Annotated in this window: 55 protein-coding genes, 1 tRNA gene, 1 rRNA gene and 1 pseudogene (1 of these 58 running past the window's edge); 25 read left to right on the top strand and 33 right to left on the bottom strand. The window is 61.3% G+C overall.

Translation table 11 applies throughout. From position 1 onward, the window contains the following. Positions 1-304 carry the end of a DMT family transporter gene (locus GNZ13_RS37055; protein WP_172174120.1) on the top strand. The gene continues 608 nt to the left of window position 1, outside the view, so the window shows 304 of its 912 coding nt (coding positions 609-912); its start codon lies off the left edge, out of view; it ends in the stop codon at positions 302-304. 43 nt (positions 305-347) lie between these two features. On the opposite strand, the gene GNZ13_RS37050 is transcribed toward GNZ13_RS37055, so the two are convergent. The 4 genes from GNZ13_RS37050 to GNZ13_RS37035 all read right to left on the bottom strand — a co-directional run bounded on the left by GNZ13_RS37050 (position 348) and on the right by GNZ13_RS37035 (position 4803). Beyond that, on the bottom strand, positions 348-1595 hold the full coding sequence (locus GNZ13_RS37050) for a metal-dependent hydrolase family protein (protein WP_172174117.1): 1248 nt from the start codon (positions 1593-1595) through the stop codon (positions 348-350). A gap of 60 nt (positions 1596-1655) precedes the next feature. Continuing rightward, positions 1656-2963, bottom strand: a complete 1308-nt coding sequence (locus tag GNZ13_RS37045) for an MFS transporter (RefSeq protein WP_172174114.1) — start codon at positions 2961-2963, stop codon at positions 1656-1658. 202 nt (positions 2964-3165) lie between these two features. Next, positions 3166-4122 (bottom strand): LysR substrate-binding domain-containing protein, encoded by a 957-nt coding sequence (locus GNZ13_RS37040; protein WP_172174111.1) that lies wholly within the window; start codon positions 4120-4122, stop codon positions 3166-3168. A 57-nt stretch (positions 4123-4179) separates the two neighbouring features. Next, a complete protein-coding gene (locus GNZ13_RS37035) occupies positions 4180-4803 on the bottom strand; it encodes a pyridoxamine 5'-phosphate oxidase family protein (protein WP_172174107.1) in 624 nt (207 codons plus the stop codon). A 223-nt stretch (positions 4804-5026) separates the two neighbouring features. On the opposite strand from GNZ13_RS37035, the gene GNZ13_RS37030 reads away from it, so the two are divergent. Further along, a complete protein-coding gene (locus GNZ13_RS37030) occupies positions 5027-5257 on the top strand; it encodes a hypothetical protein (RefSeq protein ID WP_172174104.1) in 231 nt (76 codons plus the stop codon). Between the two features lie 12 nt (positions 5258-5269). Here the strand turns inward: GNZ13_RS37030 and GNZ13_RS37025 are convergent, their stop codons facing one another. Together GNZ13_RS37025 and GNZ13_RS37020 are read right to left on the bottom strand one after the other, a co-directional pair. Then, complete coding sequence (locus GNZ13_RS37025) at positions 5270-5539, bottom strand: hypothetical protein (RefSeq protein WP_172174101.1); 270 nt, start codon at positions 5537-5539, stop codon at positions 5270-5272. Between the two features lie 85 nt (positions 5540-5624). Beyond that, the gene (locus GNZ13_RS37020; RefSeq protein ID WP_172174098.1) at positions 5625-5933 is read right to left on the bottom strand and encodes a hypothetical protein; all 309 of its coding nucleotides are present in this window, start codon (positions 5931-5933) and stop codon (positions 5625-5627) included. A 187-nt stretch (positions 5934-6120) separates the two neighbouring features. Here GNZ13_RS37020 and GNZ13_RS37015 point away from each other — a divergent pair, with 187 nt between their 5' ends. Continuing rightward, complete coding sequence (locus tag GNZ13_RS37015) at positions 6121-6681, top strand: hypothetical protein (protein WP_172174159.1); 561 nt, start codon at positions 6121-6123, stop codon at positions 6679-6681. Between the two features lie 30 nt (positions 6682-6711). Here the strand turns inward: GNZ13_RS37015 and GNZ13_RS37010 are convergent, their stop codons facing one another. Next, complete coding sequence (locus GNZ13_RS37010; RefSeq protein WP_172174095.1) at positions 6712-7488, bottom strand: maleate cis-trans isomerase family protein; 777 nt, start codon at positions 7486-7488, stop codon at positions 6712-6714. Continuing rightward, complete coding sequence (locus tag GNZ13_RS37005; protein WP_172174092.1) at positions 7485-8729, bottom strand: D-amino acid dehydrogenase; 1245 nt, start codon at positions 8727-8729, stop codon at positions 7485-7487. The genes GNZ13_RS37010 and GNZ13_RS37005 overlap by 4 nt, the downstream gene beginning before the upstream one ends. Before the next feature lie 272 nt (positions 8730-9001). Between GNZ13_RS37005 and GNZ13_RS37000 the strand changes: the two genes are divergently transcribed. Genes GNZ13_RS37000 through GNZ13_RS36985 form a run of 4 tightly spaced genes read left to right on the top strand, consistent with a single transcriptional unit; the run spans position 9002 to position 13657 of the window. After that, positions 9002-10201: a branched-chain amino acid ABC transporter substrate-binding protein gene (locus GNZ13_RS37000; RefSeq protein ID WP_172174089.1), complete on the top strand. Its 1200-nt coding sequence runs from the start codon at positions 9002-9004 to the stop codon at positions 10199-10201. A gap of 25 nt (positions 10202-10226) precedes the next feature. After that, positions 10227-11126 carry a branched-chain amino acid ABC transporter permease gene (locus GNZ13_RS36995; protein WP_172174086.1) on the top strand — a complete coding sequence of 300 codons (900 nt, stop codon included), beginning with the start codon at positions 10227-10229 and terminating at the stop codon, positions 11124-11126. A 3-nt stretch (positions 11127-11129) separates the two neighbouring features. Further along, positions 11130-12938 (top strand): branched-chain amino acid ABC transporter ATP-binding protein/permease, encoded by a 1809-nt coding sequence (locus GNZ13_RS36990; RefSeq protein WP_172174083.1) that lies wholly within the window; start codon positions 11130-11132, stop codon positions 12936-12938. Continuing rightward, positions 12926-13657 (top strand): ABC transporter ATP-binding protein, encoded by a 732-nt coding sequence (locus tag GNZ13_RS36985; protein ID WP_172174080.1) that lies wholly within the window; start codon positions 12926-12928, stop codon positions 13655-13657. Before GNZ13_RS36990 ends, GNZ13_RS36985 begins: the two co-directional genes overlap by 13 nt. 72 nt (positions 13658-13729) lie before the next feature. Here GNZ13_RS36985 and GNZ13_RS36980 read toward each other — a convergent pair whose 3' ends face one another. The 7 genes from GNZ13_RS36980 to acs all read right to left on the bottom strand — a co-directional run bounded on the left by GNZ13_RS36980 (position 13730) and on the right by acs (position 21246). Then, complete coding sequence (locus tag GNZ13_RS36980; protein ID WP_172174077.1) at positions 13730-14281, bottom strand: YdcF family protein; 552 nt, start codon at positions 14279-14281, stop codon at positions 13730-13732. Between the two features lie 66 nt (positions 14282-14347). Then, positions 14348-14920 carry a flagellar biosynthesis sigma factor gene (locus tag GNZ13_RS36975; protein ID WP_236002364.1) on the bottom strand — a complete coding sequence of 191 codons (573 nt, stop codon included), beginning with the start codon at positions 14918-14920 and terminating at the stop codon, positions 14348-14350. Between the two features lie 113 nt (positions 14921-15033). Beyond that, complete coding sequence (locus GNZ13_RS36970; protein ID WP_236002363.1) at positions 15034-15930, bottom strand: DUF2515 family protein; 897 nt, start codon at positions 15928-15930, stop codon at positions 15034-15036. Between the two features lie 600 nt (positions 15931-16530). After that, positions 16531-16621 (bottom strand) — tRNA-Ser (locus GNZ13_RS36965). A 60-nt stretch (positions 16622-16681) separates the two neighbouring features. Then, on the bottom strand, positions 16682-18700 hold the full coding sequence (locus GNZ13_RS36960; protein ID WP_172174074.1) for a sodium:solute symporter family protein: 2019 nt from the start codon (positions 18698-18700) through the stop codon (positions 16682-16684). 4 nt (positions 18701-18704) lie between these two features. Beyond that, positions 18705-19106: a DUF4212 domain-containing protein gene (locus tag GNZ13_RS36955; protein WP_172174071.1), complete on the bottom strand. Its 402-nt coding sequence runs from the start codon at positions 19104-19106 to the stop codon at positions 18705-18707. 157 nt (positions 19107-19263) lie between these two features. Beyond that, the gene (gene acs, locus GNZ13_RS36950; RefSeq protein ID WP_172174068.1) at positions 19264-21246 is read right to left on the bottom strand and encodes an acetate--CoA ligase; all 1983 of its coding nucleotides are present in this window, start codon (positions 21244-21246) and stop codon (positions 19264-19266) included. A gap of 10 nt (positions 21247-21256) precedes the next feature. On the opposite strand from acs, the gene GNZ13_RS36945 reads away from it, so the two are divergent. From GNZ13_RS36945 to GNZ13_RS36935, 3 genes and pseudogenes are all read left to right on the top strand, one after another. After that, the gene (locus GNZ13_RS36945; RefSeq protein WP_172174065.1) at positions 21257-21520 is read left to right on the top strand and encodes a hypothetical protein; all 264 of its coding nucleotides are present in this window, start codon (positions 21257-21259) and stop codon (positions 21518-21520) included. Between the two features lie 488 nt (positions 21521-22008). Beyond that, a pseudogene (locus GNZ13_RS52995) lies at positions 22009-22113 on the top strand (TIGR00645 family protein); the annotation flags it as partial. Positions 22114-22277: 164 nt separating this feature from the next. Continuing rightward, complete coding sequence (locus tag GNZ13_RS36935) at positions 22278-23801, top strand: fumarate hydratase (protein WP_172174062.1); 1524 nt, start codon at positions 22278-22280, stop codon at positions 23799-23801. Between the two features lie 26 nt (positions 23802-23827). Here the strand turns inward: GNZ13_RS36935 and GNZ13_RS36930 are convergent, their stop codons facing one another. Beyond that, the gene (locus GNZ13_RS36930; RefSeq protein ID WP_172174059.1) at positions 23828-23986 is read right to left on the bottom strand and encodes a hypothetical protein; all 159 of its coding nucleotides are present in this window, start codon (positions 23984-23986) and stop codon (positions 23828-23830) included. On the opposite strand from GNZ13_RS36930, the gene bfr reads away from it, so the two are divergent. The 6 genes from bfr (at position 23985) to GNZ13_RS36900 (ending at position 28116) form a co-directional block, all read left to right on the top strand. After that, positions 23985-24464 (top strand): bacterioferritin, encoded by a 480-nt coding sequence (gene bfr / locus GNZ13_RS36925; protein ID WP_063495349.1) that lies wholly within the window; start codon positions 23985-23987, stop codon positions 24462-24464. The two genes, GNZ13_RS36930 and bfr, sit on opposite strands and share 2 nt — an antisense overlap. Before the next feature lie 108 nt (positions 24465-24572). After that, positions 24573-25460: a glutamate racemase gene (gene murI / locus GNZ13_RS36920; protein ID WP_172174156.1), complete on the top strand. Its 888-nt coding sequence runs from the start codon at positions 24573-24575 to the stop codon at positions 25458-25460. Positions 25461-25676: 216 nt separating this feature from the next. Next, positions 25677-25913: a (2Fe-2S)-binding protein gene (locus GNZ13_RS36915; RefSeq protein ID WP_172174056.1), complete on the top strand. Its 237-nt coding sequence runs from the start codon at positions 25677-25679 to the stop codon at positions 25911-25913. Positions 25914-26196: 283 nt separating this feature from the next. Then, positions 26197-26922, top strand: a complete 726-nt coding sequence (locus GNZ13_RS36910) for an energy transducer TonB (RefSeq protein WP_172174053.1) — start codon at positions 26197-26199, stop codon at positions 26920-26922. A gap of 26 nt (positions 26923-26948) precedes the next feature. Beyond that, positions 26949-27680 (top strand): MotA/TolQ/ExbB proton channel family protein, encoded by a 732-nt coding sequence (locus GNZ13_RS36905; RefSeq protein WP_172174050.1) that lies wholly within the window; start codon positions 26949-26951, stop codon positions 27678-27680. 16 nt (positions 27681-27696) lie between these two features. After that, positions 27697-28116, top strand: a complete 420-nt coding sequence (locus GNZ13_RS36900) for an ExbD/TolR family protein (RefSeq protein WP_172174047.1) — start codon at positions 27697-27699, stop codon at positions 28114-28116. A gap of 416 nt (positions 28117-28532) precedes the next feature. Here the strand turns inward: GNZ13_RS36900 and GNZ13_RS36895 are convergent, their stop codons facing one another. After that, positions 28533-29519 carry a LysR family transcriptional regulator gene (locus GNZ13_RS36895; protein ID WP_172174044.1) on the bottom strand — a complete coding sequence of 329 codons (987 nt, stop codon included), beginning with the start codon at positions 29517-29519 and terminating at the stop codon, positions 28533-28535. Positions 29520-29641: 122 nt separating this feature from the next. Here GNZ13_RS36895 and GNZ13_RS36890 point away from each other — a divergent pair, with 122 nt between their 5' ends. From GNZ13_RS36890 to hemP, 4 genes are all read left to right on the top strand, one after another. Then, positions 29642-30520 (top strand): pirin family protein, encoded by an 879-nt coding sequence (locus GNZ13_RS36890; RefSeq protein ID WP_172174041.1) that lies wholly within the window; start codon positions 29642-29644, stop codon positions 30518-30520. A 202-nt stretch (positions 30521-30722) separates the two neighbouring features. Beyond that, positions 30723-31121, top strand: coding sequence for an OsmC family protein (locus GNZ13_RS36885; RefSeq protein WP_172174038.1), 399 nt, complete (start codon positions 30723-30725; stop codon positions 31119-31121). A gap of 117 nt (positions 31122-31238) precedes the next feature. Then, positions 31239-31721, top strand: a complete 483-nt coding sequence (locus GNZ13_RS36880; RefSeq protein ID WP_172174035.1) for an SRPBCC family protein — start codon at positions 31239-31241, stop codon at positions 31719-31721. A 249-nt stretch (positions 31722-31970) separates the two neighbouring features. Continuing rightward, the gene (gene hemP / locus GNZ13_RS36875; protein WP_172174153.1) at positions 31971-32231 is read left to right on the top strand and encodes a hemin uptake protein HemP; all 261 of its coding nucleotides are present in this window, start codon (positions 31971-31973) and stop codon (positions 32229-32231) included. Positions 32232-32525: 294 nt separating this feature from the next. On the opposite strand, the gene GNZ13_RS36870 is transcribed toward hemP, so the two are convergent. From GNZ13_RS36870 to uvrB, 5 genes are all read right to left on the bottom strand, one after another. Beyond that, positions 32526-33932, bottom strand: coding sequence for a 4Fe-4S binding protein (locus GNZ13_RS36870; protein ID WP_172174032.1), 1407 nt, complete (start codon positions 33930-33932; stop codon positions 32526-32528). Next, positions 33929-34774, bottom strand: a complete 846-nt coding sequence (locus GNZ13_RS36865) for an FTR1 family iron permease (RefSeq protein ID WP_172174029.1) — start codon at positions 34772-34774, stop codon at positions 33929-33931. The genes GNZ13_RS36870 and GNZ13_RS36865 overlap by 4 nt, the downstream gene beginning before the upstream one ends. A gap of 82 nt (positions 34775-34856) precedes the next feature. Next, positions 34857-35189, bottom strand: coding sequence for a cupredoxin domain-containing protein (locus GNZ13_RS36860; protein WP_172174026.1), 333 nt, complete (start codon positions 35187-35189; stop codon positions 34857-34859). A 134-nt stretch (positions 35190-35323) separates the two neighbouring features. Continuing rightward, on the bottom strand, positions 35324-35872 hold the full coding sequence (locus tag GNZ13_RS36855) for an iron transporter (protein WP_172174023.1): 549 nt from the start codon (positions 35870-35872) through the stop codon (positions 35324-35326). Between the two features lie 327 nt (positions 35873-36199). Further along, on the bottom strand, positions 36200-38290 hold the full coding sequence (gene uvrB, locus GNZ13_RS36850; protein ID WP_172174020.1) for an excinuclease ABC subunit UvrB: 2091 nt from the start codon (positions 38288-38290) through the stop codon (positions 36200-36202). A 308-nt stretch (positions 38291-38598) separates the two neighbouring features. Here uvrB and GNZ13_RS36845 point away from each other — a divergent pair, with 308 nt between their 5' ends. Beyond that, positions 38599-39798 (top strand): amino acid aminotransferase, encoded by a 1200-nt coding sequence (locus GNZ13_RS36845; protein WP_172174017.1) that lies wholly within the window; start codon positions 38599-38601, stop codon positions 39796-39798. A 179-nt stretch (positions 39799-39977) separates the two neighbouring features. Here GNZ13_RS36845 and GNZ13_RS36840 read toward each other — a convergent pair whose 3' ends face one another. Both GNZ13_RS36840 and GNZ13_RS36835 read right to left on the bottom strand, forming a co-directional pair. After that, the gene (locus tag GNZ13_RS36840; RefSeq protein ID WP_172174014.1) at positions 39978-41231 is read right to left on the bottom strand and encodes a DUF3734 domain-containing protein; all 1254 of its coding nucleotides are present in this window, start codon (positions 41229-41231) and stop codon (positions 39978-39980) included. Positions 41232-41241: 10 nt separating this feature from the next. Beyond that, entirely contained in the window at positions 41242-42039 is a 798-nt protein-coding gene (locus GNZ13_RS36835; protein WP_172174011.1) for a 3-hydroxybutyrate dehydrogenase, read from the bottom strand. Between the two features lie 222 nt (positions 42040-42261). On the opposite strand from GNZ13_RS36835, the gene GNZ13_RS36830 reads away from it, so the two are divergent. Continuing rightward, positions 42262-43233, top strand: coding sequence for a potassium channel beta subunit family protein (locus GNZ13_RS36830; RefSeq protein ID WP_172174008.1), 972 nt, complete (start codon positions 42262-42264; stop codon positions 43231-43233). A 122-nt stretch (positions 43234-43355) separates the two neighbouring features. On the opposite strand, the gene GNZ13_RS53625 is transcribed toward GNZ13_RS36830, so the two are convergent. Continuing rightward, on the bottom strand, positions 43356-43490 hold the full coding sequence (locus tag GNZ13_RS53625) for a hypothetical protein (protein WP_268959225.1): 135 nt from the start codon (positions 43488-43490) through the stop codon (positions 43356-43358). On the opposite strand from GNZ13_RS53625, the gene GNZ13_RS36825 reads away from it, so the two are divergent. Continuing rightward, positions 43434-44279, top strand: a complete 846-nt coding sequence (locus GNZ13_RS36825) for a 23S rRNA (adenine(2030)-N(6))-methyltransferase RlmJ (RefSeq protein WP_172174005.1) — start codon at positions 43434-43436, stop codon at positions 44277-44279. The two genes, GNZ13_RS53625 and GNZ13_RS36825, sit on opposite strands and share 57 nt — an antisense overlap. Before the next feature lie 100 nt (positions 44280-44379). Here the strand turns inward: GNZ13_RS36825 and GNZ13_RS36820 are convergent, their stop codons facing one another. From GNZ13_RS36820 to cueR, 4 genes are all read right to left on the bottom strand, one after another. Then, entirely contained in the window at positions 44380-45429 is a 1050-nt protein-coding gene (locus tag GNZ13_RS36820; protein ID WP_172174002.1) for an ABC transporter substrate-binding protein, read from the bottom strand. 258 nt (positions 45430-45687) lie between these two features. Next, on the bottom strand, positions 45688-46005 hold the full coding sequence (locus GNZ13_RS36815) for a hypothetical protein (protein ID WP_236002362.1): 318 nt from the start codon (positions 46003-46005) through the stop codon (positions 45688-45690). 277 nt (positions 46006-46282) lie between these two features. Beyond that, positions 46283-46429 (bottom strand): DUF3563 family protein, encoded by a 147-nt coding sequence (locus GNZ13_RS36810; RefSeq protein WP_074284875.1) that lies wholly within the window; start codon positions 46427-46429, stop codon positions 46283-46285. A 294-nt stretch (positions 46430-46723) separates the two neighbouring features. Beyond that, a complete protein-coding gene (gene cueR / locus GNZ13_RS36805; RefSeq protein ID WP_120347011.1) occupies positions 46724-47146 on the bottom strand; it encodes a Cu(I)-responsive transcriptional regulator in 423 nt (140 codons plus the stop codon). Between the two features lie 123 nt (positions 47147-47269). On the opposite strand from cueR, the gene GNZ13_RS36800 reads away from it, so the two are divergent. Both GNZ13_RS36800 and GNZ13_RS36795 read left to right on the top strand, forming a co-directional pair. After that, positions 47270-47497 carry a heavy-metal-associated domain-containing protein gene (locus GNZ13_RS36800; RefSeq protein WP_172173996.1) on the top strand — a complete coding sequence of 76 codons (228 nt, stop codon included), beginning with the start codon at positions 47270-47272 and terminating at the stop codon, positions 47495-47497. Between the two features lie 13 nt (positions 47498-47510). Further along, complete coding sequence (locus GNZ13_RS36795) at positions 47511-48431, top strand: dTDP-4-dehydrorhamnose reductase family protein (RefSeq protein ID WP_172173993.1); 921 nt, start codon at positions 47511-47513, stop codon at positions 48429-48431. 106 nt (positions 48432-48537) lie between these two features. On the opposite strand, the gene GNZ13_RS36790 is transcribed toward GNZ13_RS36795, so the two are convergent. The 4 genes from GNZ13_RS36790 to rrf form a co-directional block, all read right to left on the bottom strand. Further along, positions 48538-52197, bottom strand: a complete 3660-nt coding sequence (locus GNZ13_RS36790) for an error-prone DNA polymerase (protein ID WP_172173990.1) — start codon at positions 52195-52197, stop codon at positions 48538-48540. 5 nt (positions 52198-52202) lie between these two features. After that, entirely contained in the window at positions 52203-54014 is a 1812-nt protein-coding gene (locus GNZ13_RS36785; RefSeq protein ID WP_172173987.1) for a Y-family DNA polymerase, read from the bottom strand. Further along, entirely contained in the window at positions 53914-54753 is an 840-nt protein-coding gene (imuA, locus tag GNZ13_RS36780) for a translesion DNA synthesis-associated protein ImuA (protein ID WP_172173985.1), read from the bottom strand. Before imuA ends, GNZ13_RS36785 begins: the two co-directional genes overlap by 101 nt. Before the next feature lie 471 nt (positions 54754-55224). Continuing rightward, positions 55225-55322, bottom strand: a 5S ribosomal RNA gene (gene rrf / locus GNZ13_RS54675); the annotation flags it as partial.

Genomic DNA, 55322 nt, shown 5'->3' with positions numbered 1-55322 from the left:
ACAGTGGCAGCCGGTGCCGTCGCTCGCCGGGCACGCCATGTTCTGGGGCTACATCGGCTATCTGGTGATCGCGTGCACGCTGTTCGCGTTCTTCGCGCAAAACTTCGCGATCAAACGCAGCAGTCCGACGCGCGTGTCGCTGCTGATGGGCAGCGAGCCCGCTTTCGGCGCGCTGTTCGCGTGCATCTGGTTAGGTGAACGGATTTCAACGGCAGCCTGGATCGGCGGCGCGTTGATCGTCGTGGCATCGATTCTTGCGACGGTGCGATGGACAGCGTTGCGTGTGAGCGCGGCACGAGCTTAAAGAATTGACGCAACCCGCGCCGATCGCTGCACACACCTCCCGCTTAGCGCGACACGACCGTGCCCCGTTCGCTCACGACCTCGCCACGCTGCAAGACATACTCGAGGCGCTCGCCCTGCCCGGTCAACACACCGATATCCTTGAGCGGATTGCCGTCGACCACCAGTACGTCGGCGATAGCTCCTGCTTTGATGACGCCGAGCTTGCCGTTCCGATCGACGATATCGGCCGCGATTGTGGTGGCAGAACGCAACGCTTCCAGATTGCCGAGCACCTCTGCGCGAATGCGCAATTCGTCGCTCTGGAATGTGTGCATTTCGCCGAGGAGGTCCGAACCGAATCCCATTGGCACACCGGCGTTCGCATAGATCTGCAGCGAGTCGCGCCCCGCCTGCCGCACGGTTTCGACCTTGGCAATCGAATCGGCAGGCAAACCGTAATCGGCGCCGTGTTGGGCCAACGCGTCGTAGGTGACCAGCGTCGGCACGACGAATGCGCCGTGCTCGCGCATCAGTTTCGCGGCGGCTTCGTCGACCAGATTGCCGTGCTCGATCGTGCGCACGCCACAGCGAATCGCACGTGAAATCGCGCGGCCGGTATAGGCATGCGCCATCACGTAAGTATTGGCTGCCTCCGCTTCGGCGACGATTGCGCGAATTTCGTCCTCGGAGTATTGCGTGTTACTGATCGGATCGGTCGGCGAAGCGACGCCGCCGGACGCCATGATCTTGATCTGCGTGGCGCCCTTCTGAATCTCTTCACGCACCGCGAGGCGCACCGCATCGACACCGTCGACAACCCGTGCAATCGCCCCCGCACGAAAGGCGCATGAACACGGTTCGAGCACATCGCCGCGCGGACGAAAATCTCCGTGGCCACCGGTTTGCGATAACGCCTTGCCCGACGGGAAAATACGCGGCCCCGGAATCAATCCACTTTCCAGCGCCTGCGTCAAACCCCAATCCGCGCCGCCCGCGTCACGCACCGTCGTAAAGCCGCGGCCGAGCATCGCCTTCAGTATCGGCAGCGCGCGAATCGCGGTGAGAATATTCGGCTGCGTCGCATTCACACCGAGGTTCGCACGCGAAGCCAGTACGTGCACGTGACAATCGATCAGGCCGGGCATCACCGTCTTGCCGCGTGCGTCGATTACACGCGCATTCGGCAAATCGACAGGACGATTGGTGACTTCGACGATATGGCCGTTTTCGATCACAACGTGATGATGTTCGAGCAACGCGCCCTGGACCAGATCGAGTACGTTGCCGCCACTGATTACCGTAATGCTCATTGGTATTTTCCTGGCTTGATGAAGCAATCTATCCAGCTTCCGTTAGCCGGACGCGCTGCTTCAGGCGTGGCTACGGCGCGGATCGCGCACATAGAACGTGCCGACGAGGCTAATGGTCGCGGCGATCATCACGTAGATTGCGGGCGCCATATTGCTGCCTGTCGACGCGATCAGCCACGTGATGAAGAACGGCGCGAAGCCACCGAAAATCGTCACCGCGAAGTTGTACGCAACGGAGAGGCCCGTAGACAGCACTTTGGTCGGAAACAGCTCCGAGAATGCCGCGAGAATCGGACCGGTGTAGACGGCGATCAGCAAGCCGAACACGCCCTGAAATACGATCAGCGAAGCGAGCCCAGGCGCGCGGTTGATGTAGGCGAACATCGGCCATGCAAGCAGCAAAATCAAAGCAGCAGCGCCTGACAGAAAGCGGCGGCGGCCGAAGCGATCAGCGAGTATGCCGACCACCGGCGAGAAACACATAATCATCACGCCACCGAACATGCCGGCAAGAAAGCCCGTCGATTGCAGCAGATGAAGCGTACGCACCGAATACGTCGGCATATAGAACAGCAGCACGTAGGTGCACACCGTCCACAGAATCACCATCGAAAAGCTCGCGAACGTCTCACGCGGAAAGCGGCGGAACACTTCCGCGAGCGGTGAGTCGTTCCTGGCTTGCTCGGCAACCGCGCTGAACGCCGGCGTTTCGTCCATGCGGCTACGAATGAAATAGCCGACCGGCCCGATCAGAATGCCGATCAGGAAGGGCATTCTCCAGCCCCAAGAATGCAGCGCATCGGCGCTCAGACCTGCCGTCACGAATGTGCCGACCGCAGCGCCCAGCAGCACAGCGAAGCCAATGCTCGACTGAATCCAGCTCGAATAGAATGCGCGCTTGCCAGCCGGCGCATATTCGGTAAGAAACGCAGTGGCGGTGCCCATTTCGCCGCCGGCCGAAAAACCTTGCAGCAACCGGGCAACCACGATCAGCACCGGCGCCCACAGACCGATCTGGTCGTAGGTCGGTGCGAGGCCGATGAGTGCAGTGCCACCCGCCATCAGCAGAATGGTCAGCGAGAGCGCCGCCTTTCGTCCCACTTTATCCGCGTACACGCCGAGCACGATGCCGCCCACCGGCCGCATGAAAAAGCCGACGCCGAACGTCGCGACGGCAAGCAGCAGCGAAGTCAGTTCATTACCGGTCGGAAAGAACAGCTTGGCGATGATCACCGCGAAAAAGCTATAGACAGTGAAGTCGAACCACTCGAGCCCGTTGCCGAGCACAGTGGCGATAATGGCGCGGCGGCGCTGCCGCGCGAGTGTATCCACGGATATCGCGACGTTGGATGAAAGCGTTCCTTGCATGGTCTCTTTCCTCATCAGGCTGCGTGTACGACCGCTCGTGCGGCCGTTGCGTGGCTACGGGGCCGGCGGATCTGCCAGCAAGGCGACGCATCGGCATCGAGCGGCGCTTTCGCCTGCATCAAGCCGATCGTAGAGAGACCTGATTTGTTTTCGAAACGAAAGATTCGCATGCATGCATGCGCGTGGCGCATGCGAAATGCAGTCAGGCGCGGGGCGCGTTGCTCGTCTCTGCGATCGTTTGCCCGCCGGTCTGCACGCTTGCCTGCGCCTCAGCCTGCTCGAAAAGCCAGCGTGTAAAGAGGCGCGCCGCCTGATTCTCCGCGCGATCGTTCGGCGATACGACGTAGTAGCCGCCACCGTGGCTCGCCGACGCTCGCGTGGCGCGCACCAGCAGACCCTCGTCCAGACACGCATCGATCATGTGACGCCAGCCGAGCACGACGCCCTGGCCGAGAATCGCCATCTGCACGAGTTGCGGATAATGATTAACGACAACCGACTGCGGCGAGCCAGGCATCTGCACATTGTTGAGACGGAACCATTCGGACCACGACATCCATTGCCGCTGACCGTCTTCCTGCATCAGCAAGGTTTCGTGCGCGAGATCGGCGGGTTCCAGCACACGGCCGGCGAGATATCCGGGTGAACATACCGGGTACACGTCTTCGTCGAAAATGCGGCGGGCGGTGAAATGCGGCTCGGCGCGCTGGCGGATGTAGTACAGACCGACGTCGAATTCCGCGGGCGACAGCGACGCGAGGCCGTCGCGTACGATCATCCGGATCTTCACGTTCGGATGGGCGGCACGAAACGCGCCCAGGCGCGGCGTGAGCCACAACACCACCACCCCCGACGAACACGCAATCGTCAGTTCCAGATCGCCGTATCGCTTCATCACATCGAGCGTGGCTTCCGAGCAATTGGCGAGCAGCCACTGCACGTGCTTCGCGTAACGTTCGCCGGCGATCGTCAAACGTAGGGCGCGGTGCTCGCGCACGAAGAGCGAGCGGCCGAGGAAGTCTTCGAGCTGCGCGATCTGGCGGCTGACCGCGCTTTGCGTCAGATACAGTTCTACGGCCGCTTTAGTGAAGCTGGCATGGCGCACGGCCGATTCGAATGCAATCAGGCATTGAAGCGGGGGTAAAGGGGCGATCCGCATGATGAGGGTGGCCGAGTGAGGATGCCACCATCATAGCGGGTCGAAACGCGCGTCAAATCATGCGTGCGATGTAGCCCGTAACCGCGCGATTTCAGCCTCCAGCGCCTCGATGCGCCGATCCCGTTCTTCGAGCGCGGCGGCAACGTCCGCTGCTTCGAAACGCTGCGGAATATGCTTCGAGCAGTTCACATCCCACGCACTGACGGTCATCACGATCGCCCGCTCGCCGCGCGCTTTATATCCTTGCGGCATCAGCTTTGCCAGCAGTTCAGGATCGTCTTCGACCACGCGCGCGTCGCCCCAGAGCTTGATGCGCTGCCGGTGCGCGTAGTCGATGAGGAAGAGATAGGCCTTCGAATTGTCGGCGAGATTGCCCAGCGTGATGTATTGGCGATTGCCGGCGAAATCGGCGAACGCGATTGTGTGGTCGTCGAGTACGTGCAGAAAACCCGCAGGGCCGCCGCGATGCTGAATATAGGGCTGGCCTTCATTGTTCGCGGTGGCGAAGAACACGCTCGTCTGCTGCTCGATGAAGCTCGCGATGCCTGGCGTGATACGTGTCTCCCAGCCGCGTTCGGCTTCCATACGCGCATACGCATCACGCGAGCCGTTGCGGGTCTGGATAGCCTTCACCGTTGGCGTGAAGGCGATGTCGCTCGGGTACGGGTGTGGGTGATTCATTGAACGGCTCCTGGCTCGCGGATAACCCCGCAGGTGGCACCTTCAACGTTACCGGCTTCCATCTTTAAAGAGAACTGGGCAAAATCGCGAACCGGCATTTCAGAAACTGAGAGGATGGGTATGGCGTCTCGTCACGCATGATGCCCCGAATGCCACGATCAATGGCTCGCCGCCAGCTCCGCTTCTCGCTCCAATCAGGCGGCCGCCATCTGCCGACGAGTTAATGCTGACCGGCATTCACCAGCATCCAGATTTGCGTTCGCGGCTCGCCTGCAAGGATGCGAACAAACGCCGCACCGCATCGCGTGCAGGTGAAATGCTGCTCCACTCTCGCATCCTTCACCGCACCGGCTCCGACCAGAGTCAGCGTGTCGTGTGGGTCAACCGTCGAGGACTGTCCGTAAAGGTCGGCGCATGGCGTGCAGGGCTGAATCCAGAGTTCCATTTTGATTAACTTGAGCGATAGTCAGCCGCCACTGGCAGCCCACCCGCCTACGGGAATCATATCGACGCGACGCTTGCCTTCGACATACCCAGCCTCGCGGGCTTCTTCTTCACTGCGAAAAGTGGCGGCAAGTTCCTCGAAGCGAATGCTCTGCCCAGCAACGTGGGCATCGGCATTATGGCGACAAATGTACGCCGAGTAATGCCATAAGGTGGTTGGAGCCCGCGGGCCGAATGCAAGGATCGGAAGGACCCAGACTTCGTATCCGTTGTGCTCGATCTTGTCCCACATGGCAGTCTCCATCCGGAATTTGAAGGAATCGTATGCAGGCGGTGCGGCATGAAAGTCGAGAGCGCTCGACCATACCGGCGCTTCGTCAAACCTGCGGAAGATCGTCGATGGACTTTTCGACACTCCCGTCGGGGTCCTCTGTGTCGATTCCATCAGGACCGTTGGTGTGCGCAACGATCTTTATTTTCGGACCCAGAAATCTCACACCGCCGAGGGTAAAAAGGGACCAACCTGCGTCTCCCGCATGGATCGCTTTAACCACCTCGGACACCTCGACAATCGCGGTCGGGGACAGCCACTCATGCGTCCTCAGGTCGACGGGAGCCCAGCGCACGTGCGTGACACGATCGGTTGCAGGGTTAATCCGTACGCCGTCGATAGCAAACGTAGTCATATCTACCTCCATCTTCCTGACAAACGAATTTCAGTATTATGCGCCGCTTCTTTTCTGGTTTTCCGCCCCATTGCGTTGCGGGATCATCCGGCCGAAAACCGTCAATGCATCCGGAATGAATCGGCCGCAATTTTTTTCTGCACTCAGTGTCAAAGTTAAGTGCTTGATCTGATGTATGCAGTCCGACATGACATCCCGCCGATCGACAATAAACAGCGCCCCACGGCGTCTGGCCCCGCGTCTAGCCCATAGCACGCGCATCGCGCTGGCCTGCACGGCAGCGCTCGCGCTGGGCGCCTGCGCGCAGCCATGGCAGGGCTTCCAGGCTGGCGAACCGGAATCCGTGGTCATCGCGAGGCTTGGCCCGCCCCGCGAAGCCTACGACCTGCCGGGCGGCTCGAAGCGGCTGATGTGGCCGACACAGCCGATGGGTGAAGTCACCACGGCCGCGGACATCGACGCGACCGGTAAGGTGATCAGCGTGCGGCAGGTGCTGCAGCCAAGCGAGTTCTATCGCGCGGAACCCGGCAAATGGACAAAAAATGACGTCCTGGTCAACTTCGGCCGCCCCGAGGAAACGGCTTATTTCCCATTAATGAAGCGCGAAGTGTGGAGCTATCGCTATCTGGAAGACAACGTGTGGTATCAGCTCTTCCACTTCTATTTTGACGATGCCGGCGTGCTGCGCTCCACCCAGAAGAGCCCTGACCCGCTGCATGAACACGAGGACAACGACCACCAGTTCTGATTGCGCCCAGGTCACGCACGTTATCTCCGATCAAAGCGCGAACAACCTCCCCAGATGCGGCTCGCAATCCTCCACACCTGCGAGGCGCAACGCGTGCCAGGCCATCGCGAAGTTGCTCGATATCACTGGCTTGCCGATCCTTGCTTCGAGCTCCGGAATCACTTCGGCAATGCGCAAACTCGTGCAAGACACGAAAACAGCGTCCACGTCGGCGTTTTGTGCAAGGCGCTCGACGGCGGCTCGCAGCGACGCGGCGTCAATCCGCGCCACTTCGTTGTCGTTCGCATGCTCGAACGACGCCATACGTGTGACGCCGACACCCCGCGCCTCGATGTAGTCGCGCATAGTGTCGTTGATCGCACGCACATAGGGCGTCAACAGTGCGGCTCGCTGCGCGCCGAGCGCGCGCAACGCGGCGAGCGCAGCGGTGATCGGCGTGGTGCAGGCGACCCCGGGACGCGCTTCGTGAATGCGCGCGAACACGTTTTCCTCGCCGATCACCATCGATGCCGACGTGCAGCCAAACGCCACAACATCGATCCGCTCGCCAGGGCGAATCAGCGCCACTGCCGCTGCAATGCGCGCGTCCATTTCCATCAGCCGTTCGGGCGTGATATCCGCCGAGTTGTACACGCGGCTTTCGTAGAACGCCACGCCATCCTGCGTCAGCAGCTTGCGCCATTCGTATTCGATCGTATGATCGGTGGCGAGCACCACGAGGCCAATGGCGGCACGCCGGCAGATGCCGTCGTCCAGCACGAAATCGAGTCTTGCGTAGGCGTCGTCCTGCAGTGCATCTGTGCTCATTTCAGTGTCATCCCTGTCATGTCGATCTCGGGTTGGCGACCGGCCATGATGTCGGCCAGCAGTTTCGCGGTGCCGCACGACATCGTCCACCCCATGTGTCCGTGGCCGGTGTTCAGATACAGGTTCCTGTGGCGCGTGCGGCCGATCAACGGCGTACCTTCGGGCGTCATCGGGCGCAGGCCGGCCCAGTAGGTCGGGCTGTCATAGTCGGCGCCGCCGGGGAACAGTTCACGTGCGGCCTGCAGCATGGTCGTGAAATCGGCGGGTGTGTGGCGGGTGTCGTAGCCGGCGAATTCCGCGGTTGCAGTAAAGCGCAGCCGCTGGCCAAAACGCGCCCACGCCACGAGGTTGTTCTCATCGACGCCGCCAAGATCCGGTGGACGGTGATCCGGCCCGACCGGAAAAGTGGCCGAGTAGCCCTTTACCGGATACACCGGCAGCCGATAACCCAAGCGACGCGCAACAATTGGCGACCAGGAACCGAGCGCCAGGACGAACTCGTCACCTCGCACGAGTCCTGCCGGCGTATGCACGCCGACTATCTGGTCGCCTGACGCCTCGATTGCGCTGATCGGCGTGTCGAATTCGAAACGCACGCCAAGGCGTTCGCACGCCGTCTTCAAGGCGCGGGTGAACAGGTGCGCATCGCCGCTTTCGTCGGTGGGGCAATAGATCGCTCCGGCAATCCGGTCACGCGCAGCCCCAAGCGCGGGTTCCCGTTCGACGACCTGCGCCGCATTGAGCGTTTTGAGCGGCAGGCCGTTGTCTTTGAGGATCGACATGTTTTGCGTGCCGCGCGCAAAGGACGCTTCGTCGCGATAGAGATACAGCAGGCCGCGGCTAATGCGGTCGTATTGCAGGTGCTCGGCGGCAGTCAGCTGTTGCAGTTGCGTCTGCGCGTAGCGGCAGAGCGTGACCTTGCGCGTCGTGTTCACGCGGGAGCGCTCCGCCGTGCAGTTTCGCAGGAACCGGAGGCACCAGATCCACATGTGCGGGTCCGCGTTGAGCTTGAGCCGCAGCGCCTGCCCTTCGACGAAGAGCGACTTCAGCAGGATTTTCGGCGCACGCGGAGACGCCCAGGTATATGAATGTCCCGGCGCGACCAACCCGGCGTTGGCAAAGCTGGTCTCGAGCGCGACGCCCGGCTGGCGGTCGATCACCGTGACCTCGCGGCCCTCTTTCGCGAGGTACCAGGCGGCCGTGACGCCTGCGATTCCGCCCCCCAGCACGACGCTTTTCATGCGTTTCTCCCGTACCTATCGTTCAAATATAGCGCTGCCAGCACGTTGGATGGTGGTTTATACGCGGATACCCTAGCCCGTCCAATCTGCGGCGAGACCTATCATGAAAGGAGCACTTTCCTAACGGCGCCGCGCTGAGCCTGCCAGACAGGCCATTGCTCCAGCAGATCATGCATTGCACTCGAACGCACGTTTTCGTCCGCTTTCTGATGTCACCGGTCTATCCGCGTGGCGGATCGCTTCGATCCCTTTCACAATAAGGAGTCACTAACATGATTGCTCAGAAGAATGGTACGCCCGACGCAGCTCGCGTCTTGCGGCGAACGACAATCGCGGCCGTGGCCGCTCTGGCCGTGCTCGCCGGCACGGTCCCCGGTTCGGCGCGAAGCCAGGGCGCCACGCTCAAGATCGGCGTGCCCGTGCCGCTGTCGGGCAGCAGCGCCAATGCCGGCCAGGACATCGTCAACGGCGCCAAGCTGGCCGCCGCCAAAATCAACGCGGCCGGCGGCGTGCTCGGCAAGCAGATCGAACTAGTACCGGAAGACGACGCCTGCGACGCGCAGACAGCGGTGCAAGCGGCGCAGAAACTGGTCGATGCGGGTGTCGTCGCGGTAGCAGGCGGTTACTGCTCAAGCGCCGCGCTGCCGGAATTGACGACCTTTCACCGCGTCGGTATTCCCTACGTGCTGGACGCGTCGACCAATCCGAAACTGACCGAGATGGGCTACGAGAACGTGTTCCGCACGATCGGCCGTGACGACGAGCAGGGCCCGTTTGCAGCCAACTTCATCAAGAACTTCCTGCATGCAAAACGTGCGGCGGTCATCAACGACAACACGACCTATTCCAAGGGCCTCGCCGACAACACGGTGGAAGCGCTGAAGAAAAACGGCGTCGATGTCGTCTACGACGATGCGATCACGCCCGGCCAGATGGACTACTCGCCGACGCTGACCCACGTCGCCGCACTGAAGCCGGACGTCATCTATTACACCGGCTATTTTGCCGAAGCCGGCCTGATGGTGAAGGAGGCGCGGCAACTCGGCCTGAAGATGACGCTGATGGGCGGCGACGCCACCAACGACCCCACGCTGATGAAAACAGCCGGCCCCGCGGCCGACGACATGGTCATCACCACGGCGCCGCTGGCGCAGTTCCTGAGCGCCGCGCACGGCTATATCGACGACTATACGAAGGCCTACGGGCAAGCTCCCGGCCCCTATTCGGTCTACGAATACGATGCCGTCGGAGTCACCGCAAAAGCGATCGCGAACGCAAAATCGACGGCGCCCGCAGCGATCAGTGCTGCCTTGCACAAAATCTCGGGCTACCAGGGCGCGACTGGGACGATCGGCTTCAACCCGAAAGGTGACCGCAGCAACGCGGTGTATATCGTCATCACCGTGCGCGGCGGCAATTTCACGCCCTACCAGCGGCTCGACGCAAGCGGACACTGGGTGGCGATGAAGTAGGCCCTCTCGCGCGCCGCGCCCGCCCATGAGCACCTTTTTCCAGTTCGTCGTCGAAGGGCTGACGACCGGCTCCTTCTATGCCCTCGTCGCCCTCGGCTACACGATGGTCTACGGGATCATCCGGCTGATCAACTTCGCGCACGGCGACTTGTTCATGGTCGGTGCGTTCGTCGGCTGGACCGGTTTGACGGTGCTTGCGGCGGCGCACCTGCCACTCGCCCTGGCTCTGCTGATTGCTCTCGTCGCCTCGATGGCAGTCACCGGCGCACTTGGGCTCGCAATCGAGCGGCTTGCCTACCAGCCGCTGTTGCGCGCGCCGCGGCTGTCGATTCTGATCACCGCGCTCGGCGTTTCCCTCGCGCTGGAGAACGGCGTGCTGCTGCTCTACGGCGCCGGCTTCAACACCTATCCGCACGTACTCAGCCAGGCAGGATTCGATCTCCTCGGCGTGCGGGTCAGCTTCACCCAGATAGGCATCATTGTGGCGAGCCTCGCGCTGATGCTGGCGCTGTATTTCTTCGTCCATCACACGTTCCTCGGCACGGCAATGCGCGCGCTGGCGATCGATCAGGACGCGGCACGTCTGATGGGCGTCAATGTCGAGCGACTGATCCAGCTGACCTTCCTGCTAGGTTCGGTGCTGGCCGCCGTCGCAGGGGTCATGGAGGGGCTCTACTACACGCAGATCAATTTCTTCATGGGTTTCGTGCTGGGTCTGCGTGCTTTCACCGCCGCGGTTCTCGGCGGCATCGGCAATATCCCGGGTGCGATGGCCGGCGGCATCCTGATCGGCCTGCTTGAAGCCTTCGGCGCCGGCTATGTCTCGTCGCAGTGGACCGATGTGCTGGTGTTCGGTGTGCTCATCGGTGTGCTCGTGATCAAGCCGACTGGCTTGTTCGGCGAACGCGTCGTCGAGAGGATGTAGGCCATGGGCGCGACGCAAGCTTCCGCGCGTTGGCGCCGCCCTGCGGCCGGCGCCGGTCTACTTGTCGCTGCCGTGGCACTGCCGGCTGTCGCCAGCAGCTATGTCGTCGATGTCGGCCTGACGATCGCCACCTATTCGATCCTCGGCCTCGGGCTGAATATCGTGGTCGGTTATGCCGGGCTGCTGGATCTGGGCTATGCAGCCTTCTTTGCCATCGGCGCCTATACGACAGCGCTGCTGGAAACACTGCTGCACTTCTCGTTCTGGGAAACGCTGCCGTTCAGCCTCGCGTTTGCCGGCGCTTCGGGCATTGTTATCGGCTACCCCACTCTGCGCCTGCGCAGCGACTACCTGGCGATCGTCACGCTCGGATTCGGCGAGATCACGCGCATCATTGCCACCAACCTTCGGATTACGGGCGGCCCGAACGGCATCTACGGTATCGACAGCCCCCGCCTGTTCGGTTACGAGATCAGTTCGCCCCATGCGGTTTACGAACTGGGCATCGCGTTCCTGGTGGTGGTGCTCGTGTTCGCGATCCGGCTCGGCCAGTCGAGGCTCGGCCGCGCCTGGACCAGCATCCGCGAGGACGAGGCGGCTGCCGAGGCCGTCGGCGTGCCGACGCTACGCGTCAAACTGCTTGCCTATGTGATGGGCGCGTTGATCGGCGGTTTTGGCGGCAGCCTGTTCGCTGCTCGCTTCGGGACGATCGACCCGACCGGTTTCACCTATCTGCAGTCCGTAACGATCCTGATCATCGTCGTGCTTGGCGGTCGAGGGAGCATTCCTGGTGTGATACTCGGCGCCGTCATCGTCGCCGGCCTGCCCGAGATGCTGCGCTTCCTCAACCTGTGGCGCATCTTCGGTTTCGCGATCGGGCTGGTGATTCTGATGCTGCTGCGGCCGCAAGGGCTATGGCCGGCGCCACTGCGCCGCGTGGCGCCGCCACGCGAGGGCGCCGGCGCTGCAAAGCCCGTGCCCCGGGAGACCGTCACCGATGAAATCCTGCTCGACGTGCTCAACATGCAGCGCCGCTTTGGCGGGGTGCTGGCGGTCGGCGGCGTTAGCTTCACGGTGAAGAGCGGTGAGATTCTCAGCCTGATCGGCCCGAACGGCGCCGGCAAGACGACGGTGTTCAACTGTCTCACCGGCGTGACCCGTCCGACCGGCGGTCAGGTTCTCTGGCGCGGCGCCTCGCTGGTTGGCGGAGCGCCGCATCGCATCGTTCACCGCGGCATGGCGCGCACTTTTCAGGGCATCCGCCTGTTTGCCAACATGACCGCCTTCGAGAACGTGCTGATCGGCATGGACCATCGGCTCCGAACGCAGCTAATGGCCGAGCTGCTTGCGCTGCCGTCCGCGCGTTCCGAGGCGGCCGATCACGCGACAGAGGGCCTCGGCTGGCTCAGCTTCGTCGGCCTCGGCGCGCGGGCGGGAGAACGCGCGGCCGACCTGCCCTATGGCGACCAGCGCCGGCTGGAGATCGCTCGCGCGCTCGCCAGCAACCCGCATCTGCTGCTGCTGGACGAGCCGGCAGCGGGGATGAATCCGACCGAGAAGCACGCGCTGATGGAATTGATCCGGCGTATCCGGGATCTTGGCGTGACGGTGCTGCTGATCGAACACGACATGATGCTGGTGATGGGCGTGTCGGACCGGATCATCGTCATGGACCATGGCGTCATCATCGCCGAGGGTCCGCCAACCGAGATTCAGGCCGACCCGCGTGTGATCGACGCCTATCTTGGTACGGCGGGAATAGACGAAGCGGCCGACGACGCCGCCGGGGAGAAATCGCTGTGGGACTCCTAGAAATCCGCGATCTGCATGTGAGCTATGGGAACGTAGAGGTTCTGCATGGCATCTCGCTGGACGTCGCGGAAGGTGAGATCGTCGCCTTGCTCGGCAGCAACGGGGCGGGCAAGACCACTACGCTACGCGCCATTTCCGGCCTGATTCGCCCACGTGCGGGACAGATCGTGATGGCCGGGCGCCAGCTCACCGGACTGCGGGCCCACCAGATCGTGGCGCTGGGTCTCGGGCATGTGCCGGAAGGCCGTCGCATGTTCGGGGCGCTGACAGTCGAGGAAAATCTGCGGCTCGGCGGTTATCTGATTCGGGCCGACGGCGCGTTGCTTGAACAGCGAATGACTGAGGTCTATCAGACTTTCCCGCGGCTCGGGGAGCGACGCAGCCAGTTGGCGGGCACGCTCAGCGGTGGCGAACAACAGATGCTGGCAATCGCACGCGCTTTGATGCTGCGGCCTCGCGTTGTCGTGCTGGACGAACCGTCCATGGGACTGGCGCCGAAGCTGGTCCGGGTGATCTTCGGCATGATTGCCGACATCTGCAAGGAAGGCACCTCGATCCTTCTCGTCGAGCAGAACGCACGGCAGGCACTGCGTATTGCTCATCGGGCCTATGTGCTGGAAAGCGGCCAAATCGCGCTCGCCGGCCCTGCCCACGAACTGGCGCAGGATAGCCGGGTTCGCGCAGCGTATCTGGGTGGGAGTGCGGTCGCGACGGAGTGATAAAGCAAAACTGCGACATGGGGAATGGGGCATTGCGCTCGGTCGACGCGCGAAAACTGCCAGGCGTGATTACTAGATCGGGCGGATGCTGTACCAAACCAGGGCAGGCACTTCACGCGCAATAGAATAGAGATCCCGCACTTCCCAGAATGGGGGATACGCACCACTAACGCTACGCACACCAAAACGCCGAAGCGCGAGTATCGTTCTCGGAAGATGAAAATACTGCGTCACCACCACCGCACTCGTCCATCCATGGTTCCGCATGAACTCGCTTGCATTACGTGCGGTAGACCAAGTGTCGTTTCCCGCTCGATCAACTACGATGCTGTCGGACGGAACGCCAAGACGCACAAGATAGGCACGCATCGCCATCGCTTCATCCGCGCCGGATGCCTCAATGCCGCCGCTCACAAAGAGGATTCTGCATTGCCGTTGCTCATAGCACTGGTAGGCCCTGTCCAGCCTTGCCGCTAACCTCGGTGACGGCCTGCCATCACGATCTACCGTGTTTCCCAGCACGACGGCAACGTCTGCCGGATGTGGCTGCAAAAATAGCCCCGCCGAAGCCAGCACTGCGCCTGCCAGCAACCACAGGCACGCAATGATCTTCAAATATTTCAAATGAGAATCCTCGTCACTTGCCGGGTCGGTCCATCATCAAAGGCGGGCCACTTAACTGCAGGGTTATCAGGTATCGCTCGTCGGTTGGGCGATTCCGTGGATGAAACGGCGAACGTCGAGAATAATTTGATATTTGTTGTCGGCTAACCAATAGGTTATCGGATCAGCACGCGACCGGATTTTAGCCCGCATGGCGGGCGTGTCTGTAATTGGTGGATTATCAGCCGGACGGATCAATCGCCAGCCCCCACGCCGAAGCTGATTTTGCAAGTCAGTGAGGACCGCCATCGTGTCGTCGAGCGGCAACGTTTCGACTTGGGGCGACAAGGTAACCGACCAGACATCGCCATGCCTGTCGTAGCTTACCGTTAGAAATTTCGCAGCAGGCGTCACAAAACCATAGCGGGGGTCGTTGAAGCGCAATCTTGCCGGACGACTGACGTACCCGCCCCAATTCGCGTTCGGTTCAGCCGGAGGCAGGGTTGAGCGCGATTGCTGCCGTACCTGCTCATACGGTTCACCTATCGTAAGTACGACTTCATCAACTGGCCGGACCGTTGCATAGACACCCCACGCGGCGACAAATCCAAGCAACACGCAAGTAGCACGCCAGCGCCAACTAAGTTTCCTGATCACCATTACCGGCCTCCATGCGCAAGCAGGAACAGGGAGTTTTCGACAGAGTGGTGCTCGATTGGATCGCGTAGCAGTTCGTCGAACCGATGTGCGGCACGCAGCACAAACGCCATTCGCTAACCGACGTCGGCAAGATTGGCTAGCGGATGTTTGCTGAATGTCTCGTATCTGGCATTGGCACCCGTGACCGTGCACTGATTGGAGAGCGCCATCTGGATTTCTCGCGCCGATCCGGTTGGGATGTTCAGCGCCCACGCAAACTGGTTGGCCCGCATCAACATGGCAAACTCCGCATCGTTGTACATGGCTGGTTGCAGGATGTTGATTTGCTCATGCCGAGCCAGTATTTCGACGCCGCTTGCAATATCCCCTACATCGATCGCCTTAAACCCTCTCCGAATTTCCGGAGTGGGAACGCCAAACCTCACGGAATCCGCAATCGGCCAAACGATGCTCCCGCTCAATAGCGCACGCTCCTCAAGGCAGCGCTCAAAACGCTTCAACCCGAACTCCTTGTAAAACATGTGCAGCGGCCATATGTCGAGGAACAACGCGGTGTTGCCCTTCGCCAGCATCTCATAGACTTTGCGTGCGCCTTCGCCGGACGCCTGATCGGGCACCGGCATACGCGGCGAGGCATAAGGCGACACGCGTTCAAGCGGCGAACTGGTTTTGTCCCATTGCTGATAGGCATCCCGCTGCCGGTTCGACTTGCCGATCATCTCTGCGGCGTTGAGCAGGCCGCAGCCGACCTGTTTGGACGCAAATGCAGCGAGCCCCGCCCATTGGAACCGATGATCGTCCAGCCACAATTGCGCGTAGGCAGCATTGATGCGCCGGTTGCGCGCGATTGGATCGTCAACGGATACGATGGCCTCAGCCTTCTTTTGATAGAAGCGCCAGCAGTTGATGCAGTCCTGCTTGTCGTCTTCCGCCCGTTTTTTCGCGGCCGCCTCTTCCTCTTTCCAGTTCGGGTAACAAATCGGAAACCTTGGGTTGTCGCACTCTTGCATGAAACCCGCTCATTGTTATCAGCTTCGTTTTCATCACGCACGGCGACGTTCGTTTGCGGCGCACACCCACATATAAGGGTAGCCGCATCGAACGTCGGGCGGCCATTCTCAGCGAGAGGTAAACGTAGCAGATTGCTAAACGCCTATGTTTTTGGGATATTCGCCGTTTTTTGGGCCGGAAAATTGCCATCTAACCGCGTAAACGTAGCGTCACGAAGTGGTAAGTCGACGCTGGCGGTGCGAGCTTACGGGACTGGCACGAAACGCTTGCCGCCTTCCGTATCAGCGAGTTGCGGGCCGTACGGGAGCGAACTTTTGCCAGTTGTCGGTCGCAGTCGATCGTTGGTGAAGGGGCCGGTGCTGTAGGCGCGCGAATCGACACACGTAAGCGCAGCGCAGGCGCGAAGATGGCATCCGTCGGTGAGACTGGATACATGTCAACACTCGACCGCAACATGCCGCTAGAGATTCGGCAACGACTCTATGCAGACGGTCATGCGGCCGCGAAGGCCGCACTTATTCAGGTGCGCGCGGCCTCATAGAGGCCATTTGAATAACCCAAATAGAAAAGGCCCCCATGCTGGGAGCCTTATGTATCCTTGGCGGAGAGACGGGGATTCGAACCCCGGATAGGTTATTAACCTATACACGCTTTCCAGGCGTGCGACTTAAACCGCTCATCCATCTCTCCGGCGGGGAGCCGAATTATAGCAAACTTCGCGCCCTACGCCACACCCATGCGCAAACCCGCCTAAGGATGCCGGATGTAGTCCACCAGCGCCCTCGTGTAAGCGTCCGGTTTCCGGTCGATCAGACTCACCCCGATCGCCACCAGAAACCCCGCCGGCACGCCGAACACGCCTGAGCTGATCGGCTCGATTCCAAACCACCGTGCGCCCGCGAAGCCCGTCATCTGCGTGAAGAACGGATACGTCGACACGATGTAGTAAATGCACACCACCAGCCCCGCCACCATGCCCGCCACCGCCCCCAGCCGCGTGGTGCGCTTCCAGAACACGCCCAGCACCAGCACCGGAAACAGGCTCGAAGCCGCCAGCGAAAACGCCGCGCCCACCAGAAACAGAATATTCCCCGTATTGAGCGAAGCCACATACGACGCGAACAGCGCCACCCCCAGCAACAGAATCTTCGAGATCGTCACGCGCCGCTGGCTCGATGCCGCCGGATCGACCATGTGATAGTAGACGTCGTGCGATAACGCGTTGGCGATCGTCAGCAGCAAACCGTCCGCGGTCGAGAGCGCCGCGGCCAGCGCACCAGCCGCGATCAGCCCCGACATCACATACGGCAGCCCCGCGATCTCCGGCGCGGCAAGCACGACCATATCCGGCTGCATCTGGATCTCACTCCAACGCACAATGCCGTCGCCATTCGTATCGGCAAGGCTGATCAGACTCGGCTCGACCTTGCGCCACTGCGTGAGCCACTGCGGCAAATCGGCAAAGTGATGGCCGACCAGGTTGGTCAATATCTCGTACTTGATCAGCACGGCCAGCACGGGCACCGTCAGATAGAACAGCGCGACGAAGAACAGCGTCCAGCCGACCGAGCGTCGCGCGGACGCCACCGAGGTCGTCGTGTTGTAGCGCGTCAGAATGTGCGGCAGGCTCGCGGTGCCAAGCGACAGGCACAGCAGCAGTGACAGAAAATTGCGCTCATGCGTACGCCGGTCTTCTTCGCTCGTCACGGGAAACGGCTCGTGCATGGGCACCGGCGCAGCCGCGCGCATCAGCATCTCGTCGCGGCGTTGGGTCCAAACGATCTGTGCAGCGGCGGCATCGCGTGGAAACTGTTCCAGCGCCCGCTCCTGCTCCTTGATCTCGCGCAGCGGGCCATTGTGGCGGCGCATGTCCGCGACTTCCTGCGTGAGGCGCAGCTTCTCGTCAACGAACGATTGCGGCAACGTATCGAGCCGCATCTGCATCAGCGCGGCGCGCCGCCGATAGTCATCGCGTACGGTCTGCTCGAGCGGTGCCTCACGCACCTGCTTCTCCAGGCCTTCGACGCGTTCCATCAAGCGTCCGTAATTGAACTGCGGCACCCAGCCGAGGCCATCCTTATGCGCGATCATTGACACGGGAATCAGAATCGCTGCGATCAGGATGATGTATTGCGCGACCTGGGTCCACGTCACCGCACGCATGCCACCAAGAAACGAGCACACGAGAATACCCGCGAGCCCGCAGAAAATGCCAACCGCGAAATCCACGCCGATAAAACGCGTCGCAATCAAGCCGACGCCCTGAATCTGCGCAACCAGATAAACGAATGAGCACAAGATCGCCGCTAACGCAGCGAGTCCACGCACCGCGTTACTCGAAAAGCGCGTGCCGAGAAAGTCGGGAATCGTGTAGCGCGCGAGCTTGCGCACGTACGGCGCGAGTAGAAATGCAACGAGGCAATAGCCGCCGGTCCAGCCCATCAGATACGCGAGACCGTCGTATCCGGTTGCATAGATCGACCCGGCAAGGCCGATGAACGATGCGGCGGACAACCAGTCGGCCGCAGTCGCCATGCCGTTAAAGAAGGACGGCACGCGCCGCCCGGCTACGTAATATTCGACCAGGTCGGACGTGCGCGACAGCAACCCAATCACCGCATACACCGCGATCGGCACGAACAGGAACACGTAGCCGATCCACACACCCGGGCCGGTGGTCCGCTCGATGCGCCACATCACGTAGATGAAAAGCAGGAAGCCGAGCGTATAGAGCGCGTATGAGCGGATCAGCCGGTTCGTAAGCTTCATCGGCTCAGCTTCCGCGCGCAGTGGGCGCGGTGGACTCGGCACTGACACTGCTGGCATTGCTGGCGCGGCTAGCACTAGCATCGGCATCGAAATCGCGTTGCAGACGGCGGTCGGCACGCTGCATCAGCACGATATAAACGACGATCAACGCGACGTAGATCAGAATCGCCCCTTGCGCACCGAAGTAGAACGGCAACCTGAAGCCGATAAAGCGCACCTGCTCCAACGCCGGCGCCACTAGCGGCAAAACGAACGACACCACGAAGCCCACCGTCATCAACGTCGCGATCAACGCAAGATTGAAACGCCAGTACTTCTGATGCGCGCGCGCCATCGCTGCCGAGACCGCGGGCGGTTCGGGCGCGGGATTGAGCGTAGCGTGAGAGGTGTGGTGCGGCGCGGCCATGCGCCTATGTATCAAAAAGCCACCGGGCAGGCAATCGGGATTGTCCGCGCGGTGGCTTTAACTGCCTGACCTAAGTGGTCTAAATTGGTCGATACCTGGGTCCGGTCAAGGGCACATCATCGACATACCCTTGCTACAAACCCAGGCAAACCTAAGCTCAGAGCGACTCGCCGAGCTGATCGAGAATCGCCGGGTTCTCCAGCGTGGACACGTCCTGTGTGATCTCTTCGCCCTTCGCGAGCGAGCGCAACAGGCGGCGCATGATCTTGCCCGAACGCGTCTTCGGCAGGTTCTCGCCGAAGCGGATGTCCTTCGGCTTGGCGATCGGACCGATCTCCTTGGCGACCCAGTTGCGCAGTTCGTTGGCGAGCTTCACCGCTTCTTCGCCTTCAGGACGCGCGCGCTTGAGCACCACGAATGCGCACACGGCTTCGCCAGTCGTCGCATCAGGACGGCCCACCACGGCCGCTTCAGCCACGATCGGGTTCGACACCAGCGCCGATTCGATCTCCATCGTGCCGAGGCGGTGGCCGGACACATTGAGCACATCGTCGATGCGGCCCATGATCGTGAAGTAGCCGGTGTCCTTGTCGCGCACCGCGCCGTCGCCGGCGAGATAGAGTCTGCCGCCGAGTTCTTCGGGGAAGTAGCTCTTCTGGTAGCGGTCCGGATCGCCCCACACGTTGCGCAGCATCGACGGCCACGGACGCTTCATCACCAGAATGCCGCCCTGCCCGTTCGGCACGTCCTGGCCGGTTTCATCGACCACAGCCGCCATGATGCCTGGCAGCGGCAGCGTGCACGAACCCGGCACCAAAGGCGTCGCGCCAGGCAACGGCGTGATCATGTGGCCGCCGGTTTCGGTTTGCCACCACGTATCGACGATCGGGCAACGGCCGCCGCCGACGTTCTCGTGATACCACATCCACGCTTCCGGATTGATCGGCTCGCCGACCGTGCCGATGACGCGCAGCGACGACAGGTCGTAGCTCTTCGGATGAATCTTCGCATCGGCTTCGGCGGCCTTGATCAGCGAGCGGATCGCGGTCGGCGCCGTATAGAACAGCGAGACCTTGTGCTTCGCGATCATGTCCCAGAAGCGGCCGGCGTTCGGATAGGTCGGCACGCCTTCGAACACGACCTGGGTGCCGCCGAGCGTCAACGGTCCGTACGCGATATAGCTATGGCCGGTGATCCAGCCGATGTCGGCGGTACACCAGAACACATCCGTGGGCTTCCAGTCGAAGGTCCACTTCAGGGTCTGCGCGGCCCACAGCAGAAAGCCGCCGGTGCTGTGCTGCACGCCCTTCGGCTTGCCCGTCGAACCCGACGTATAGAGGATGAAGAGCGGATGCTCGGCGCCGACCCACTCGGGTGCGCATTGATCCGATTCGGCCTGCGTGAGTTCGTGCATCCACAGATCGCGGCTATCGTTCCATGCGATCTTGCCACCGGTGCGCTTGTAGACGATCACGCTCTTCACTGCATCGCAGCCGCCCATGGCAATGGCTTCGTCGGCGATGTTCTTCAACGGCAATGCTTTGCCGCCGCGCATCTGTTCGTCGGACGTGACGAGCGCAACAGCGCCCACATCCACCAACCGCTCATTGAGCGACTTCGACGAGAAGCCGCCGAACACCACCGAATGCGTTGCGCCAATCCGCGCGCACGCCTGCATCGCGACAACGCCTTCGATCGACATCGGCATATAGATCACGACGCGATCGCCCTTCTTCACGCCGCGTTTTTTCAACGCGTTCGCAAAGCGCGAGACGCGTTGCAGCAGATCGTTATAGGTGACGTTGGTAACGGTGCCGTCATCGGCTTCGAAGATGATCGCGACGCGCTCGCCGTTGCCGGCTTCGACGTGACGGTCGATGCTGTTATACGAGGCGTTTAGCTGACCGTCTTCGAACCACGTGTAGAACGGCGCGTTCGATTCGTCGAGCACCTTGGTGAAGGGCTTGTGCCAGCTAAGCGTCTCGCGGGCGAGGCGCCCCCAGAAACCCTCGTAATCGCGCTCCGCTTCGGCGGCCAGCGCCCGGTACGCGTCCATGCCGGAGATCGTCGCGCCAGCCGCTGCTTCAGCGGAGGGCGGGAAAACACGGCGTTCCTGAAGAACCGATTCAATCGCAGACATCGACAACCCCTTGGTGAAGATGAAACGTAAAACCTGTGCCGGCACGCCTATGGCGCGCCATGTGATGGTGCCGCCGCCATCCGTGATCGAAAGGCGGCGCGCTGTCTCCAACCCTCGCGCTGCGATCGCCGATCGCTGCGCCGCGGCCCGCTCGCCTTTCATTTTCATTCATGTGGCATTGCAACATGAATGCATGAAGGACCAACGTTCCGCTCTCGCGTTCAAACATAAACTTTGCAACTTACCGGCCACTTACGCGAACCGCATCGCGTGACGAGCGAAAACCCTTACGCGGTTCAGACCAGTCAGGCACGGCATGCTACGCGCTATGTTCCGTTAATGTGTCCGGATCGACATACCGATCTCGGGTACATGGCAAGCATCGCGCATGCCGCACTGGCGCCGCGCCTTTACGCTGGCTCGCACGCCCTCTCACAATGCTAACTGAACTAGCCGTATCGATTCCAGCTTGAATCACTACTCCCTGCTTCTCATTGCCTCGATGCTGCTGGTCGGCACCTTCGGGTTTACCCTGTTGATACTTCCGTGACCTCGTAAGCGCCGCACTGCCCGCCGCGCCGCAGCAAATTCAGCCGACGCTGTACAATAGCGCGCCTGACGCGAGCTCTTCCGGTCTCCCTTGGCCGCGACCCGCGCCGTCTGCGCCCTGGTTTGCGTGCTCGATCCGCGCGTTTGGTTTGCGCTGCGGGTCAGCGCATTTAGTCCGTGTTCCGTCACCTGCGTTTCATCTGACTCTTGCCTATGTCCGCCTCGCGACCCGACTCAGCTCGTCAGCGCCGCCCGATGCACCCGCTGCCCGCCATCATCTTCATGAGCCGGTGGCTGCAAGTGCCGCTTTACCTAGGCCCTGGTCGACCGTCTGACCACCCATACGCATCCGAAACATTTTCAGGAACCCACGGCGCTGCATGTCGTGAGTTCGACCGGTTCCACTCCCCTGAAGGCGCACGACTGACCGCACAGCCAATCGCGATCGGATAACAAGCGCCACTGTCCCCACTGAGCTAGCCATGACCGTCATCAAACAGGAAGATCTGATTCAGAGCATTGCTGATTCGCTTCAGTACATCAGCTATTACCACCCGCTCGATTACATCCAGGCCTTGGGCCGCGCTTACGAGCTCGAAGAGAGCCCGGCAGCGAAGGATGCGATCGCGCAGATTCTCACCAACAGCCGCATGTGTGCGGAAGGCAAGCGCCCGATCTGCCAGGACACCGGCATCGTTACAGTGTTCGTGAAGGTCGGCATGGATGTCCGTTGGGACGGTGCGACGATGGGCGTCACCGAGATGATCAACGAAGGCGTGCGCCGCGGTTACCTGAACCCGGACAACGTGCTGCGCGCGTCGATCGTGAGCCCTCCGGAAGGCGCGCGCAAGAACACGAAAGACAACACGCCGGCCGTGATCCACTACGAGATCGTGCCGGGCGACAAGGTCGACGTGCAGGTTGCCGCCAAGGGAGGCGGCTCGGAAAACAAATCGAAGTTCGCAATGCTGAACCCGTCGGACTCGATCGTCGACTGGATTCTGAAGACCGTGCCGACCATGGGCGCAGGCTGGTGCCCGCCGGGCATGCTCGGTATCGGCATTGGCGGCACCGCTGAGAAAGCGATGGTGATGGCGAAGGAATCGCTGATGGATCCGATCGACATTCAGGACGTGATCGCACGCGGCCCGAAGGACTGGATCGAAGAACTGCGTGTCGAACTGCACGAGAAGGTCAACGCGCTCGGCATCGGTGCACAAGGTCTCGGCGGTCTCGCCACCGTGCTCGACGTGAAGATCATGGCTGCGCCGACGCACGCTGCAAGCAAGCCGATCGCGATCATCCCGAACTGCGCAGCGACCCGTCACGCGCATTTCACGCTGGATGGCTCGGGCGTGGCGAAGCTCGAAGCGCCGTCGCTCGACGCATGGCCGAAAGTCCAGTGGGAACCGGACACGGAAAAGAGCCAGCGCGTCGATTTGAACACGCTGACTCCGGAAGAAGTCGCAGCCTGGAAGCCAGGCCAGACATTGCTGCTGTCGGGCAAGATGTTGACGGGCCGCGACGCGGCGCACAAGCGCATCGCTGACATGCTCGCGAAGGGCGAAAAGCTGCCGGTCGACTTCACGAATCGCGTGATCTATTACGTCGGCCCGGTCGATCCGGTGCGCGACGAAGCAGTCGGCCCAGCAGGCCCGACCACCGCCACGCGCATGGACAAGTTCACCGAGACGATGTTGTCGCAAACCGGCCTCATTTCGATGATCGGCAAGGCCGAGCGCGGCCCGGTTGCGATCGAGGCGATCAAGAAGCACAAGGCCGCGTACCTGATGGCCGTGGGCGGTGCTGCTTACCTCGTGTCGAAGGCAATTCGCAGCGCGAAGGTTCTCGCGTTCGAAGACCTTGGCATGGAAGCGATCTACGAATTCGACGTGCAGGATATGCCGGTGACGGTTGCCGTCGATTCGAACGGCACCTCGGTGCACCAGATCGGCCCGAAGGAATGGCAAGCGAAGATCGGCAAAATTCCGGTCGCGACGGTTTAATTCGCCGCTAACGCCTGTCACGTGTGTCAAAAGCCGGGGCTGCGGTCCCGGCTTTTTTCATTTCGGCGCGAGCCGCTGCGCGTGAAGCCGGAAAGAATGTCAAATGATGCGTCTGTTGTCTTGGCTTTTTCAGGCCCGGCGTTTATTGTTGTTGAAAATTCAAAGCCCCCATAAGGAATCATCATGCAAGGCGACAAAAAAGTTATCGAGTATCTGAACTCGCAACTGAAGAACGAGCTCACCGCCATCAACCAGTACTTCCTGCATGCGCGGATGTACAAGCACTGGGGCCTCGAGAAACTTGGCAAGCATGAATACGACGAATCGATCGGCGAAATGAAGCACGCCGACTGGCTGATCGAACGCATTTTCATGCTCGATGGCCTGCCGAACCTGCAAGACCTGCACAAGCTGCTGATCGGCGAAGAAACCAAAGAAATCCTCGAATGCGATCTGAAGCTCGAACAGATTTCGCAAAGCACCTGCAAAGAAGCGATCGTGTATTGCGAGTCGGTTCGCGACTTCATCTCGCGCGAAATCTTCGTGAAGATTCTCGACGACACGGAAGAACACATCGACTGGCTCGAAACGCAACTGGACCTGATCGACAAGGTCGGCATCCAGAACTACCAGCAAACTGCAATGGGTTCGGTCGAGTCCTGATCGAACCAGGTTGGAAAAACCCGCGCACCGCGCGGGCGATATACTTGCGCACTTTCCCGTTTTCGTGAGTTTCCCGTGACCGCTATGCCGCGCGTCTCCTTATCGCCTATGCCCGCAGAATCGCCGTCTTCGAGTGCCCCGATTGCCACCTCAGGTGGCGGATCGCGGGCGCCGGTCGGCATTTTCGACTCGGGGCTGGGCGGTTTGTCGGTGCTGCGGGCGGTCCGGGCGCAACTGCCCGGCGAAGTGCTCATCTACGTCGCCGACTCGCTCTACGCCCCCTATGGCGAACGCGACGACGACTTCATCGCCGACCGCACCCTCGCAATCGGGGAATGGCTCGCGAGGCAAGGCGCGAAGGCGCTGGTGGTTGCATGCAACACGGCGACCGCGCAATCCATCGCACTGGTCCGCGAAAAGCTGTCCATTCCGCTGATCGGCGTCGAGCCGGGCGTCAAACCGGCCGCACTGCAGTCGAAAACGCGTGTCGCCGGCGTGCTCGCCACGCAAGTGACCTTGCGCAGCGCCCGCTTTCAGGCCCTGCTGGAGCGCTACGCCGCTGATTGCCGCTTTCTTTGCCAACCGGGCCACGGGCTCGTGCAGGCGGTGGAACGCTGCGACGTCGGGTCCGCTGAATTGCGCGCGCTGCTGCGCAGCTACCTGCAGCCCATGCTCGATGCCGGCGCCGACACTCTGGTGCTCGGCTGCACCCACTACCCGTTTCTCGATGCGGCGATCCGCGATATCGTCGGCGACCGGCTGACGCTGATCGATACGAGCGTGGCCATCGCGCGCCAGCTGGAGCGGGTACTCGACCAGCACGGGCTGCGCGCTGCACCGGAAAGCACCGGTGCTGTTCTGCCCCGCTTTTATTCAACCGGCGACGGCACGCATCAGCAGCAGCTCGCCGCTACCCTGCTGCAAATCGACGCGGCAGTCGATCAGGTCGTGATCCCGTCGCGCCGCACGGCAGCGCCCGATTCCCAAGCCGCATAAAACCCTCGCCCGCTGCGTTTTAGGGCCGCCACCCGGCCTTTCTGCGTGTTTTTTAGGCGTTTTTGCACCCTTCCCGCCGCCCGCGACGAATCCCACCCCGTAGGCGAAACCCTTCCAACAGTCTGGTTTTGTTACAAAAAATCATGCAGGACGCTTGCCAAATGGGCCAATCAAAATGATAATAGTTCGCATTAACGTTAGCTATGACGCCCTGCCATGATTGTCTGTGTCTGCAAGTCTGTTTCTGACCGAAAGATCCGTGCCTCGATCGCGGAAGGCGTCGATTCGTTCGACGAACTCCAGTTCGAACTCGGCGTCGCCTCCTGTTGTGGCAAGTGCGCGGATTCCGTGCGCGACGTCATGATGGAAAGCGGCGTGTGCGCGAGCCGCTGCGGCTTTGAGCACCACCCGCAAGCGGTGCCGCTGACGTTTTACGAACGCAAGGCCGCCTGAGGCCGGTTTTAGGCCGCGGCCCATGCCGCGCCTCGGGGGCTCACCGCCTTACTGCTGCATGCGCGGCTTCACGCCCAGCTTCACGTCCTGCTTCTCGTCTTTTCCCACTGCCGTCAGCAAGCCAGTATCCGTACCAGCCAGCTACCCGCTCACCCGTTACAAGGAGTTCGAGATGGAATTGCTGATTGGTTTCGTGACTACTTTGTTCATTTCGCTGCTGATCTTCCGAACATGACGATGTCTTGCCTGACGTGCCGCATCGACGGCGCGTCGCCACGCTAATATGCAGGCCTCGCATACCGTTTCAGCCGGTGCCACGCCGGCTTCGTCCGTCCGAATGAATTCCCGTGCCTTGACCGCGACTGCCGCGGTCGCAGCGATTCACGTCGCGTTGCTTGCGAAGGTCCTGACGTTGCGTCATGAACCCGTGCAACCGTCACTCGAATCGCGTGTCATGACCGCGCAGTTGCTGGCGCCAGCGCCGGTCGCCGCGCCCGTCGCGTTGCAATCGATCGCGCCGCCGCCCAAGCCGGTGCCGCCGGTCCATACCAAGCCCAAAGTCCAGCCAAAACCGACACCGACGCCCAGGCCGACGCCTACGCCGTTGCCCGAGGCCGCCGCGCCGTCGCCCACGCCTGTCGCAGCGGCTGATCCAACGCCGCCCGCGCCGGCTGCACCGCCCGCTCAGGCTGCTCCGGCGGTCGGCCGTCCGACGATGGAAATCACCGCGCCGAAAAATGTTTCGCACCTCGACTGCAACATGGTCACGCCGGAGTACCCATCGCTTTCCAAGCGACGCGGTGAAACTGGCACCGCCTATGTGAAGTTCGTGGTCGGACTGACGGGCAAGCTCGAGAACATCGAACTGAAAAAGAGCAGCGGCTTCAACCGCCTGGACGATGCCGCGGTTGCCGCAGCGCACGCGAGTGCCTGCAAGCCCTATCTCGAGAACGGCCAGCCGATTCGGGCCGCGTACACCCAGCCTTACAACTTCAATCTGAACGATTGAGGCAGATTTTAAAAAAAGGAATTGCAATGCAAAACTACGGATTGGCGCACGTGTGGGCGCAAGGGGATTTCGTGACGCGGGGAATCGCGCTCGCGCTGTTGATCATGTCGGTGATGTCGTGGAGCGTGATCGTCATCAAGGGCTGGAATGTGATGCGCCTGAAACGGCTCACGAAGAACGCCGAACAGCAGTTCTGGCATTCAGACGATCTCGCCGATGGCGTGAAGAAGCTCGGCGCCGAATCGTCGACGCCGCAGGACAATCCGTTCCTCGCACTTGCACTGTCGGGCCAGGAAGCCGCCGATCACCATCATCAGACGCAGCCGCATCTGCACGACCGCATGGACGTGTCGGATTGGGTGACGCGCTGCCTGAAAGACACGATGGATGAAAGCGTCGCGCGTATGCAAAGCGGTCTGGCGATTCTCGCCTCGATCGGCAGCACGGCGCCGTTCGTCGGCCTGTTCGGCACGGTGTGGGGCATCTATCACGCACTGCTGGCGATCGGCGCGAGCGGCCAGTCGTCGATCGATCAGGTCGCGGGCCCGGTTGGCGAAGCGCTGATCATGACCGCGTTCGGCCTGTTCGTCGCGATTCCGGCCGTGCTCGGCTACAACGCACTGACGCGCGCCAACAAGGCGATCGTCGCCAAGCTGAGCCGCTTTGCGCACGGTCTGCACGCATTCTTCGTGACGGGTGCCCGTCTGTCGTCGTCCAAGCGCGGCGACGGATTGCGCCTCGCTACGCGCGCCCACTGATCGACGAGGCATTCCGATGGCAATGAGCCCCTTCGCCGGCGGCGATGACGACGGCCTGATGAACGAAATCAACATGACGCCGCTCGTCGACGTGATGTTGGTTCTCCTGATCGTCTTCATGGTGACGATCCCGGTGATCCGTCACGCGGTCAAAATCGATCTGCCGCATGCAAGCAGTCAGAAGGAAGACACCAAGCCCGCGCAAGTGACGGTCATCGTCGATGCGGACGGCAACGTGTTGTGGGACGACAAGAAGGTCGACGACGCGGCGCTGCGCGCGAAGATTGCAGAGGCTGCGCAAACGAATCCGCAGCCGGAGCTGCACCTGGATGCGGACCGCAAGGTCGCGTACGAGAAAGTGGCGGAAGTGATGTCGGCGGCGCAGGCCGGCGGCCTTACGAAGATCGGCTTCGTCACGCAGCCTAAAGGTAAATGAAGGAAAATGAGGGCAAGTGATCCGCGCGTAGCAACGCACCGCTGTTAAGCAGCGCCTGCCGAATAAGCGGAAACACCCTTGAAACAAGGGCTAAAAGTAAAAGGCCCTCATCGTCAGATGAAGGCCTTTTTTTGTGCGCACTCGGCGCTTTCGGGCGGCGGGATTATTTGCCATCGGTCGAAGAAGATTGATAGCTCGAATCACCGCATGCGACAGCCGTGATCGACACGGACAGCGCGGTCAGCCCTATCAGGCCCACTATCATAGAGGCCATGAGTTTTCGCATAAGAGACTCCTTAGCGAAGGGATTTCACTATAGGCCCGCTAGAGCGCGCATTCAAGCAAACTGTCATTGAAAGTACTCATGACAGGCGGCGCTTAAATGCTAAAAGCGATGTTGCCGCCCGTAATAAGTGCTATAACGCGACCGCGAAAGCGGGCTGCGCAGCGTCTTGCTCGGCGCGCGTCGGACACTCGCCCATGATGTGCTTACCTTCGTCCGGATCGAGCATTTCGACCAGATAATCGACGAACGCCCGCACAGCCGGCACCATCCCCTGCCGCGACACGAATACCGCGTACAACTGCGGCGTCGGAAAAGTCCAGCCCGGCATCACCGGCGATAACTGCCCCGCGCGCAACGCGCTGCCGTACATCATTTCCGGCAACGCGGCGATGCCCACGCCGGACAGCGTCGCTTCACGAATCGTCATCAGATCGGCAGTCACAAGGCGCGGCTCGTGTTCGTGCGCGTGGCGCGTGCCGTCGGGGGCGATCAGATCGAAGACGTGGCGACCGTCGCCGGTCGGCACGTCGAGCGTTTCGAAACGGCTCAGATCGGCAGGCAACAGCGGCGGCGCATTCTGCTGCAACAGGCTCGGTGCGCCGACCAGCATCTGCTGCGTGCGCCACAACGGGCGCACGACGATGTTGGCGTTTTCCGGCGGATCGGAGCGCACGCGCAACGCGATGTCGATCGAATCCTCGAACAGATCGACCACGCGGTTCGTCACACGCATCACCACCCGCACTTCCGGGTAGCGATGCATGAATTCCGGCAGGATCTGCGACAGGATGGTCTGCGAAATCGTCACCGGCACACTCACACGCACCGTGCCGCGCGGCGACGACCGCAGTTGCTGCACCACGTTGACGGCCGCCTGCGCTTCGCTCAGCATCGCCTGACAGTGCTGGTAGAAGAGTTGGCCGGCTTCAGTGAGCGCCAGCTTGCGGGTGGAGCGCTGCAGCAAACGCACGCCCAGCGACGCTTCCAGCTCGGTCAGCCGGCGCGACAGGCGCGACTTGGAAATGCCCAGCACACGCTCGGCGGCGGAAAAGCCGCCATGTTCGACGACCTGCGAAAAGTACATCAGGTCGTTCAGATTGTGTGAATCGATCTTCATCTCATCGTTCCAGTAATAGAACAATCCATTGCGTGACGGCGTCTGGCGCCTAGGAAAACGGTCCCTATAATAGCCCTATGTTTCAAAAATAATGCTATTCCCCATTTTTTGAGGTGACTTTGATGAGCACGACGCGCACGATCGAACGCACGTTTCCCGCCGTTCGCACGACCGAAGGTGGCGGCTTTGTCGTCCACCGCCCGTTTCCGACCCGCCTGCTGATGGATTTCGATCCGTTCCTGCTGCTCGACGAAATGGGTCCGATCGACTACGCGCCGGGTGAGGCCGTAGGCGCGCCGGATCATCCGCATCGGGGCTTCGAAACAGTCACGTACGCGCTCGAGGGCCAATTCGGCCACAAGGATTCGGCAGGCCATTCGGGCACGCTGCATCCCGGCGACGTGCAATGGATGACTGCGGGCGCGGGCGTCGTGCACAGTGAGATGCCGGACCCGTCGTTCGTGCGCACCGGTGGGCGCGTGCATGGCGTGCAACTGTGGGTGAATCTGCCGCGCCGCGACAAGATGATCGAGCCGCGCTATCAGGAGATACCGTCAGCCAGCATTCCGGTCGCCACGTCCGCGGACGGCAAGGTGCGCGTCAAGGTAATCGCGGGCGAAGCACTCGGCGTGAAGGCGGCGATCGAAACGCGCACGCCGATTCTGTATCAGCATTTCTCGCTGCAACCGGGTGCGACGATCCAGCAGCCGGTGCCGGCCGACTATCGCGTGTTCGCTTACAGCCTGTCGGGCAAGGGCTTTTACGGCGAAGGCGACGCGCGCCAGGAAATCGACGCGCAGAAGATGGTCGTATTCCAGAACGACGGCGAGTCCGTCACGCTGACGGCCGGCGCCGAGCCGCTCGAAGTGCTTCTGCTCGGCGGCGTGCCGCTGAAAGAACCGGTGGTGCGCTACGGCCCGTTCGTGATGAACACCGAAGATGAGATCCGCCAGGCCGTGACTGATTATCAGGCGGGACGCATGGGCGCGATCACGCACTGATTGGCCGTGCCGGCGCGCGTTGCCGCTTGTGATTGCGCTCACGACTGCGGCGGCGCGGCGCTCACCAAGCCGCCCGCGCCGCGGCACATCGGCGCGAAGGCAGGTAAATTCGTTCACAATAGCAATTTGTGCCATGCACCACACCGTCTAGCCATGACGGACCGTGGCGCACGGCGATTTCCGTCCCTGTTCAGGAGCGCGCATGGCAGAGTCCACCGTCACCGCCCACATCGGCTCGACGAATTTCCAGGTCCGTTTCGACGACGGCAAGCACACGTGGCTCGCCGACGAACCCGAGTCGCTTGGCGGCGGTGATCGCGGGCCGACGCCCGTCGCGCTGTTGCTGTCGAGCCTCGGTGCCTGTACGTCGATCACGCTGAAGATGTACGCTCAGCGTAAGGGCTGGCCGCTCGCCGACGTGCGCGTGGCGCTGTCGTTTGAAACCGGCGACGCGGGCTCGACCATCGACCGCAAGATCATGCTGGAAGGCGATCTGTCCGACGAGCAGCGGGAACGGCTCTTGCAAATTGCCAATGCGTGCCCAGTTCACAAGATCCTCACGCATTCGATCACGATCCGTTCAGGTCTCGCCGTCGCCTGAAGCCATGCGAGCCTCGCGCGCCGGCACATTGGCGCGATAGCTCGCCGAGCGCGACAATGATGGAATTGGCTCAGCCGGGCTGAACGTTGTGCAACGCTTTCAGAGGAAGCTGCCGTTTTGAATTTCGAACACCTTATCCAGATCAACGATCCGTTGAATCCGTTTGTCGACTCGATGACCCGCGAGCAGTTATGGGAGGGTCTCGTGCTGCGCGCCGAACAGCCGCAACTGTTCGTGATCGGACTCGACAGCTGCACCATCCTTTCGCGCGAAGGCGACACGCTCGAACGGGAACTGCACTACGGCCAGGCCACCGTGCGCGACCGTGTCACGCTGCAGGATCGCCAGAGCGTGCGCTACGACATTCTGCCGACGGCGGACTATGTCGGCGGGTCGCTGACGATGACCATCGAGCAGCCTGACGAACTGCAGTTGTTCCTGCGCTTCGAATACGCGACCACGCTGCCCGTGTCCAACGACCAGGACGCCGTGCAGACGCAGGAAATCGTGAAATCGGCGTATCGCGAGAACGATATCGATACCGTGCGGCTGATCCGCCAGTACGTGCAGGCCAAGCAGGAACCCGGTTCGTTGCATTGAATCTTGTGCGGGCGCTCTGCCCGCACCGTAGCCGGCGGCCGCGGACCTATGTATCGCTGGCCGTCATGCTCCTTGCGCGGCCGTGCCGGAACGGTCGACCGGAAGCACCCTGCTTCGCCGCCCTCTCTCGCCGTCCTGTTCCCCGCCATTCAGCTATCGGAAATCAGATCCGATGAATTTCCCTTTCTTGTAAATGGGAATGGTTATCATTTAGAATTGATCCATCGAATCGACCAACAGCAAAAACGAATGACCGATCTCACGCGCTCTTCAACACTCAGCCTGCGCCGCCCAGCGGCCGCGCTGACCAGCCGTCCGAAAGCATCGACGGCGACGGCAACCGCCGCGAAGCCCGCAGCGGATCGCACCAACGGTACGAGCGAGAAGTCGGATCGGGTCGTGCGCAGCGACGCACTGCTGCAAGGACATAGCCACGTCAGCATCGTGCATAACGGCGAGACCTACCAGTTGCGTGCAACGCGCTTAGGCAAGCTGATCCTGACGAAGTAAGAGCGAATAGAGAGGTAAGTACCGGGTATTGTGGGGACCACCTCCTCGAGAGGTGTTGGGCATTAGCCAGCCACGACGGCTTGCACGTGAGAACTAGACCCCTTCGTGCAGACACCAAGCCAGCCGTCGCAGCCAGCCAGGCCGCTTTTTTGGTTCTCACCTAATGCGGATGCACGAAACGACGTGTGTCGCACATACAGAAAATTGAAAAGCCGTGGGATGTGATCATCTCCACGGCTTTCTGTTTTTGCACGGCGCCGATCGGGTCTCGACAGCGCGTCGAAGCGTTAAGACTTACTTCGAAGCCCAGCCCCAGAACATCAGCCACCATGCGCTATCGACCACAGCCAGCGCCGCGGCGAACCACACCATCGCGAGGCCGCGTTGAACGAAGCGCTCGCTATAGCGACGTGTGACGAGCCAGGCGAGCCACGCGCTCCACAGGTTGGCAATCGCCAGAATCGCGATACGCATATCCGACGCCCACCACAACGACAAATGTTCCGCGCGCAGCAGCGACAGCGTGGTCGCCGACAAGCCGAGGAACACACCTGCGCCGGCAATCGGAATCAGGCCTTGCGTCAAATGATGCAGACGCACGGTGTTGAAGCGTCCCAGCATGCGCGTCGCGCCCATCAGCAGCACCAGCAATGCTGTGCCGTACACCAGCGCCGTAGCGAGGATGTAGCCGATCACCATCGTGCCGTCGAGCCACGAGAATACGTCGTTCTGCTCAGGGTAATGCGTGAACAGGAACCACGGCGCGTTGGTGTCGAGCGGCCAGGTGATGTCGTGATCGACCAGCCAGGTCGCAAAGAACATCTTCAGGTCGATGAACCAGCGCGAAGCGGTCCAATGGAACGCGCCGATCGCGATGCCGAGCAGGCCGTACAGGATCAACGCGGTGTCCCAGGGGTTCGCCTGCTTGTCGCCGAGCTGCACGACTTCCGACGACGGCGCACGCCACGTCAGCGCGATCGCGTCGCGATGCCCGCTGCAACGGCCGCACATATGGCAATCCGACGCGCCCTTCATATTGCGCAGCGGCACCAGCGGCGCGCAATTGATCGGAATCACGCGATGCCCATGTTCGCCGTTCTTGTACGAACGGCGCCACGCGTCTTCATCGACTTTGTAGTGGAACGGCGCGAGACGCGACAGAAGCGAAAAAACCCCGTTGACGGGGCACAGATACTTGCACCAGACGCGCTTCTCGCGCCCGTACAGCAAGCCGATGATCATCGCCGCGAAGGTCGAGCCGCCGAGCACCAGCAGCACCGCTTTCGGATACTGGTAGACGCTGACCATCTGACCGTAGATAGTAGTCATGCCGAACGCGACGAACGGCCAGCCGCCCCAGCGCATCCAGCGCGGAATCGCCAAGCCGCGACCATACTTGCTGGCGAATTCCGCGAGCGCGCCCTCCGGGCACAACACGCCGCACCAGACGCGGCCGAGCATCACCATCGATAGCAGCACGAACGGCCACCAGATGCCCCAGAACACGAACCGCGCGGCCAGCGTCAGGTTGGTCCATAGATGCGCGGTGTCGTCCGGCAGCGACATCACCGCCGGCACGAGAATCAGGAACGCGTACACCGCCACCACGACCCACTGAATGCCGCGGATCAGGCCGCCGTGACGCTGCATCCACTGCCCGGCCGCGGCGAGGCGGCCCGGGCGGGTCATGACGGCACTCATGCTGCGCGCCCTGCGGCCTGCTGCACCGGCTTGCGATTCGCGCGACGCACCAGCAGATAGACGACCAACCAGTACACGGCGTAGGCGATCAGATTCATCAACGCCGGATGGGCGCGATAACCGGTGAGCGTCGCAACCAGCGAACCGAAGGTGCTCGAGTCGTCGAGGATGGCTGACGAGTTCCACATCTGGTCGATGATCGTCGGCAGGATTTCCTTGTCGATCAACTTGTCGACACCGGTCTGGAACAGGCCCGCGCCGAGGAACAACAGCATGATTTCAGTGGCGCGAAAGAAGAGCCGCCACGAGAAGTATTTGCCACCCAACTGCAGCACGAAGAAGGTCAGGAAGGCGAGACCGAGGCCGATCGCCACCGCGAGCATCTGGCTGCCGTCCACGCGACCCGATTGGCCAAAGCCGAGACCGTACAGGAAGATCACCGTTTCACTGCCTTCGCGCGCGATCGCCAATGCGACCAGCAACGCGACGCCCCACCAGTTCGAATCGTGCTTGCTCTTTTGCAGCGACTGTTCCATGTCGCGCTTAAGCGACCGGCCGTGCTGCTTCATCCACAGCACCATCTGCACGATCAGCACACACGCGACCAGCACCATTGCGGTCTGGAAATAATCCTGCGCGTCACCGGAGAGCACTTCCGTGAAACCGACCAGCACCGCACCGAGCGCGACTGCCGCGATCACACCGGCCGCGACGCCGCCCCACAGGTACGGCAAACCGCGGCGCGCATCGTCGTCGCCATTTTTCAGCCACGCGTACAGGATGCCGACGACCAGCAAGGCCTCGACACTTTCTCGCCACACGATGAATAGAATCTGACCCATCCAAGCTCTCCCTTCTATCATGCTACTGCTTCGGCGAACGCGTAATCCGTTTGTTCAAGGCATGCGCTCGCGCCCCAAGCCGCTACTTCGCGACGATCACGCCCTGCGCCTGCTGATGGAAATCGTCGAAGAACTTGTACTCGCCCGGCTCCAGCGGAGCGATCACGACAAACGAATCCGCGCCAGGCGCCAACACCTTCTCTTTACGTAGCTGCACACTTTCGAACTCGGCTGCGCCCTTGCCGGTGTTGCGCACTTCGATCTTGATGCGCTGCCCCGCCGGCACTTCGATACGTGCGGGATTGAGCTTGCCGTCGGTCATTTCCAGCTTGAAGGTGGGCAGATCCGCTGCGTGCGCGGCGCCCGCCAGCACCGTGGTCATGGCGAGGATCACGATCTTTCGGTTAATTCTCATTAGCCTTTCCGGAAAACGCGGCGTGGCGGATTTTGCGGTCCGCACGCCGGCTGTATTGACTGCTGCATTCATTCACTCACGCGTGGCGACGCAGACGATGCGTGACCACGCGTGATGATCCGCGTCTGCGGCGATCAGTAACCGCCCTTCTTGCCGATGCCCGCGAACGTGAAGTCGTATTCGAGCGTGATCGGCTTGAACCACGCGCCCACGCCGGTTTCCTTGTCGACGTGGCGGCCGAAAGCCATATGGCCGGTTTGCATCGGCGCTTCAACGATCATCTTCAGGTGGTACTTGCCCGGGCCTTGCAGCTTGACGTTGTCGCCGTAGTGCGGACCGTCGTTGGCGACCATCGCCATCATGTCGCCCTTCTGAGTCTGATTCGAACCGGCTTTCGTCAATTCATAACGAACTTGCAGATACGGCATCCAGTCGCCTTCGGCGAAACCCGTCGGATTGTTCTTGACCGCGTGGATGTCGGCTTCCAGGTGGATATCCGAATCCGATGCCTTGCGCATCATGCCTTCGGGTTCCATCGTGATCGGCTGCAGATAGACCGCGCCGATTTCCATGCCGCCCTGGATCTGCTGCTTGCCGATCGGGTATTCCGCTGCCGTTGCGGAAAGCGCCGCTACTGCGGCCACCGCTGCTGCGCCACCGCGCACGAATGAAGAAATCCGCATTGAAACTCCTTGTTTTTATCAGACTGGAATCGAATCCATTGGAACGGTGCGCTGCGTTTGCTTCGATGTGGCCATGCCTGCGGGCTCTGTTAGCAAACGCAGCGAACTGTAAACTGCATTACGAAAGTTAATGCGAACCATTCTCAATATTGGTCGAGTTTATCATTGATCGACAAGGAGAACAAACGAGGACGCACGCAAAGCCTTATGGGAACAGGGTCTTAAGGCGGTCTTAAGGAAAGCGCGGGCGTAGGTGTTGGCGGGTTGTAAGGCGAGGAGAGACAAGGCGCGGCACATTGCCGCGCCCTGAACGTAAGGAAGGGTCGATTAGACGCCGGGCACGTGATCGCCGACGTTCGCGCCGAACACGCGCTGCCGCAGCAGCGCCAGCTGGTCGCGGGTTTGTGCGGCCTTTTCGAACTCGAGATTCTTGGCGTGCTCCATCATCTGCTTTTCGAGACGCTTGAGCTCCTTGGCGAGCTGCTTCTCGGACATGTCCTCGAATTTCGCCCGAGTCTGCTGTTCCTTCAGTTCGGCGCGGGCGTCGTCGACGTTGTACACCCCGTCGATGATGTCGCGAATCCGCTTGACCACGCCGCGCGGGGTAATGCCGTGCTCCAGGTTGTAGGCGATCTGCTTGGCGCGCCGCCGCTCGGTTTCGTCGATGGCGCGGCGCATCGAGTCGGTCACCCTGTCCGCGTAGAGAATCGCCTTGCCGTTCACGTTACGCGCCGCCCGGCCGATGGTCTGGATCAGCGAGCGCTCGGCACGCAGGAAGCCTTCCTTGTCCGCGTCGAGAATCGCGACGAGCGAGACTTCGGGGATATCCAGCCCCTCGCGCAGCAGGTTGATCCCGACCAGCACGTCGAACGTGCCCAGCCGCAGATCGCGGATGATTTCCACCCGCTCCACCGTATCGATGTCGCTGTGCAGGTAGCGCACCTTGACGCCATGGTCGGCCAGAAATTCGGTCAGCTGCTCGGCCATCCGCTTGGTCAGCACCGTGACCAGCACGCGGTCGCCCACTTTGACGCGCTCGTTGATCTCGGCGAGCACGTCGTCGACCTGCGTACGCGCCGGGCGCACCTCGATTTCCGGATCGACGAGGCCGGTTGGACGCACCAGCTGCTCGGCCACTTGCCCCGCCGTTTTCTTCTCGTAATCCGCCGGCGTGGCCGACACGAACACCACCTGGCGCATCTTGCGCTCGAACTCGTTGAACTTGAGCGGGCGATTATCGAGCGCCGACGGCAAGCGAAAACCATAGTCGACCAGATTCTCTTTACGTGCCCGGTCGCCGTTATACATGCCGTTCAGCTGGCCGATCAGCACGTGTGACTCGTCAAGCAGCATCAGGGCGTCGGACGGCAAATAGTCGACCAGCGTCGGTGGCGGCTCGCCGGGCGCGGCGCCCGAGAAGTGCCGCGAGTAGTTCTCGATGCCCTTGCAGAAGCCCAGCTCCTGCAGCATTTCCAGATCGAAGCGGGTGCGCTGCTCGAGCCGCTGCGCTTCGACGAGCTTGCCGTTGCTGTAGAAGAACTCGAGCCGGTCGCGCAGTTCGGTCTTGATCGTTTCGACCGCGCGCACCACGGTGTCGCGCGGCGTCACATAGTGCGACGACGGGTACACGGTGAAGCGCGAAATCTTCTGCCGCACGCGGCCGGTGAGCGGATCGAACAATTGCAGCGTCTCGACCTCGTCGTCGAACAACTCGATGCGCACCGCCATTTCGGCGTGCTCAGCCGGAAAAATATCGATCGTGTCGCCGCGCACGCGGAACGAACCGCGCTGGAAGTCGGATTCATTGCGGTTGTACTGCATCGCGATCAGCCGGGCGATGATGTCGCGCTGGCCGAGCTTGTCACCGGTGCGCAGCGTCAGAATCATCTTGTGATATTCCGACGGGTTACCGATACCGTAAATCGCCGACACCGTGCCGACGATGATCACGTCGCGCCGCTCCATCAGGCTCTTGGTGGCCGACAGCCGCATCTGCTCGATGTGCTCGTTGATCGACGAATCTTTCTCGATGAACAGGTCGCGCTGCGGAACGTACGCTTCCGGCTGGTAGTAGTCGTAGTACGAGACGAAGTACTCGACCGCATTGCGCGGAAAAAACTCGCGGAACTCCGAGTAGAGCTGCGCGGCGAGCGTCTTGTTCGGCGCGAACACGATCGCCGGCCGGCCGAGCCGTGCGATGGTGTTGGCCATCGTGAAGGTTTTGCCGGAGCCGGTCACGCCGAGCAGCGTCTGGAACGACAAACCGTCCTCAATGCCTTCGACGAGCGTGTCGATCGCGGTCGGCTGGTCGCCGGCGGGCGGATACGGCTGGTAAAGCTGGAACGGCGAGCCTTCGAACGCGACGAATTTGGACTCGTCGAGCGTCTCGTCGGCTTCAGTCAGATGGTGTTCGGACATGGGGAGCGGCACCGGGCCTTGGGCAAAGAACTATTCTAACGGGTTGCGGGAACCCGAGCCGAGCGGGTCTGCGTAGAGGACAGGCCGGCTGCGGAGAAAAGGCAAATGGCGCCTTGGTGCCTGTTTTTCAAGCAAATAATTCAGATCAGCGGGCTTTGTCGACCGAAAAATGCCCGCGGATTCGCTACAATGCCAAGTTGCGCTCGCTCGTCGATGCCCGCCCGCCGTCTGAATCGTCCGTCAGACACCTTTGGCCGGGCCGCCCACGCTCGAAGCCGCCCTCTTTTCACTACTGCTGCCCACCCATCATGTCTCTGTTCTCCGCCGTCGAACTTGCTCCCCGCGACCCGATTCTGGGCCTGAACGAAGCCTTCAACGCCGATGCGCGCGCCACCAAGGTCAACCTTGGCGTTGGTGTGTACTTCAATGAAGAGGGCAAGATTCCGCTGCTGCGCGCCGTGCGCGAAGCGGAAAAGGCACGCGTCGAAGCCGCGCTGCCGCGTGGCTATCTGCCGATCGAAGGCATCGCTGCCTACGACGCCGCTGTGCAAAAGCTGCTGCTCGGCAACGACTCGCCGCTGATCGCCGCGGGCCGCGTCGTGACGGCGCAAGCACTGGGCGGTACGGGCGCGCTGAAAATCGGCGCCGATTTCCTGAAGCGTCTGAACCCGAACACCAAGGTCGCGATCAGCGATCCGAGCTGGGAAAACCACCGCGCGCTGTTCGAAGCCGCCGGCTTTGAAGTCGTGTCCTATCCGTACTATGACGCGCACACGCACGGCGTGAACTTCGAGGGCATGCTGAACGCGCTGAATAGCTATGCGGCCGGCACGGTTGTCGTGCTGCACGCGTGCTGCCACAACCCGACCGGCGTCGACCTGACTGTCGACCAATGGAAGCAGATCGTCGAAGTCGTCAAGGCGCGCAATCTGGTGCCGTTCCTCGACATCGCTTACCAGGGTTTCGGCGACAACATCGAATCCGACGCTGCAGCAGTCCGTCTGTTCGCGGCATCGGAACTGAACGTGTTCGTGTCGTCGTCGTTCTCGAAGTCATTCTCGCTGTACGGCGAGCGCGTCGGCGCGCTGTCGATCATCACGTCAAGCAAGGAAGAGTCTGCTCGCGTGCTGTCGCAACTGAAGCGCGTGATCCGCACGAACTACTCGAACCCGCCCACGCACGGCGGCTCGGTGGTCGCGGCGGTGCTCGCATCGGCTGAACTGCGCACCACGTGGGAAACGGAACTCGCCGAAATGCGCGACCGCATCCGCGCAATGCGCAACGGTCTGGTCGAACGTCTGAAGGCAAGCGGCGTGGATCGCGATTTCAGCTTCGTGAACGCGCAACGCGGCATGTTCTCGTACTCGGGTCTGACGGCGCCGCAAGTGGACCGTCTGCGTGAAGAGTTCGGCATCTACGCTGTGAGCACGGGCCGCATCTGCGTGGCTGCGCTGAATACGCGCAACCTCGACGTGGTGGCTAGCGCGATTGCTCACGTGCTGAAGTAAGGCATTTCGGAGCGCGGGCGTTCATTGCGCGCGCTTTGCTTGGCTGTTGCTGCTTGAGCTACTTGTAGAAACGGCGCCCTTTCGGGCGCCGTTTTTTATTGGCCGGCTGCTGCTGGACGTGTGATTGTCACCTGCCGACGCGCCCCACCGCCGTCAACTGCTGACGTGACCTACTTCTGTCACCCACGGCCGTTTCCGCGCGCATCCCGATGGATATCGTGCGTAACGAACCCTGCGTCGTTATCAGGCATGTCGAGCCAATCGGGTTGAGCAAGCGATTGGCGGATATCTTCCAGGCCGCTTTTCCAATGTTCACGCATTGTAGAAAGGCCGAACTGGAAGTCTTTGAAGTGCCCTTCGTATTCCTTCTGCCGATAGATGAGATGGATCACGTTGTAGCGCTTCGAACACGATAGCTCATCCGCCAGCTTGCACCACGGATCGTCGCGCTGGTCAGACGGCACTCGATCGAGCACCTCACGCAGCACATGCCGGAAACGCTGCGAACGTTGCAGCATATCGGTCACGAGACGTGTGCGGCTCGAATACTGGATGTCTTTCACGCGCCCTTGAACGTCGGTGATGTTGTCCGGCACCGGTCCGATCGCGCTCCATAGATCGACCTGGAACGCGAGCGTATCGCGACGCGGCGTGGTCTGAATCACCTCATAGAGCGGCGTGTTCGACATCAAACCACCGTCCCAGTAGTACTGGCCGTCGATTTCGACCGCCGCGAAACCCGGCGGCAACGCCCCTGACGCCATGAAATGCTCAGGCCTCAGTTTCGTATGCGTGTTATCGAAGTAGGCGAAATTGCCTGTTCCGCAATTCACCGCCCCCACCGACACACGCGTCTCACCGGAATTGATGCGGTCGAAATCACAGAGCGCTTCCAGCGTGGCCTTGAGCGGCGTGGTGTCGTAGTAGCTCGCCATTTGCGGCAGTCCGGAGACGGTGGGCAGCGGCGGTGGGAAACGCGGCACGAAAAAGCCCTTTTGCCCTTCTACGATCGCGCCCATCGCCTGGGTCGCCGTGAAGGCCTTGCGAACGGCTTCACTGGAATTGAACAGCGCGTGCTCGATAAAGGCCGGCAACGGCGGCCCGAACGCCGGCTGGCAGATCGTCTCCCAGAATTGCAGCAACCGCTCGACGCGTTTCTCCGGCGGATTGCCGGCAATGATGGCCGTATTCAGCGCGCCGATCGAAATGCCGGCGAGCCAGTTCGGCTCGATGCCGGCTTCGTAAAGCCCCTGAAAGACGCCAGCCTGATAGGCGCCCAGCGCGCCGCCGCCTTGCAGCATCAACGCGACGGTTTCGTAGTTGGGCAATTGGAGAGGCTGATCGGGATGCGTGGCGGGCGCCGAACCGGCGCCCGCGCCTTCCCCGCCGCCGGGCGCGCCGACGCGCGCCCGTTTGAGATTGCGTTGCGCCATGGGCGCCTCCTTATTGCATATACCAGCCGTGGCTCACAATAAAGGACTGGCCGGTCAGCGCCGCAGTCGGGAAAGTTGACAGGAACAGCACCGTCTGCGCAACGTCTTCCACCGTGGTGAAGATGCCGTCGACCGTGCCGCCCAGCATCACGCGCTTGATCACGTCTTCTTCGCTGATGCCGAGCTCCTTGGCCTGCTCGGGAATCTGCTTGTCGACAAGCGGCGTACGTACGAAACCCGGACACACGACATGCGAGCGCACATTGTGTTTCGCGCCTTCCTTGGCCAGTACGCGCGAGAGCCCCAGCAGCGCATGCTTGGCCGTCACGTAGGCGGACTTTAGCGGCGACGCTTCGTGCGAATGGACCGAGCCCATGTAGATCACGATGCCACCGCGATCGTCTTTGTACATGTGCTTGAGCGCGGCCTTGGTGGTGAGGAAGGCGCCGTCCACGTGGATTGCCTGCATCTTCTTCCAGTCGGAAAACGAGTAGTTTTCGATCGGATTGACGATCTGGATGCCGGCGTTGGAAATCAGAATGTCGATCGAGCCGAGTTCGGCCGCGACTTTGTCGATACCCTGGTTGACGGCGTCTTCGTTCGTGACGTCCATCGCCACGCCGATTGCCTTTCCGCCGGCACTTTTGATTTCTTCAGCGACAGCGTTCGCGCCGTCCTGGTTCAGGTCGGCGATCGCGACCGCGGCGCCCGCGGCGGAAAGCGTGAGCGCAATTTGCTTGCCGATGCCGCTCGCGGCACCGGTAACCACTGCGACCTTGCCATTCAGATTCGTGTTCAGTGACGACATCCAGAACCTCCATGCAGTTGATGAGCAATGAGACCACGGGCCGCAGGCGGCGTGAAGTCAGCCAAACGGCATAGGCCGTTCGGCCGAATGTTGCACTGCGGCCAACGCTGCTATTGTGCATGAACCGCGTGAACTACATCCGTAAAACGCACATCGAGTCTTATCTCTTTAAACTAGACGTTTCAGCGGGATTCCAGCGGCATCACTACCAAGGAGGAATGCATGAATTATCGACGTCTGGGCCGCTCCGGCCTGCAAGTCAGCGAACTGTCCATCGGCTCATGGGTCACGTACGGCAATCAGGTGGATCATCGTGCGGCGCGCGAGTCGCTTGCGGCCGCACGCGACGCGGGAGTCAACTTCTTCGACAACGCGGAGGTGTACGCCGCCGGCCAATCCGAAGAGATCATGGGCCAGGCGCTCAAGGAACTGGCGTGGCCGCGCGTGAGCTATGTGGTGTCGACGAAATTTTTCTGGGGACTCAACGAAGCACCGAACCAGTACCACACGCTGAACCGCAAATATTTGCTGAACGCGATCGACACGTCGCTAAAACGCTTACAGCTCGATTATGTCGATCTGGTGTTCTGTCATCGTCCTGACCCGAACACGCCGGTCGAAGAAACCGTCTGGGCCATGAGCGACATGATCACGCGCGGCAAGGCACTGTACTGGGGCACGTCTGAATGGAGCGCCGACGAAATCCGCGCTGCTTACGAGATCGCTGAGCGGCATCATCTGCACAAACCGGTCATGGAGCAGCCGCAGTACAACCTGTTCCACCGCAAGCGCGTCGAGCAGGAATACAAGCGGCTTTACGAGGACATCGGCCTTGGGCTCACCACCTGGAGTCCGCTCGCGTCCGGCCTGCTCACCGGCAAGTACCGCGACGGCGTACCTGCCGATAGCCGCGCGCAGTTGCAAGGTTACGACTGGCTGCGCAAGCAGCTCACCGATGCCGGCAAGAACAACGTGGTCGGCAAGCTGGGCGAAGTGGCCGACGAGTTGGACTGCACGGTCGGCCAGTTGGCGATTGGGTGGATTCTGAAGAATCCCCATGTGAGCACGGTCATCACCGGCGCGTCGCGCGTCGAACAGATCGGTGAGAACATGAAATCCGCCGAGGTGGCCGAGCGGATCACGCCGGAGATCAAGCAGCGGATCGAGGAGATCATCGGCGACGCCTACGACTGAGCGGCCGCGCGCCAGAACCCGGGACCGCGGAGCATGGCCCGCGCACCATCAGGGCCCTGTCACGCGTAACGCACTACGGGGTGCAACGCGGCGTCGCGTACAATACGCGACCGCGCTGCACTTCAGTTGTGCTGCCGCATTGCACTCACATCGCCGAATCCGCCCTGGACCGGCACGCCCTCTTTCAGCGTCTCCTCATCATGCTCAGCTACCGCCACGCCTTTCATGCAGGCAATCACGCCGACGTTCTGAAACACGCCGTCGTGTTGCAGCTACTGCGCTACCTCGGCCAGAAGGACAAAGCCTACTGGTATATCGACACGCACGCGGGCGCCGGCGTCTATTCGCTGAAGGAAGGCTACGCGACCAAAACCGGCGAGTTCCAGACCGGCATCGCCAAACTATGGGAGCGTAACGACCTGCCGTCGATCTTCGCGGACTACGTCGACGAAGTGAGCGCGCTGAATCCGGACGGCCAGTTGCGCTTCTACCCGGGTTCGCCGTATATCGCATGGCGGCAGATGCGCGAGCAGGACCGCATGCGCCTGTTCGAGCTGCACACCACTGAAATCGACGTGCTGCGCCATAACTTCCGCGACGCAGGCCGCCGCGCGATGCTTTATGCGGGCGACGGCTTCGACGGCATCCTCGCGTTGCTGCCGCCGGCGCCGCGCCGCGCGTTGGTGCTGGTCGATCCGTCGTACGAAGACAAGCGCGACTACACGCGCACGCTGCGCTGCGTCGAAGAAAGCCTGAAGCGCTTTCCGACCGGCACCTACGCGGTCTGGTATCCGCAGGTAAAACGCCTTGAATCGCAGCGCTTTCCCGATCAGCTGAAGAAGCTGCAAGAGCGCAACTGGCTGCATGTGAGCCTGACCGTCAGCAATCCGCCGACCGACGGCTTCGGGTTGTTCGGCAGCGGCATGTTCATCCTGAATCCGCCGTACACGCTGGCAAAGACGCTGAAAGACCAGATGCCCTGGCTGGTCCAAACGCTCGGCGAGGACAAGGCCGCGCAGTTCAAGGTCGAATATCGCGGCGATTGAGCCTCGTTGCAGGCTCCGCGCGAACTTGTATCGTGGCGGTCGGGCAGCGTCCCCGGTCGCACACGCGCGCGACCGGGTAAATCATCCGCCACCAGACCGCTTACTTGAGTTGCGCCGCTGCCTTGCGGGCGAAGTCGTTGGTATAGGTTGCGTTCAGATCGATCTTTTTCGGATCGAGGCGGCTATCGAACGACGACAAGGCGCGTAATGAAGTCGCCGGACCATCCGCGGGCATCAAGCCATCCGGCGAATACGCGTCGCGCACGTTGTGGAAGGCATCCACATAGAGTGCCGAGTCGTTGAGCAAATAGGCCGGCGGCACCATCTTCAGCAAGTCGGCATCGCTCGCGGTCTGCAGCCAGTGGTCCGCGCGCACGATCGCATTGGCGAGCGCCTGCGTCGTCTTCGGATACTTCTGGATGAAAGTCTCCGATGCATAGAGTGTCGCCGCCGGCATCGTCCCGCCGAATACCTCCTGCGTGCCCTTCACCGTGCGCGTATCGACCAGCACTTTGATCGCGCCACTACGCGTCAGTTTGGTCATCATCGGATCGACATTGGACAGCGCGTCGATCTGACCGCCGCTCACCGCGGCCAGTACCGTGGCACCGCTGCCCACACCGATCGCCGAAATCTCGTTGCGCTGTACGCCGGCCTTGCGCAAAGCCACGGTGAGTACCAGATCCGTCGACGAACCTGGCGCGCTCACGCCAACTTTGGCCCCCTTGAAGTCCGCCAATGTCTTGATTTGATCCGCCTTCGATTTCAGCACCGCGACGACGATCTGCGGCGCGCGGCCCATCAGCACGAACGCGCGGTAGTGTTGCCCCTTTGCCTGCATGAACAGCGTGTGCTCGAATGCGCCGGCTCCCACGTCGGCGCTGCCCCCCACGACCGCTTCCAACGCCTTCGACCCGCCCGCGAAATCTTCGAGCGTTACGTCGAGCCCTTCGTCCTTGAAGTAGCCCAACTGCTGTGCGGCGAGTACCGGCAAATAGTAAAGGCCCGGCAAACCGCCGACGGCCATCGTCAACGTGGGCTTTTCCGGTGTGTCTTTGGCAAGCGCGACACCGGGCAGCGCCGCGGGTACGATCAGCGCGATCAACGTGGCGCAGGTGCCGGCGGTACGCCGCATCCAGTGAGTAGGCATTTGATGTCTCCTTGTTCTGTTTTCATTCGATGCGATGGCGCTGCACACTGTGCACGGCCCACAGCGTGGCGAGCGCGCGCAACGATTGTCGTCGGACGGTTTCGCACACGCCATGCGCCGAAACCCGAATGGCGTATGCGGTGCCTCGCGCATTAGCCGAAGGCGTACGTGCACATGCGGCGGCACGACGGAGGCGCCAATGCTCGAAGCGTCAACGGATGGAAAAGAAACGACTAGGAGATATCGCGCCGGAGACGCTTATTGCGCACGAAGCACGGGACGAGGTTGCGGCTGCGGTTGTGGAGACGGCGTGCCGCCGCCGACCGGCACCGGGATGTAGGGCGCGACAACGATCGGTATCGACGAATTCGGCGCCAACTCCGTGGGCGTGGCAATGGGCTGCGCCCCTACGATCGGCTGCCGCGAGAGCGGCGCGGTCTGCAACACGGTGCCGCTTTGGCCGTCGCTAATACCGCTCTGCGAGTCGAGTATCACGGGTTTGCGGGTGTTGTTGTCCGACGCGGCGAAAGTTGCCGGTACTGCGAAAACCGTTGTCAGCGAGACTGCGACGGCCATGGCCGGGACGGATTGGAGCAAGCGGACAGAGAGCATGGGCGGACCGGTTGAGTTTGAGAATGCCGGATAGCGCAGAAAACGCTTTACCTTACCGCTGCTGCGCCCGTCAGGCTAGTCGTTATTGGCCATGAGTCTGGCCATGAGTCGCTTTGAAGCGCTACCTGCCGTGAAATTCTCGCGGCCCAGATGTGACAAAGCCCCGTCTATACGGGGCTCAACACTTTACTGCAATGGCCGCGCACGCGCGCTGCCGGGTCAAACTTGATGCAGTTGAAACTTACAGCGAGTAGCCGTTGGTTTCGAGCGAGCGGATGCGCTGTTCGAGCTGAACGATATCCGACGACGACGCCAGATAGGCTTCACGACGGCTGCGTTCTGCAGTTTCAAACCAGGTGCTCAGCTTTTCAAGTACGTATGCAAACATGATGTTCTCCAAGGATCAGATTGAATCCCCGGTGAGTTTTGCATCAGGGATTTCCCGTAAAAGGGTTAACCCTTATTATAACCCTATGGTGCAACCTTGCTAGTGAAATGCCCGCATGACGTGCATTCCGTTTTGGAATGGTGCACGCCCGTGGTGCACTTAAGTCATTGATTTATCTAAATTCAAGATGACTTTTTCGGGACGATCGATATTACCCCAAATTATTTTGCATCATTATGGTGCTTTTTGACGTTCGGTTGCGACAAATCCTACGACAGGTTGCACCCGACGCCTTCAAATCGGATGACATCCCTTCCCCGACACCAGATCGGTGTCGGCTAGCCGCTCGATAATCGGGCAATCCGGGCGCTCGTCGCCGTGGCAATGGTCCGCCAGATGCGCCAATGTGTCGCGCATGTCGGTCAGCTCGGCAATGCGGCGATCGAGCTCCGCGACGTGCTCCAGCGCAATCGTCTTCACCTCGGCGCTGGCGCGCGACCGGTCATGCCACAGCGCCAGCAACCGGCGGATGTCCTCGACCAGAAAACCGAGACGGCGCGCCTGCCGGATGAAACGCAGCGAATGAACCTCTTGCGGCCCGTATACTCGGTAACCAGCGCTCGTGCGTGCCTTCGCCGCCAGCAAGTCCACGCTTTCGTAGTAGCGAATCATCTTCGCCGTGACGCCCGACGCGCGGGCCGCTTCACCGATATTCATGACTGTTTCCCCAGTGTGTGCGTCGATCGTACACCTTCCCATAGTGGGAAGGTCAGCTACTCGACTGCGCATCGGCAGGCATAATTCAATCATCGCAACATTCATTTTTCCGAGGCAATTCCGATGACAATCGAATTCCAGGTAGAAGGTATGAGCTGCCAGCATTGCGTGGCGGCGGTTACGAATGCGATCCATGAACACGATGAAGCCGCTCAGGTCCAGATCGATCTGGCGTCCGGTCGCGTGGCGGTCGAATCGGCGCAGCCGACTGACACGCTAAAAGCCGCAATCGACGAGGCCGGTTACACGGTTACCAGCGTGACCAGCGTGACCAGCGGCTCGACCCGCTAAACGAGCGACCGTCATGTTCAAAGTTGCCGTCACTGGTGCTTCCGGGCTGCTCGGCCGGGCTCTCGTCGACGAACTGGCACAACAAGCCGGTTGGCAAGTTGTCGCCACGGCGTTCAGCCGGCCGGGTCCGAACACCGTTGCGCTGGATATTCGCGATGCACGGGCGGTCGAGCAGTTTGTCGAGCGCGAAGCGCCGGACGCGCTCGTGATTGCCGCTGCGGAACGCCGGCCGGATGTCTGCGAGCACGATCCGGCGCTTGCCCGGGCGTTGAACGTCGATGCGGTGCGCACCTTGGCCGCGGCGGCAAAGCGGCGCGGCGCATGGACGCTCTCGATCTCAACCGATTACGTGTTCGACGGCGCCCACCCACCCTATCAGCACGATTCCGCGCCCGCACCGCTCAATGCCTATGGGCGCAGCAAACTCGAAGGCGAGCGAGCGCTAACAGAATCCACCGATCTCGGCTGCGTGCTGCGTTTGCCGCTGCTGTATGGGCCGATCGTCGATTGGGCAGAATCGGCGGTGACGAGTCTCGTGCCGGCGATTGCCGCGTCGGCATCACGCGAGGGCAAGGCCGCCGTCATGGATGCCTGGGCAATTCGCTACCCGACCTTTACGCCGGACGTCGCGTTCGTGATCCGGCAGATGCTCGAACGGCACGCACGTGGCGATACGATCCGCGGCATCGTGCAATGGTCGGGCGACGAGCCGATGAACAAGTATGAAATCGCCGTGCGGCTGGCCGTTGCGCTGCAACTCGAGGCGCAAGTAACGCCGCAACACACGCCCACCGACGCGACGCCGCGTCCGCATAATTGTCATCTGGCGTCGGACCGGCTCGAGGCGCTCGGCATCGGTCGCCGCACGCCGTTCGACGTTGCGATCCGGCAAGTGCTTGCCGAATTTCCATGGCGGGGCGAGACAGCGGCGTAGTGTCCGGCAACGAGCTTAACCACGGCAGGTGCTGCCCGCGTTTCCACGGCCCGGCGACACGCCAGCCTGGGGTCGGGCCTGCAAGCTTGGCCACGGCAGGTCGGCATCAATGAAAATCGCGGCTCGCCGTGGCCAGTTCGCCGAGCCATTCGCTGTGATCTTCGAGTCGATGCGCGACGAGATGGATCACCTCGCCCTTCTGTTTCTGTTTCGCCTTGCCCGCTTTATTTGCGTTCACCCCGTTGCCGGCGCTGTCACCGCCGGTAGAAACGCCGTCATCACGCTGCAAGACGCCATACACCGCCAGCAACGATGAACCCAGCAGCACCTTGCGCTGCTTTTCCACCAACGATGGCCAGACGATCACGTTGATCGAACCGGTTTCATCTTCGATGGAAACGAACACGGTGCCGTTTGCCGTGCCCGGCCGCTGCCGCACGGTGACGATGCCGCAGGCGCGCGCCAGCGTGCCGTGCTGACACGCGGCGAGTTCGGCCGCTGTGCGAAAACGCTGCCGGGCAAGACGCTCGCGCAATAGCGCGAGCGGATGACGATTGAGCGTGAGGCCGATGCTCGCGTAATCGTCGACGATCTCGCGACTTTCGGCTGCCTGCGGCAATGCCAACGGCGCTTCGGCGATCGGTGCATCGCGCAGCAGCTTGGGCACCGCGTGCTGCGCGGTCACCGCCCACCACGCTTCACGCCGATGACCCGCGATGCTGACCAGCGCGTTCGCAGCGGCGAGCGCTTCAAGATCGCGCCGCGTCAATGCTGCGCGACGCGTCAGATCGTCGACGTCGGCAAACTGCGCGTCGCTACGAGCCGCCATGATGCGTTCGGCAGCCACCTGTGAAAGACCTTTGATCAGATGCATGCCGATGCGTACTGCCGGACCACGTGCACCATAGGTTTTCGACGATTGGAATACGCGTGCGGTCAGCCGTCTTGCCGCGCGCCGGATCGTCCGGGCCACCGTGAGGTGCCGCAACGACAGATCGCGTAATTGCTGCGCGGATAATACGCCCTGCTGACGATGCAAACAGGTCTCGCTCGATGAAATCCGCTGCCCTTCATGACCGCGTCTTTCGAAGGTCGACTCCCAATCGCTCAAGGTCACGTCGGGAGGCAATACCTGGACGCCGTGACGCCGGGCATCCTGCACGAGTTGCGACGGCGAATAAAACCCCAACGGCTGACTGTTCAGCAACCCCGCCAGAAAAGCGGCCGGCTCATACCGTTTCAACCATGCGCTGAGATAAACGAGCAATGCAAAGCTTGCCGCATGGCTTTCAGGAAAGCCATATTCGCCGAAGCCTTCGATCTGTTTGCAGATGCGCTCGATAAACTCCTTTTCGTAGCCGCGCGCGGACATGCGGTCGGTCAGATCCTGCTGATACTTCGCCAGATTGCCGCTACGCCGCCACGCGGCCATCGCGCGCCTCAATTGATCGGCCTGCTCACCGGTGTATTTCGCCGCAACCATCGCAAGGTGCATCACCTGCTCCTGGAAAATCGGCACACCGAGCGTGCGCTCCAGCACAGGCCGCAACTCATCCTTCGCGTAGTCCACCGTCTCCAGACCTTGCTTGCGGCGCAGATACGGATGCACCATGCCGCCCTGAATCGGCCCGGGCCGCACGATCGCGACTTCGATCACGAGATCGTAGTACTTGTTCGGTTTCAGCCGCGGCAACATGCTTTGCTGCGCACGCGATTCGATCTGGAATACACCGATCGTGTCGGCATGGCCGCACATTTCGTAGACAGCTCGATCCTCGCGCGGAATATCCTGCACCCTGAATGTCGGAAAGCCGCGCCGCAATGCGACGAACTCCAGCGCGCGCCGGATAGCCGACAACATGCCGAGCGCCAGCACGTCGACTTTCAATAGCTTGAGCGCATCAATATCGTCCTTGTCCCACTCGATTACGCTACGGTCTTTCATCGTCGCGTTCTCAATCGGCACGAGTCGCGACAGCTTGTCTTTCGCGATCACAAAGCCGCCGACGTGTTGCGACAGATGACGCGGAAAGTTGCGTAACTCTTTGGTGAGGCGAATCAGATCCTGCGTGATGTGCGAGCTGGCAGCGAAGCCCGCTTCGGCCAGATATTTGGCGACCGCATCCGTGCCGTCCCACCATTGCTGCGATTTACTGATCCGCTCAATCAGCGACGCTTCGAGTCCCAACGCCTTGCCGACGTCCTTCACCGCACTGCGTGCGTGATACGTGATCAGCGATGCAGTGAGCGCCGCGCGATGACGGCCGTACTTCCCATAGATATATTGAATCACCTCTTCCCGGCGCTGATGCTCGAAATCGACGTCGATATCAGGCGGTTCGTTACGCGCGCGCGAGATGAACCGTTCGATCAGCATGTTCATGTGGACCGGATCGATCTCCGTCACATGCAGGCAGTAGCACACGATCGAATTTGCCGCCGAGCCGCGGCCTTGGCACAGAATGTTTCTGGAGCGTGCGAAGCTCACGATATCGTGCACCGTCAAGAAGTACTTTTCGTATTTCAGCTCGGCGATCAGCAGCAGCTCTTTCTCGATCTGACCGATTCGCTTCAGATCCATGCCATTCGGCCAGCGCTCCACTGCGCCGGACATAACCAGCTTGCGCAGATAACTCGACGGCGATTCGCCGGCGGGCACCAGTTCTTCCGGATACTCGTACTTGAGTTCGTCGAGCGAGAAGCGGCATAGGGCGGCGATGCGCAGCGTTTCTTCAAGCGTGTCGCGCGGATACAGTTTGCCGAGCCACACACGCGTGCGCATATGCCGTTCGGCATTGGCCTCGAGCGCGTGGCCGCATGCCGATAGCGGCGTGACGAGACCGATCGCGGTCAGGGTGTCCTGCAATGGCTTGCGCGATCGCGCATGCATCAGGACGCCACCTGCCGCCACCAGAGGCAAACCGCTCGCTTTTGAAATCATCCGCAACGCGTCAATCTGAAGATCGTCGCTGCCGGTTTGCCAGAGTTCGAGTGCGATCCATGAGCGTTGCGGAGCCAATGAGGCAAGCCAATGCGCGCAGCGCAGCGTGTGTGTGAGCGTCGCCGTGCGTTGCGGCACGAGGATCAGGACGCAATCGGGTAAGGTCTTGAGATGTTCGAGATGCGGCAACGCATCGGTGAAATCGGACGGACTGAGGCGATAGCTGCCCTTGTCGGCACGCGAGCGGGCGAGCGTGATCAGTTCGGAAAGATTGCCGTAGCCATTGCGGTTGGTTGCGAGCGCAACCAGTGTGCAAAACGGTTCGCCTGCATCGTCCGTCAGATTCAATTCGCTGCCGATGATGAGGTGAGGGATTGGTTTTAGCGCCTCTTGCTCTGAGGTTTCTTGCTCTGAGGCTTCTTGTTGCGAGGCTTCTTGTTGCGAGGCTTCTTGTTGCCAGGCTTCCTGTTGTGAGGATTCCTGTTGCGAGCCCGCTGGATTTGCGGCCGTCGACTTTGTTGCTTCTTCTAGAGACGTTCCTGCTTGGGCGGCTTTCGCCTTGTCTTCGCGCTCCTTCTGTTGGCGGTCCCGCTCCTGTTTGATTTCTCTCACCGCCGTATGCGCGCGCACGACACCCGCTAGCGAGCATTCATCGGTGATCGCGAGCGCGCTATAGCCGCGCGACATCGCCTGCTCGACCAGTTCATGCGGATGCGACGCACCGCGCAGAAACGAGAAATTAGTCAGGCAATGCAGTTCCGCATACGGCGGCAGTTGGGCCGCAAGCGCCTGCTCGAACAAGAATGAGGGCCGGGAATTTTCCATGATGCTCAGCCGAACAAACCCTGCAAATACCACTCGCCGCTAAGACGTTCCCGGTACACCCAGAACATATGGCCACGATCATCTGCCGCAACGTAGTAATCCCGCTCGACACGGTTGCCGTCCCACCACCCTGCTTCAATCCGTTCGGTACGCGTGAGCATTTTCAGCGGCCGACGATAGATTGGTCGCTGCTCGCGCATCATCAGGCGCAGCGGCTTGTCGAGCATCCAGACGGGGCGAGGCTGCGATGGCAATGCACTGTCGGGCAGATCGAGTGATGCTTGGGCATCGGCCGGTTGTGTGACGAATAGACGGCTACTTTTAGCGTCGCTCGTTTTGTCAGACTGTTGTGATAGGTGCAGTGGGTGTGCTGCGCGTTCTGCCTCTACCTGTTCTACTTGTTCTACCTGTGTCGCCGCATCGCCGTCTACGCGCACACTCTCCAATGCCGCGTGCTGCAACTCATCGGTCAGCCAGGTTTTATCCGCTTTGATTTTTGTCTTAGCTTTCGCAGACGAACGCTTCTTGCGCGAAAACGCTTGCGCCTGGTAGGCCTCGACGCGCATTGCCCGCTCAGGCCGATGATCGTCCTGCACCGACATCTGCAACACGTTCTCCGGCCCCAAACGCGCGCTCAAGCGTTCAAGCAGACGTGCAATCGAATCGCCGTCTGATTCGGGCATTGGGAACAAGGTCTCCGACCGCCCTGCATACTCGCCGATCTGATCCGCAACCAGCTTCAACTCGATCACGGGGGCCACCAGAACCGTCTGATTCAACTTCTCACGCAACAGCCAGATCAGATGCTCGGCATCGCGCGACGGTATGGCCCATGCGACTTTCAGACTCGACGTCTTCGGCGCATGACGGGATGCCAATTCATGTTCGAGCAACAACGTATAACCACTGAGCGCTGCATGATGCGCGCTCAACCATCCGGCCAGTTGCACAATCAGCCGACGCGCGGCGAACAGTAGTGCATCGGCGTTATCGACCCGCGACGGCAACTCCAACTGCGCATGAAACGATGCCGGCGCACGAAACGATTCGCGCGGATCCGGACGCGTGCCATATGCTTGTGCCAGCAGATCCAGAATGCCACTGCCGAAACGCCGCACGACACCCGACCTTGGCAACTGACGCAAATCGGCCAGCGTCGTGCAACCGAGATGCGTAAGCGCATCGCGATGCGCCTGCGCAACCGGCAGCAACAACACAGATATGCGGTCGAGGACCCTCGCAAGCGACGTTTCCTTTATCACATGCCAACGATGCCCCTGCCGATCAGCATGCGCCTGCGCCAACAGCCACGCGCCCCATGCTGTCGGTGCGCACGCGATGCGCGCCGTATAGCCGAATTCAGCCACCGTCGCGGATACCCGTGACAACAACGCGCGCAAGCCGCCAAACAAACGCAAACCGGAGCCGACTTCCAGCAACAAGGTGTGCGCGTGCGCGAGCGACACCTTCGGTGTGTACGTCAGCAAAGCGAGCGCCATCGCTTCGAACGCCTGGGTTTCTCGGGCTGTGTCTGCGGCAAGCATCTTGAGACCGGGAGCCAAAGCCAATGCGTATGAGCGCGAATGACCCGCATGCACCCCAGCACGCAATGCGTCGAAATCCGGCATCAGGATGTGCGCGTGATCGGCCAGCGCATAGCAGCGCACCTCGGCGACGTCTTCGGCGCCGGGAGGTTGGCTTGCCTCGTCGCCGGGCTCACGCAGATTCGGCTTCGCGGGCGAACCATCCGGGAGCGACTCGAGAGGCTTCACGGCTTCCAGCGACAAGAGTGGCAATGTGACTGCGATCCACAACATGTTTAATCTCTCGTCCTTGATTGCTGCCGACTCCGCTTTCCGGCAACGCGACGCTTTGTAACGGCAAAATGAGACGCAAAGGCTCCGCTAGCGGCGGACCGCGGCGCTTGAAGATGTCGATCGAGATACCAATCTCCTGCAACCATTGACGACGGTTAATCGTCTGCGCATTAACCGGCAAGAGCGGCTCGCAGATCATTCGCAACGGTGCCGGCGAAGATTGCGTGGCTGCCTCGACAGGCCGGATCAAAAATGCCAGCGCGGCCGACTCCTGAGCCGCCACCTGCAGACGCCGAACCTTATCGGCGCGCGCATTCGGCAGCCATACCAGCACGGCACCCATGCCATCCTGCTTCAATGCCTGAGCAGCGGCCCACAGGGCCTGGTCTTCACTCGAGCGCACCCATAAGACGCGCTCGACATCGATACCCCAAGCCCTCAGTGCCGAAGCACAGGGCTGGTAAGGGGGCGCCACGAGCATGACGTGCCGTTCGACTTGTGCCGTAAGATGCCGAAGCGCGTGGGCCAGCAAACGCAGCTCGCCGACTCCTCCGTGTTCAATCAATAACTCCGTCAGGCCGCCGGCCGACCAGCCCTGTCCAGGTAGCAGTTGATCCAGCGCGGCATAGCCGCTGGAAATCACCCGCGAGTCCGCCTCGGCAAGCTCATTGCCCTGCCACACCTGACGCCGCAATTGCGACGACAGCGCTGTCGTCGCCAGATGAATCGCTGCTGCCATAGACACGCTCGTTCAATAGGGAATACTCCGCCCTGCCCGGCATCGGGCAGCAAGCATGGGGCGACGAGTTTTTACTGTATATTTATACAGTATTCTGAGGCGAATGTTAAGGCAAGCCGATGCGACGAAACGCGTGCAGAAAGGAAATGAAGAGGGGTGGTAAAGCTGTTTTGGTTGCAGGTTTTCGCCTGCAGGAGCGGTTGTCCGTTGGCGCTGCAGTTAAGCGAACAAAGCCAGAGCTAGCGTGTTCTGGGAAGGATAAGGGCAGAGAGCCCGTGCATGCATGCCGCGGATATGGGCAAGAACTGACGGGTTACGCGAACGCGCTGCGGATCGGGAAGGAGTGAGACCGGAAGAACCGGAGCGCGTCGGGCAAAGTCTCACGGCGGCGATGCTTCCAGATGCGCGTTTCTGCGCCGTAAACGCAGAAACCCCACCTTTGCGGGGTGGGGTTTCTGTTGCTGCTGGGGAGCCTGACGATTACCTACTTTCACACGGGAATCCGCACTATCATCGGCGTGGAGTCGTTTCACGGTCCTGTTCGGGATGGGAAGGGGTGGGACCGACTC

Origin of the sequence: Paraburkholderia elongata, assembly GCF_013177735.1 — a bacterium.
In the GTDB taxonomy this organism is placed as follows: domain Bacteria; phylum Pseudomonadota; class Gammaproteobacteria; order Burkholderiales; family Burkholderiaceae; genus Paraburkholderia; species Paraburkholderia elongata.
This window is presented reverse-complemented; position numbering and strand designations above follow the sequence as displayed.

What these genes read in the sequence shown, in the direction of transcription:
- imuA (WP_172173985.1), bottom strand. Translation starts at nt 54,753, where the DNA reads ATGGCAGCAGCGATTCATCTGGCGACGACAGCGCTGTCGTCGCAATTG.
- bfr (WP_063495349.1), top strand. Translation starts at nt 23,985, where the DNA reads ATGCAAGGCGACAAAAAAGTTATCGAGTATCTGAACTCGCAACTGAAG.
- GNZ13_RS36810 (WP_074284875.1), bottom strand. Translation starts at nt 46,429, where the DNA reads ATGTTTGCATACGTACTTGAAAAGCTGAGCACCTGGTTTGAAACTGCA.
- GNZ13_RS37010 (WP_172174095.1), bottom strand. Translation starts at nt 7,488, where the DNA reads ATGAGCACAGATGCACTGCAGGACGACGCCTACGCAAGACTCGATTTC.
- GNZ13_RS36915 (WP_172174056.1), top strand. Translation starts at nt 25,677, where the DNA reads ATGATTGTCTGTGTCTGCAAGTCTGTTTCTGACCGAAAGATCCGTGCC.
- GNZ13_RS36830 (WP_172174008.1), top strand. Translation starts at nt 42,262, where the DNA reads ATGAATTATCGACGTCTGGGCCGCTCCGGCCTGCAAGTCAGCGAACTG.
- GNZ13_RS36785 (WP_172173987.1), bottom strand. Translation starts at nt 54,014, where the DNA reads ATGTTGTGGATCGCAGTCACATTGCCACTCTTGTCGCTGGAAGCCGTG.
- GNZ13_RS36820 (WP_172174002.1), bottom strand. Translation starts at nt 45,429, where the DNA reads ATGCCTACTCACTGGATGCGGCGTACCGCCGGCACCTGCGCCACGTTG.
- GNZ13_RS36935 (WP_172174062.1), top strand. Translation starts at nt 22,278, where the DNA reads ATGACCGTCATCAAACAGGAAGATCTGATTCAGAGCATTGCTGATTCG.
- GNZ13_RS36960 (WP_172174074.1), bottom strand. Translation starts at nt 18,700, where the DNA reads ATGAAGCTTACGAACCGGCTGATCCGCTCATACGCGCTCTATACGCTC.
- GNZ13_RS36870 (WP_172174032.1), bottom strand. Translation starts at nt 33,932, where the DNA reads ATGAGTGCCGTCATGACCCGCCCGGGCCGCCTCGCCGCGGCCGGGCAG.
- GNZ13_RS37035 (WP_172174107.1), bottom strand. Translation starts at nt 4,803, where the DNA reads ATGAATCACCCACACCCGTACCCGAGCGACATCGCCTTCACGCCAACG.
- GNZ13_RS37025 (WP_172174101.1), bottom strand. Translation starts at nt 5,539, where the DNA reads ATGTGGGACAAGATCGAGCACAACGGATACGAAGTCTGGGTCCTTCCG.
- GNZ13_RS36885 (WP_172174038.1), top strand. Translation starts at nt 30,723, where the DNA reads ATGGCAGAGTCCACCGTCACCGCCCACATCGGCTCGACGAATTTCCAG.
- GNZ13_RS36905 (WP_172174050.1), top strand. Translation starts at nt 26,949, where the DNA reads ATGCAAAACTACGGATTGGCGCACGTGTGGGCGCAAGGGGATTTCGTG.
- murI (WP_172174156.1), top strand. Translation starts at nt 24,573, where the DNA reads ATGCCCGCAGAATCGCCGTCTTCGAGTGCCCCGATTGCCACCTCAGGT.
- GNZ13_RS36970 (WP_236002363.1), bottom strand. Translation starts at nt 15,930, where the DNA reads ATGCAAGAGTGCGACAACCCAAGGTTTCCGATTTGTTACCCGAACTGG.
- uvrB (WP_172174020.1), bottom strand. Translation starts at nt 38,290, where the DNA reads ATGTCCGAACACCATCTGACTGAAGCCGACGAGACGCTCGACGAGTCC.
- GNZ13_RS36835 (WP_172174011.1), bottom strand. Translation starts at nt 42,039, where the DNA reads ATGTCGTCACTGAACACGAATCTGAATGGCAAGGTCGCAGTGGTTACC.
- acs (WP_172174068.1), bottom strand. Translation starts at nt 21,246, where the DNA reads ATGTCTGCGATTGAATCGGTTCTTCAGGAACGCCGTGTTTTCCCGCCC.
- hemP (WP_172174153.1), top strand. Translation starts at nt 31,971, where the DNA reads ATGACCGATCTCACGCGCTCTTCAACACTCAGCCTGCGCCGCCCAGCG.
- GNZ13_RS37030 (WP_172174104.1), top strand. Translation starts at nt 5,027, where the DNA reads ATGCTGACCGGCATTCACCAGCATCCAGATTTGCGTTCGCGGCTCGCC.
- GNZ13_RS37020 (WP_172174098.1), bottom strand. Translation starts at nt 5,933, where the DNA reads ATGACTACGTTTGCTATCGACGGCGTACGGATTAACCCTGCAACCGAT.
- GNZ13_RS36845 (WP_172174017.1), top strand. Translation starts at nt 38,599, where the DNA reads ATGTCTCTGTTCTCCGCCGTCGAACTTGCTCCCCGCGACCCGATTCTG.
- GNZ13_RS36840 (WP_172174014.1), bottom strand. Translation starts at nt 41,231, where the DNA reads ATGGCGCAACGCAATCTCAAACGGGCGCGCGTCGGCGCGCCCGGCGGC.
- GNZ13_RS36815 (WP_236002362.1), bottom strand. Translation starts at nt 46,005, where the DNA reads ATGGCCGTCGCAGTCTCGCTGACAACGGTTTTCGCAGTACCGGCAACT.
- GNZ13_RS37050 (WP_172174117.1), bottom strand. Translation starts at nt 1,595, where the DNA reads ATGAGCATTACGGTAATCAGTGGCGGCAACGTACTCGATCTGGTCCAG.
- GNZ13_RS36995 (WP_172174086.1), top strand. Translation starts at nt 10,227, where the DNA reads ATGAGCACCTTTTTCCAGTTCGTCGTCGAAGGGCTGACGACCGGCTCC.
- GNZ13_RS37015 (WP_172174159.1), top strand. Translation starts at nt 6,121, where the DNA reads ATGACATCCCGCCGATCGACAATAAACAGCGCCCCACGGCGTCTGGCC.
- GNZ13_RS37040 (WP_172174111.1), bottom strand. Translation starts at nt 4,122, where the DNA reads ATGCGGATCGCCCCTTTACCCCCGCTTCAATGCCTGATTGCATTCGAA.
- GNZ13_RS36800 (WP_172173996.1), top strand. Translation starts at nt 47,270, where the DNA reads ATGACAATCGAATTCCAGGTAGAAGGTATGAGCTGCCAGCATTGCGTG.
- GNZ13_RS36865 (WP_172174029.1), bottom strand. Translation starts at nt 34,774, where the DNA reads ATGGGTCAGATTCTATTCATCGTGTGGCGAGAAAGTGTCGAGGCCTTG.
- GNZ13_RS36955 (WP_172174071.1), bottom strand. Translation starts at nt 19,106, where the DNA reads ATGGCCGCGCCGCACCACACCTCTCACGCTACGCTCAATCCCGCGCCC.
- GNZ13_RS36990 (WP_172174083.1), top strand. Translation starts at nt 11,130, where the DNA reads ATGGGCGCGACGCAAGCTTCCGCGCGTTGGCGCCGCCCTGCGGCCGGC.
- GNZ13_RS37045 (WP_172174114.1), bottom strand. Translation starts at nt 2,963, where the DNA reads ATGCAAGGAACGCTTTCATCCAACGTCGCGATATCCGTGGATACACTC.
- GNZ13_RS36860 (WP_172174026.1), bottom strand. Translation starts at nt 35,189, where the DNA reads ATGAGAATTAACCGAAAGATCGTGATCCTCGCCATGACCACGGTGCTG.
- GNZ13_RS36855 (WP_172174023.1), bottom strand. Translation starts at nt 35,872, where the DNA reads ATGCGGATTTCTTCATTCGTGCGCGGTGGCGCAGCAGCGGTGGCCGCA.
- GNZ13_RS36895 (WP_172174044.1), bottom strand. Translation starts at nt 29,519, where the DNA reads ATGAAGATCGATTCACACAATCTGAACGACCTGATGTACTTTTCGCAG.
- GNZ13_RS36930 (WP_172174059.1), bottom strand. Translation starts at nt 23,986, where the DNA reads ATGATGATTCCTTATGGGGGCTTTGAATTTTCAACAACAATAAACGCC.
- cueR (WP_120347011.1), bottom strand. Translation starts at nt 47,146, where the DNA reads ATGAATATCGGTGAAGCGGCCCGCGCGTCGGGCGTCACGGCGAAGATG.
- GNZ13_RS36900 (WP_172174047.1), top strand. Translation starts at nt 27,697, where the DNA reads ATGGCAATGAGCCCCTTCGCCGGCGGCGATGACGACGGCCTGATGAAC.
- GNZ13_RS36890 (WP_172174041.1), top strand. Translation starts at nt 29,642, where the DNA reads ATGAGCACGACGCGCACGATCGAACGCACGTTTCCCGCCGTTCGCACG.
- GNZ13_RS36910 (WP_172174053.1), top strand. Translation starts at nt 26,197, where the DNA reads ATGCAGGCCTCGCATACCGTTTCAGCCGGTGCCACGCCGGCTTCGTCC.
- GNZ13_RS37000 (WP_172174089.1), top strand. Translation starts at nt 9,002, where the DNA reads ATGATTGCTCAGAAGAATGGTACGCCCGACGCAGCTCGCGTCTTGCGG.
- GNZ13_RS36790 (WP_172173990.1), bottom strand. Translation starts at nt 52,197, where the DNA reads ATGGAAAATTCCCGGCCCTCATTCTTGTTCGAGCAGGCGCTTGCGGCC.
- GNZ13_RS36795 (WP_172173993.1), top strand. Translation starts at nt 47,511, where the DNA reads ATGTTCAAAGTTGCCGTCACTGGTGCTTCCGGGCTGCTCGGCCGGGCT.
- GNZ13_RS37005 (WP_172174092.1), bottom strand. Translation starts at nt 8,729, where the DNA reads ATGAAAAGCGTCGTGCTGGGGGGCGGAATCGCAGGCGTCACGGCCGCC.
- GNZ13_RS36975 (WP_236002364.1), bottom strand. Translation starts at nt 14,920, where the DNA reads ATGGTGATCAGGAAACTTAGTTGGCGCTGGCGTGCTACTTGCGTGTTG.
- GNZ13_RS36825 (WP_172174005.1), top strand. Translation starts at nt 43,434, where the DNA reads ATGCTCAGCTACCGCCACGCCTTTCATGCAGGCAATCACGCCGACGTT.